This window comes from Streptomyces krungchingensis, assembly GCF_054729265.1.
The window spans coordinates 3,430,446-3,487,012 of the sequence record NZ_JBPUKY010000001.1 but is presented as its reverse complement, the minus strand read 5'-3'; the positions used below and the strand labels follow the sequence as shown (position 1 = coordinate 3,487,012).

Sequence of the window (56,567 nt, the reverse complement as noted above, 5' to 3'; positions counted from 1 at the left end):
CGGCGGCGGTCCTCCAGGACGGAGGTCCAGGCGTTGCGGCGGGCCGTTCGCTGGCCGCCGCTCATGAGGATCGACTCGACGGCACGGAGTGCATCTGTGAACGACGGAATGGCGGTGGCGCGTACCGGCGCGGCCTGCATGATGGGGGTCCCCCCTCGGGATCGACTGCTTTCGTGAAAAGCAAGTACGTGGCGTAAGACCAGGGTCACTGATTGGTGTTACCAGGGCGTGACCGACCGGTCAAACACCAATGAAGCCTTGATGTGAAGGGCGCGCATCCTGACGCGGCCCAAATGGTGGCCCCATCTGCGGGGACGGTCGGGACGGCTGTGAACGGTCCGTGGCGAGGGGGGCGTTGCTTGTGCGCGGATTCACACGAAAGCGGTGGCACTCAGTGCCACCGCTCGTGTTTTCGATCATGCCGTCCGGCGTGTCAGACCGCCTGTGAGGCGACGTAGGCGCCACGCTTCTCGACGGCCATCTGGTACAGCCGGCCGGCCCGGTAGGAGGAGCGGACCAGCGGGCCCGACATGACGCCGGAGAAGCCGATCTCCTCGGCCTCCTCCTTCAGCTCGACGAACTCCTGCGGCTTGACCCAGCGCTCCACGGGGTGGTGGCGCACGGACGGGCGCAGGTACTGCGTGATCGTGATGAGCTCGCAACCTGCCTCGTGCAGCTGCAGGAGCGCGTCGCTGATCTCCTCGCGGGTCTCGCCCATGCCGAGGATCAGGTTCGACTTCGTGACCAGACCGTAGTCACGGGCTTCGGTGATGACCTTGAGCGAGCGCTCGTAGCGGAAGCCGGGGCGGATGCGCTTGAAGATCCGGGGGACCGTCTCGACGTTGTGCGCGAAGACCTCGGGGCGCGAGGAGAAGACCTCGGCGAGCTGCTCGGGCTCGGCGTTGAAGTCGGGGGCGAGCAGTTCCACCTTGGTGCGGCCGGCCTCACGGCCCGCCGTCTGGGCGTGGATCTGGCGGACCGTCTCGGCGTACAGCCAGGCGCCGCCGTCCTCCAGGTCGTCGCGGGCGACGCCGGTGATGGTCGCGTAGTTCAGGTCCATCGTGACGACGGACTCGCCGACGCGGCGCGGTTCGTCACGGTCGAGCGCCTCGGGCTTGCCGGTGTCGATCTGGCAGAAGTCGCAGCGCCTGGTGCACTGGTCGCCGCCGATCAGGAAGGTGGCCTCGCGGTCTTCCCAGCACTCGTAGATGTTGGGACAGCCCGCCTCCTGGCAGACCGTGTGCAGTCCCTCGCTCTTCACGAGGCTCTGCATCTTCGTGTACTCGGGGCCCATTTTCGCCCGGGTCTTGATCCACTCGGGCTTGCGCTCGATGGGGGTCTGGCTGTTGCGGACCTCCAGGCGCAGCATCTTGCGTCCGTCGGGTGCGACTGCGGACACATCGGCTCCCTGCTGATTGCTCTGAGTAGGCTTCGTACTCTGCGTGGTCTTCGAATCTTCGGCGTACACCAGCGTACGCCCGTGCGTGTTGCGGTCCTTCGTCTGGGCAACCTTCGGGACCGAGGGTGCATTCCCGTCCCCGTGGAACTGCCCTAGGCCGACGCGCGTTCCACCACCCGCGGCTTGAGGTCCGCGTTCTCCAGGATGTCCCGGAGGTGCTTCTCGGCCACCGGCAGGACGTCGGCGATGGTCACGTCGCGGCCGAGTTCGTTCGCGAGCGAGGTGACGCCGGCGTCCCGGATGCCGCAGGGGATGATGCGGTCGAACCAGACGTTGTCCGGGTTCACGTTGAGGGCGAAGCCGTGCATGGTGACGCCCTTGGCGACACGGATGCCGATCGCGGCGATCTTGCGGTCCTCGCGGCGCTGGCCGGCATTGGACGGCGCGTACTCCGGGCCGTTCAGCCGGGGGTCGAACTCCTCGTCCTGGAGCCGTGGGTCGAAGTCGAGGGAGAGGCCGCCGAGCGAGGGGCGCTGCTCCACCGGGTCGCCGAGCACCCAGACGCCGCTGCGGCCCTCGACGCGGGTGGTCTCCAGGCCGAACTCCGCACACGTACGGATAAGAGCCTCTTCCAGGCGGCGTACATGTGCTACGACGTCCACCGGGCGGGGCAGCTTCTGGATCGGGTAGCCGACCAGCTGGCCGGGGCCGTGCCAGGTGATCTTGCCGCCGCGGTCCACGTCGATCACGGGCGTGCCGTCCAGGGGCCGCTCGTCGTCCGCCGTGCGCCGGCCCGCCGTGTAGACCGGCGGATGCTCCAGGAGCAGGCAGGTGTCGGGGATCTCGTCCAGGAAACGGGCGGCGTGCACGCGGCGCTGCTCGTCCCACGCCTCCTGGTAGTCGACCGCCTCGGCACCGAATCCCATGCGGACGAACCGCAACTCACTCACGGCAAGCGCCTCCCTAGAAACTTCGTCGGGCACACCCCGGTGCCCTTGTGCGGCACGCGGAAGAACCTTTCGTCAGGTCCGTGGCGCACCCACGCCACTGTACGTCCGGCCGCCGGCCGTCAGCCGAGTGGCCAATCCTCACACGATCGGATGAATGAACCTCGAAGTCTGCGATGAGGTGCTTACGCTCCGCTACATTCGCGCCGTTCACGAGGCCATAAGGGCTGCTCACAGGCAATCCGGGCAAGTCGCAGTGACCCGGAAGGCAGGAGACCGCACCGCAGATGACGGAACGACCCGCGCAGCGCACCCCCAACCGCCAGCTCGCCGCGCTCATCGCAGAAGCGGGGTTCTCCAACGCAGGTCTCGCCCGTCGCGTGGACCAGCTCGGCCTCGAACACGGACTCGATCTGAGATACGACAAGACATCCGTCACCCGGTGGCTGCGCGGGCAGCAACCCCGGGGCACCACGCCCGCGCTCATCGCCGAGGTGTTCACCCGCCGCCTCGGCCGCCGGCTCACCGCGCAGGACCTCGGGCTCGACGCCTGCGCCCCGGTCTACGCGGGGCTGGAGTTCGCCGCGACCCCCGAGGAGGCCGTGGACATCGTCAGCGGCCTGTGGCGCAAGGACTCCGGCAGTCACGCCGAGCTCCGCAAGATCGCCTTCACCCCGGCGGGACTCGTCGTCCCCAGCCGGGACTGGCTGATCGGGCGGGCCGACGACCGGGTCGGCCGCGGTGAGACCGGGCCCGGCCGTGTCCCCGGGCAGGGGCGGCCGGCGGTCCCGCGGCAGCGCAGCCAGACCGAGCGCGGCCCCGGGCAGAAGGTCACCGGGGGCGACATCGCGGCGCTCCGCTCGGTCGGCGAACTCTTCCGCGCCCTCGACAACGCCTACGGCGGCGGCCACGCACGCCAGGCACTGGTCCGCTACCTGGAGCACGAGGCCGAGCCGATGCTGCGCGGCACGTACGGCGAGCAGACCGGCCGGCGGCTGTTCGCCGCCGCCGCCGACCTCACCCGGCTCGCCGGCTGGACCTCGTACGACATCGCCGCGCACGGGCTCGCACAGCGGTACTTCGTCCAGGCGCTGCGCCTGTCGCAGGCCGCCGGGGACCGCGCCTACGGCTCCTACGTGCTGGTCACGATGAGCCGCCAGGCCGTCTATCTCGGCCACGGCCGGGAGGCCGTGCAGCTGGCGCGAGTGGCCCAGCAGGGGGTCGGATCGGCGGCGCCGTCCGTGGTGCAGGCACTGCTGCACGCGGCCGAGGCGCGCGGACACGGCGTGCTGGGCGAGGTGCGCGCCTGCACCGCCGCCCTCGTGCGGGCCGAGCGCGCGCTGGAGGCGTCCCGGACGGGCGAGGAGGTCCCGCACTGGGCACGGTTCTTCGACGAGGCGCAGCTCGCCGACGAGTTCGGGCACTGCCACCGCGACCTCCAGCAGTACCGGGCCGCGGCGCAGCACGCCGAGCGCTCGCTGCAACTGCGGGCGCCCGGCTATGCGCGCAGCCGGCTCTTCTGCCGCGTGGTGCTCGCCTCCGCGCGGCTCGGCCTCGGAGAGCTCGACCAGGCCTGCCAGCTCGGCGCGGAGGCGGCCGGGCAGGCGGCCGAGATGCGGTCGGTGCGGGCCGTCGAGTACGTACGGGACTTCGAGCGGCGCCTGGAGCCCTACAAGGACGCGACGCCCGTACGCGGTTACCGGGACAGGGTGGCGGCGCTGGGCTGACGCCGGGGACGGCTCAGGCCGCGGTCTCCAGGGGTTCCGCCAGCGGGGCCGGTCGGGCGCCCAGGTCCGAGAGCAGGGCATGGGCGGCCCGGCGGGCCGAGTGCAGCGCACCCTGCACGGTGCTGGTGTCCCGGTGGTCGCCGCAGACGTACAGGCCGGCGAGGAGCCGTACCGGGCGGTGCGGATCGTGCGGCGACGGCATCGCCGGGACCGCCTCGGGGTCGTGATGGACCGCGAGGAGTTCCCAGCGGGTCGTCGACGTCCCGTAGAGACGGGCCAGTTGGGCGCGGACCGCCGCGTCCAGGTGCGCCGCGGCCGGTGGAGTGCCCAGCACCGTCGAGGAGATGAGGGCGCGGCCCTCGGGCGCGCGCGTCGGGTCGACCCGGCTGACGACCGCGGTGTGCGCCACGGGGCCGCCGCGGTCGGCGTCCAGCAGCAGGGCGTCCTCCGTGAGCGGGGTCTCGTCGGTGGTGTGGTGAAGGACCGTCACCGGGTGGAAGGCGGGCAGGCGCAGGCCGGGCAGCAGCTCGGCCGCGGCACGGGCTCCGGTCGCCAGCAGGAGGGCCCGGCAGCCGATCCGGCCGTGCTCCCTCGTCGTCACGCTGGTCGTGGAGACCGAGGTGACCTCCACGCCGGTGCGTACCGTGCCCGGCGGCAGCGCCGCGGCGAGCAGCTCCGGGAGCGCGTCCGCGCCGCCCTCGGGCAGACACAGCCGGCCCGTCGCGAAGGAGTGCAGGGCGAGGTCCGCGCAGCGGCTCGAGGTCTTCAGGTCCGGGTCGCACAGCAGCGCGGCGAGCAGGGGGCGCAGGAAGCCGTCGACCGTGCGGGCCGGCAGCCCGCAGGAGGCGAGCGCCCGGGCGGCCGGCGCGTCCGGGCGGCCGAGCAGACGCTCCGGCGGGGTGGCGGAGATCCGGGCCAGGGCGTTGGCCAGACGGGACTGGTCGAGCGGGCCGCCGAGGGGGCCGGGGCGCGTGGCGGCGCGTTGCGGGCGGGCCAGCGAGAGCCGGGGGGCGCTCGCGAGGGCGCGCGCGGTGGTGAGTGCGCCCCTTGCGCTTCGGGGCACGACGGGAGCCGACGGGGAGACGGCCGCACGGTGGTGGTGACCGTCGCTGTGCAGCAGCACGCCCGGGGAGAAGGGGCGCAGGACGAGACCGTCCAGGCCCGGGGTGCGGCGCAGTTCGGGGTACGAGGTGGACAGCAGCCGGCCCAGCCGGTCCAGCCGGAAGCCGTCGACCTTCTCCGTCGCCATGCGCCCGCCCACGTGCGGCGCGGCCTCCAGGACGGTGGTCGACAGCCCCGCCCTGGTCAGATGGAGCGCGGCCGCCAGGCCGGCTGCCCCGGCTCCCACGACGACGACGTCGACGTCCTGTGCGCGTGGTGCGTCTTCTGCGTATGCAGCGTATTCCGCGATCTCCGCGATCTGCGCGGTGTGACGTGCGGGCTCTAGCACGTGCCCCTCCCCGAGGTTGCGCGGCCGGTGGGGACGTCATGCCCCCAACAGGCTTCTGGAATACCCGAGTTCGGATCGAGGGTAGGTGCGCCCGCGGACGGCGGAAGACGCGCGGCGGCCGTGCACGGGCGCATGGGGGGTGCATGTGACTCTCCGGTACGGCCGCTCGGACGGTCCCGGCCGCCGCGTACCGCTCAGTCGAGCGCCGCCCGCAGCGCCCCCTCGATCGACGGGAACGCGAACGAGAAGCCCGATTCCAGGAGACGGCCGGGCAGGACGCGCTGGCTGCCGAGGATGTCGCCGGCCATGTCGCCGAGGGCGAGACGCAGCAGCGGAGCCGGGGTGGTGAACACGGTGGGGCGGTGCAGGACACGGCCCATCGCCTCGGTGATCTCGCGGTTGGTGAGCGGGTCCGGAGCCGTCAGGTTCACCGGGCCGGCGAGCCGGTCCGTGTCGATGAGGTGCCGGATCGCCGCCACCTCGTCGTGCAGGGAGATGAAGCTCCAGTACTGACGGCCGTCGCCCATCCGGCCGCCGACCCCCGCCTTGAAGAGCGGGAACAGCTTCGCCCACGCGCCGCCCTTGCTGGAGACCACCAGGCCGGTCCGGGCGAAGACCGTACGGACACCGGCGTCCTGGGCGGGACCGGCCGCCTCCTCCCAGTCCACGCACAGCGAGGACAGGAAACCGGTCCCGGGCGGCGCCGACTCGTCCACCGCCCGGCCGTCCGTGTCGCCGTAGTACCCGATCGCGCTGCCGTTCACGAACACCGCGGGCGGCTCGTCGAGGGAGGCCACCGCGTCGGCCAGCGTCGCCGTGCCGAGGACCCGGCTCTCCCGGATCCTGCGCCGGTACGCCTCCGTCCAGCGCTGCGCGGCGATGCCCGCCCCCGCCAGATTGACCACCGCGGCGCAGCCGGCGAGGCCCGCCGTGTCGATCCGCTCCCGTTCGGGGTCCCACTCGACCTCGTCCTCCGTACGGGGCGCCCGGCGCACCAGACGCACCACCACATGTCCGTCCGCGGCCAGCGAGCGCGCCAGCGCCGAACCGATCAGGCCGGACGCACCGGCGACGGCAACACGCGAACCGGGGGGAAGAGTCGAGTCGCTCATGAGTCCATCCTGCCCGCGAAGCCCGGGAAATCGCGGGACGAGGCCAGGTGGCGGAGCCGTACAGTGATCGGCATGCCAGCACCGCTCATACGCACCGCCACGCTCGACGACGAGGACGAGCTCGGGCGCCTCGACCGGGTCACCTGGTCCACGCTGCACGCCGTCGCACCGCGCCCGCAGCCCCCGTACGAGCCCTTCTACAGCGAGCGCTTCGGACCGCGTGACCATCTCGTCGCCGAGATCGGCGGCCGCGTGGTGGGCTACATCCGCCTGGGCTTCCCCACCCCGCTCGCCTGCAACGCGCACGTGCGGCAGATCCAGGGGCTCGTCGTCGCCGACGAGGCGCGCGGTACCGGCGTCGGGCGCGCCCTGCTGCGGGCCGTGCAGGACGAGGCCCGCCGGCAGGGCGCCCGGCGGATCACGCTGCGGGTCCTCGGGCACAACGCCCCGGCACGGGGGCTGTACGAGTCGGAGGGCTTCGTCGTGGAGGGCGTCCTGCCCGAGGAGTTCCTGCTGGACGGCATGTACGTGGACGACGTGTTCATGGGACGTTCGCTCTGACGCTCTGACGCTCTGACGCTCTGACGCCGGGCCCCTGAGCCGTGGCGGGCGGGCCGCCGGGCCCACGCCGTGACCGGGCCGTCCGGATCTACGACGTGACGAGGTCGCCCGTGTCCACCGACCTCGTCGCGTCCGCCGCCCGCCGCGCGTCGCCCGCCACCTCGTCCGCCGTCAGCACGTAACCGGTCTCGCTGTCCGAGGTCGACCGGGCGAAGACCACGCCGTACACCCGGCCGTCGGTGGTCAGCAGCGGACCGCCGGAATTGCCGGGGCGGACGGTGGAGCGGACCGCGTAGATCTCGCGGGTGACGGTGTCCGAGTTGTAGATGTTCTGGCCCGTCGCGTCGATGCGGCCCGCGACCGTGGCCGCCTGGAGGTCGAGGCCGCCGTCCTGCGGATAGCCCGCCACGACCGCCGAGTCGCCGCGCGAGGCGGTGTCGTCGAAGCGGAGCGCGGGCGCGCGCAGCCCCGGGACGTAGAGGACGGCGACGTCCTTCTGCGGATCGAAGAGCACGACGGTGGCCTCGTACGCCTCGCCGACGCCGCCCACCCGCACCGTCGGCTGGTCGATGCCGGCCACGACATGGGCGTTCGTCATCACGTGCTCGGACGTGTACACGAAGCCGCTGCCCTCGCGTCCCTGGACGCCGGAGCTGCCCTCCACCTTGACCGTGCTGAGTTTCGCGGCGTTCGTGGCGGCCGTCGTGACGCTGTCCCCGGAGGGCTTGGCGACGCCCGTCGTCGGCTCGCTCTCGAACGGATTGAAGACCTGGGGGAAGCCGGCCTCGGTGAGCGCGGAGGTCGCGCGCGAGAACCAGTCCGGTGTGGTGTCCGGCATCGTGTCCTGGACGGCGCCCAGCAGCGCCGAATTGCGGATCGACTGCGTCACCACGGTCGACGAGGACGCGCCCAGGACGCTCGCGGCCACCCAGGCCACCAGCAGCACCGCCACCGTGTTGGCCGCGGCCCCGCCGACGCCGTCCGCCACCCGCAGCGGTCCCCGGTCGAGCTCGCGGCGCAGCTTGAGCGCCAGCCTGCCCGCCATCTCGTGGCCCACCACCGCCGGCACCAGCACCGTCAGCACGGCCGTCACCGTCGCCGCCGGGGTCCCGGCCGTGACCAGGTCCATGATCCACGGCAGCACCCACACACCGATCACGGCACCGCCCACGAATCCCGCCAGGGACACACAGCCGGCGACCAGGCCGCGGCGGTAGCCGGACGCCGCGTAGACCAGGATCACCAGCATCAGCAGGAGGTCGAGCACGTCCACGGAGCCGCCTTTCTCTCGGGCCCCTTAGTACGCGTGGGGCGGGCCCAGTGATCAGGCACGCGCGCGTGGCGCCGGGGAAAGGGTCACACACGCGTGGACCTGTAAAAACGACTCGGACCGGACCAATGGTTCCACCGGGTGGCACAGCACACATCGCGGACGGCGCGGATCGGGGCCAGGGTGTCTGCATGCGTGTCTTCCGGAAGACGCGGGGGGCACGGGGGCGAGGCGCGGGACGGCCGCCGCTCGCGGTGCTCCGTCGGCTCCGGGCGGGCGGGCCCGGCGCGCTGCGGACGCGCCGGCCGCGCCGGTCCCACGGCGGCCCGGGACGCCCGGGGCGCGGCCGGTTCCTGCCGTGGAGTGCGCGTGCGCCGCGTGCGCCCGGCTTCCCGGACCGCCTGCCCAGGTCCGTGCGCGTGCTGCTCGGCTGTGTGCCCGGCCTCGCCGCCGTCCTCGCGCTGGTGATGTGCGCGGCCACGGTGGACCGCGCGCAGACCGGGCCCGCCCGGCCGTCCGTCGCCCGGCCCGCCGCGGCCCACCCCGGCCCCCGGCCGCCGATCCTGCCGCGCTCGACGTGGCTGGACGCCGCCAGCACGCACGCGCAGCCGGCACCGCGCTACGACGACCGGGTCGTCGCGGTCTTCGTCCACCACACCGATTCGCCGAACGGCTACGACTGCGCCGACGCGCCCCGCATCATCCGCGACCTCTACGCGGGGCAGACGGGCGCCAAGGACTGGGACGACATCGGCTACAACTTCCTCGTCGACCGCTGCGGCACCATCTACGAGGGCCGCGCGGGCGGCATCGACCGGCCCGTCACCGGGGCGCACACACAGGGCTTCAACCACCGCACCGCCGGGGTCGCGGCCATCGGCACCTTCACGTCCGGGACGCCGGTGCCGCGGGCGATGACGGACGCCATCGCCCGTCTCGTCGCCTGGAAGCTCGGGATCTCCGACACCGACCCGCGCGCCATCGTGCGGCTGCGCTCCAGCAACAGTCTGAGCCGGTTCTCCGCGGGCACCTCCGCCGCACTGCCCACCGTCGCCGGCCACAATGCCGCGTTCATGACCACCTGCCCGGGGGCGGCGCTGACGGCCCGGCTCCCCGCGATCAGGGACGAAGCCGCCCGCCTCCAGGGACGGTGAGGCCCGCGGCGTGCGCCGCGCGGGCGGCGCCCGCACAGCCACAGCCCCACCGCAGGCGGCTCACAGACTCCGCAGAGCCGGGCCTCCTACCGTCGTCGTAGGCACTGACCGGAGGTGGGGACCATGACGAACGGCGGGACGAGGACCACGCGCGGGGTGGCCGGCTGGGCCCGGACGGCGCGCAGTCCGTGGACGGTGGTCTGCGCGGCGGCGACGGTCGTCCTGGGGCCGGCGGCGGTCACGGCGTCCGCCCTGGACCAGGCGAACGCGGCACCGCTGCACCACGCCGTACGGGCCGAACAGCCCCAGGCCTACCTCCCCGCGGAGACCGGCCGCCGACGCGCGGTGGCATGAGGGAGGCGGACGCCCGGTGGCGGGCGGACCGCTGGACGGCCGTGACGGCCGTGACGGTCGGGACGGTCGGGACGGTCAGGACGGTCGGGACGGGAGGGAGGGTGACGCCAGGACGGCGGGCCGGCCGCTGAGGCCGCGTCAGTCCCTGAAGCGGTCCCACAGCTTGGGGTAGCGCTCCGCGATGACCGCCTCGTTCTCGAAGTCGAGCGGTGTGCCCTCGGGCTCCGCGGCGGCGGGCGGGATACCGAGGTCGGGCGCGACGGCGCCGGTGAGCTGCTCGTAGGCCTCGTCGGCCGAGTAGCCCAGCTCCTCGCCGTCGCCGTCGATCTCCTCGTCGAAGTCGTCCAGGAGGTCGGCGAGGGAGTCCGGGTCGTGCACCGCGCCCTCGAAGACCTCCCGGCCCTGGCCGATCAGCCAGCACCGGAAGAAGTCGAAGGCGTCGTCGCTGGCGCCGTCGAGCAGCACCCAGGCGGCACCCCACAGGTCCCAGCGGTACGCGCGGTTGTAGCGGGACTCGAAGTGCCGGGCGAAGTCCAGGACCAGATCGGGGTCCAACTGCACGAGCCGCTCGACGAGCAGGTCGGCCTGCTCCTCGGGGTCGCCCTCGGCGGCCGCACGGGTGGTGTCCACCAGCTCCCAGAACTCCGTCTCGTCCATCACGGGTCCAGCATCGGGCCTGGACGGGAGGGACGCACGTGGAGTGGAGCAGATTGTTATGCGTGCACATGCCGAAGGTAAAACCGCCGGGTTCATACGCATTTCAAGCGCATTTCAGGAGTGCTCCGCGGCGGCGGAGGGTCCGTCGGGGTCAACTCGCCCGTACAGGGCCGCGAGCCGGGCCGCGTCCCTCGCGAAGCGGTCCCGCAGCGCCGCCGGGGAGAGCACCTCCACCTCCGGCCCGAGCCCCATGAGCTGCGTGCGGGCGACCTCCTCGGACTCGACGGGAAGCGTGACGGTCAGTCGGCCCTCTTCGTCGGGCGCGCCGCACTCCTCCAGGGCTTCCTTCGCCGAGGGGAGTCCGACGGCGTACGGCAGTCGTCGTACGCCGTCCGGGGACAGCCGCACGACGACCTCGGCCCGCAGGATGGACCGGGCGAACTCCTCGGCCCGCTCGTCCCAGAACGCGCGCAGATCGAAGTCGTCCTCCCTCCGGAACCTTTCGTCGGCGGCCTCGACGCTGCTGAACCGGTCGATGCGGTACACCCGGAACGACCCCGCGTCGGGCACCCGCGCGCACACGTACCAGACACCCGCCTTGAGGACGAGGCCGTACGGCTCCAGGGCGCGCCGCACCTCCGCCTCGCCGCGCCGGTACCGCGCCACGACGAGCCGGTCGTCCCAGACCGCCTCCGCCACCGCGGGCAGCAGCTCGGGCGTCTCGGGCTCGCTGAACCAGGCCGGCGCGTCCAGATGGAACCGCTGCGCCGCCGTGCGCGAGGCGTCCCGCAGGGACGGCAGCAGCGCCGCGGACACCTTCAGCCGGGCCGCCGACGCCGTGTCCTCCAGGCCCATCTCGCGCAGGGCTCCCGGCACCCCGCTCAGGAACAGTGCCTCCGCCTCGCTCCGCGCCAGTCCCGTCAGCCGGGTGCGGTAACCGCCGACCAGGCGGTAGCCCCCGGCGCGCCCGCGGTCCGCGTACACCGGGACGCCCGCCTCCGAGAGCGCCTGCGCGTCGCGTGTGACCGTCCGCTCGGACACCTCCAGCTCCCGCGCCAGTTCGGCGGCGGTCATCGACGCCCGCGACTGGAGCAGCAGCACCATCCTGATCAGCCGGGCAGCACGCATGGGTTCATGATGCCGCGCACCACTGACAACGGACCGAGGGGACAGGAGCCGGAAAACGCGCGGGGGCACGGCGACCGCCGTGCCCCCGCACCGGATCGCCGTGCCCCGCACCGGGTGACCCCGGAACTCCTCGGGTGCTACAGGCCGTAGCGCTCCCGGGCCTCCTTCACGGCCGACGCCTTGACCTCGCCGCGCCGCGCGAGCTGCGCCAGCGCCGCGACGACGATCGACTGGGCGTCCACCCCGAAGTGGCGGCGGGCCGCCTCACGGGTGTCGGACAGACCGAAGCCGTCGGCACCGAGCGAGGAGTAGTCCTGCTCGACCCACTGCGCGATCTGGTCCGGGACCTGGCGCATGTAGTCGGAGACCGCGAGGACCGGGCCCTCGGCACCCTGGAGCGCCTGGCGCACGAACGGCACCCGCTCCTCGCCGCGCAGCAGCGCCGCGTCGGCCTCCAGCGCGTCGCGCCGCAGCTCGGTCCAGGAGGTCGCGGACCACACGTCGCCGGCCACGCCCCACTCCTCGGCGAGCAGTCTCTGGGCGTCGAGCGCCCAGTGGATCGCCGTGCCGGAGCCCAGCAGCTGGATGCGCGGGGCGTTCGCGACGGGGGACAGGCCCGCCGACTCGGCCGTGTTGAAGCGGTACAGGCCCTTGACGATGCCCTCGTCGATGCCGAGGCCGGACGGCTTGGCCGGCTGCGGGATCGGCTCGTTGTAGACCGTCAGGTAGTAGAAGACGTTCGGGTCCTCGCCCGGTGCGGCCTCGCCGTACATCCGGCGCAGACCGTCCTTGACGATCGTCGCGACCTCGTAGGCGAACGCCGGGTCGTACGTCAGCGCTGCCGGGTTGGTGGCCGCGATGACGGGGGAGTGACCGTCGGCGTGCTGGAGGCCCTCGCCCGTCAGCGTCGTCCGGCCGGCCGTGGCGCCGACCAGGAAGCCGCGGCCGAGCTGGTCGCCGAGCTGCCACATCTGGTCGGCCGTGCGCTGCCAGCCGAACATCGAGTAGAAGATGTAGAAGGGGATCATCGCCTCGCCGTGCGTGGCGTACGCGGTGGACGCGGCGATGAAGTCCGCCATGGAGCCGGCCTCGGTGATCCCCTCGTTGAGGATCTGGCCGTCCTTGGCCTCCTTGTAGTACATCAGCTGGTCGCGGTCGACCGGCTCGTACGTCTGGCCCTTGGGCGAGTAGATGCCGAGGGACGGGAAGAGGCTCTCCATGCCGAAGGTGCGCGCCTCGTCCGGGACGATCGGCACCCAGCGCCTGCCGGTCTCCTTGTCGCGGACCAGGTCCTTGACCAGGCGGACGAACGCCATGGTGGTGGCGACGTTCTGCGAGCCGGAGCCCTTGTCGAAGGAGGCGAACGCCTTGTCGGCCGGGGCGGGCAGCGGGGCGAGGGCGTGCGTGCGGCGGGCCGGGGCCGGGCCGCCGAGGGCCGCGCGGCGCTCCTGGAGGTAGCGGACCTCGGGGGAGTCGGCGCCCGGGTGGCCGTAGGGCACCGTGCCGTCGGCGAACAGGCTGTCGGAGATGGGCAGTTCGAGCAGGTCACGCATCTGCTTGAACTCGTCCGTCGTCAGCTTCTTCATCTGGTGGTTGGCGTTCTTGGACGCGAAGCCCTCGCCGAGCGTGAAGCCCTTGACCGTCTGGGCGAGGATCACGGTCGGCGCGCCCTTGTGGGCCAGCGCCGCCTTGTACGCGGCGTAGACCTTGCGCGACTCGTGACCACCGCGCGAGAGGTGGAAGCACTCCAGGATCTTGTCGTCGCTCAGGAGCTTCGCCATCTCGGCGAGCGCCGGGTCCTTGCCGAAGAAGTCCTCGCGGATGTAGGCGGCGCCGCGGGTCTGGTACGTCTGTACCTGCGCGTCGGGTACCTCGCGCAGCCGGCGGACGAGCGCGCCGGTGGTGTCGAGCTGGAACAGCTCGTCCCAGGCCGTGCCCCACAGCGACTTGACGACGTTCCAGCCGGCGCCGCGGAACTGGGCCTCCAGCTCCTGCACGATCTTGAAGTTGGCGCGGACCGGGCCGTCGAGGCGCTGGAGGTTGCAGTTGATGACGAAGGTGAGGTTGTCGAGGCCCTCACGCGAGGCCAGCGCGAGTGCCGCCGTCGACTCGGGCTCGTCCATCTCGCCGTCACCGAGGAACGCCCACACGTGGGACTGGGAGACGTCCTTGATGCCGCGGCTGGTGAGGTAGCGGTTGAAGCGCGCCTGGTAGATCGCCGACAGCGGGCCGAGGCCCATGGAGACCGTCGGGAACTCCCACAGCCAGGGCAGACGGCGCGGGTGCGGGTACGACGGCAGACCGTTGCCCCCGGCCTCCTGGCGGAAGTTGTCGAGGTGCTGCTCGGTCAGCCGGCCGTCGAGGAAGGCGCGGGCGTAGATGCCGGGGGAGGCGTGGCCCTGGATGTAGAGCTGGTCGCCGGACCCGTCGGCCTCCTTGCCCTTGAAGAAGTGGTTGAAGCCCGTCTCGTAGAGCCAGGCGGCGGAGGCGAAGGTGGCGATGTGGCCGCCGACGCCGTGCTTGCTGCCGCGGGTCACCATCGCGGCCGCGTTCCAGCGGTTCCACGCGGTGATCCGGCGCTCCATCTCCTCGTCGCCGTCCACGACGGGCTCGGCGGCGGTGGGGATGGTGTTGACGTAGTCGGTCTCGAGCAGCTTGGGCAGCGCCAGACCGTTGCCCTCGGCACGCTCCAGGGTGCGGCGCATCAGGTACGCGGCACGGTGCGGCCCGGCTGCCTTGGCGACGGCGTCCAGGGAGGCCTGCCATTCGGCGGTCTCCTCCGGGTCGCGGTCGGGGAGCTGGTCGAGCTCGCTGGGCTGGATCGCGGTGGGGTCGGTCATTGCGCCGCCTTCCGGATGCGGAGGGGGGTTCCCTCGTCGGTAAGGGGTTTTCGGGGGTGCCCTTGGTCTTTGGCAGGACAGGGCGGCGGGCTCTTGTGGGAGCCCGACGTGACTCTAACTCCCTGATCGATGATCGATCAAAGGGTGGAAGGGGAAAACCTCTTCAGACCGAGAAAGTCGGCACGGGGTGCCTTCGCGCCAGGCACGCGGTGCCTTGAAATCGAAGGTTTTCGCAGGTGGAACGACGTCTGAGCATGCGGGCGCTCCGCTGTTCAGGGCCTCGGCGCGCAGCCCAGCACATGTGCCTTCACGAGGTCGGCGATCAACGGGTCACGGCGCCGGAAGGCGTCCACGAGAGCCTCGTGCTCCTCCGCGTACGACTGCTGGACCGTCCCCAGCCAGCGGATGGAAAGGGCCGTGAAGACCTCGATGCCCAGGCCCTCCCAGGTGTGCAGGAGGACGGAGTTGCCCGCGGCGCGCACCAGTTCGCGGTGGAAGGCCACCGTGTGACGGACCTGCCCGGTGCCGTCCGACAGCCGGTCGGCCTCGTACAGGGCGGTGACGTGCGGCTCCAGCGCCGAGCAGTCCTCGGCGAGCCGCTCGGCCGCCAGCTCCGCCGCGATGGCCTCCAGACCCGCCCGCACCGGGTAGCTCTCCTCCAGGTCCGCGGCGGTCAGGTTCCGCACCCGGACGCCCTTGTTCGGCGCCGACTCGATCAGCCGCAGCGACTCCAGCTCACGCAGCGCCTCCCGCACCGGCGTCTGGCTGACCTCCAGCTCCGTCGCGATCCGCCGCTCCACGATCCGCTCGCCCGGCTTCCAGCGCCCGCTCACGATCCCCTCCACGATGTGCTCGCGGATCTGTTCGCGCAGCGAGTGGACGACGGGCGCGGTCATGAGGGCTCCTTCGGAGGCTCTGAATCCAATATTGCGGCCCGAAGGGCCTCGTCTGAGGGGCGATGGCAGTGCGGCGGGCGGGCTCCGGTGCCGTTCGACGTTTAGACAATAAGGCCGCACCGCCGCCGGTGAGGGGCGCTCGGGGGCGCTTTCATGCAGGTGAGACGAGACTTACACGCTGTCAGAGCGTCCCCGCCTGTAAAGACCCGTACCGGCTGATGCCCGGACCCGTCACGTCCGTGTCACCCCGAGAACCCACGGGGCCCCGACCGCAGTGGCGAGGGGCAGAGGGGTCGCCGCCGTCGGCACCCCCGCCAGGTCAGGGGGATGTCATGAAGGGTCGGGTACGCGCACTTCGCTGGGCGGCCGTGGCAGTGGCGGCAGCGGCGCTCGTGGGCACGGCGACCGGCTGCCGGCCGATGGACACGGGCGCCGCCGCCCCGTCCGGCGGTACCCGCACACCGGGCTCCGCGTCCGCCGCGGGGGCCGCGGGACAGCCCGCGGGACCCGGCGGCGCCTGCGTGTTCGTCAAGCCCGACGGCGCGCAGAAGTTCGGCCACACCGGCTGGGGCTTCCGCGTCACCGGGACCGACCGCTGGGAGTACGGCGCGGTCGAGAACCCGAGCAACGCCCTGTACACCCCGCCCGGCGGCGACATCGGGGCCTGGCACGCGCAGGGCTCCTACGCCCGGATGCTCAGCGACATGTCCCGCGACGCCCACTACCCCGGTACGTCCTCGCACCCCTACAGCCGGTACCGCTGCACCGCCTCGCCGGCCGGTGACGTCGCCGCGGCGCGCGCGATGATCCGCACGGTGGAGAGCCGCGGCTTCCTCGTCGGCATGGACCCCGCCACGGGGGAGCTGAGCTCACGGGACTGCCTGGACGCCACGTACGACGTGCTGAAGGCCTACCGGGCGCGCCATCTCACGCCCGCCTACCGGACCGAGATCCCCAACGTGTGGGTGGAGACGCTGGTGCTGTGGACCGACGAGAAGCTGACACCGCGCACGGCCTAGCTCCTGTCCGACCCCGCAAACACGCCGCCCCCGCCCGGAGTCCCGGACGGGGGCGGCGCGCCGGCGCGGGTGAGGACTACAGGCCGAGCTCGACCTCGAACTCGCCGGCCTCCAGGATCGCCTTGACCGCGGTCAGGTAACGGGCCGCGTCGGCGCCGTCCACCAGACGGTGGTCGTAGGACAGGGTCAGGTACGTCATGTCGCGGACGCCGATGACCGTGCCCTCCTCCGTCTCGATGACGGCCGGACGCTTGACCGTGGCACCGATGCCCAGGATCGCGACCTGGTTCGGCGGCACGATGATCGTGTCGAACAGCGCGCCGCGCGAGCCGGTGTTGGAGATGGTGAAGGTCGCGCCGGACAGCTCGTCCGGGGTGATCTTGTTGGCGCGGACCTTGCCCGCCAGGTCCGCCGTGGCCTTGGCGATGCCGGCGATGTTCAGGTCGCCCGCACCCTTGATGACCGGGGTCATCAGGCCCTTCTCGGAGTCCACCGCGATACCGATGTTCTCGGAGTCGAAGTAGCTGATCGTGCCCTCGGCCTCGTTGATCCGGGCGTTGATGACCGGGTGGGCCTTCAGCGCCTGGGCCGCCGCCTTCACGAAGAACGGCATCGGGGAGAGCTTGACGCCCTCGCGGGCCGCGAAGGAGTCCTTCGCCTGCGCGCGGAGCTTCATCAGGCGGGTGATGTCGACCTCGACGACCGAGGACAGCTGGGCCTGCTCGTGCAGGGCCTTCACCATGTTGTCGCCGATGACCTTGCGGATGCGAGGCATCTTGACGGTCTGGCCGCGCAGCGGCGAGACCTCCAGGGCCGGGGCCTTCTTGGCGGCCGGCGCCGCGGCGGCGGGAGCCGGAGCGGCAGCGGCGGCCTTCGCGGCCTCGGCGGCGGCGATGACGTCCTGCTTGCGGATACGACCGCCGACGCCGGTGCCCTTGACGGAGGCCAGGTCGACGCCGTTCTCGGCGGCGAGCTTGCGCACCAGCGGGGTCACGTACGCACCCTCGTCGGTGGCGGCGGCCGCGGCCGGAGCCACCGGGGCGGCGGCGACCGGCGCGGGAGCCGGAGCGGCGGGCGCGGCCGGAGCCGGGGCCGGGGCCGCGGGCTGGACCGGAGCCGGGGCGGCGGCGGCCGGGGCCGGAGCCGCGGGGGCCGGAGCCGGGGCGGCCGGAGCCGGAGCGGCAGGGGCGGGGGCCGGGGCGGCCGGAGCCGCGGGCGCGGCGGCGGCCGGAGCGGCACCGGGCGCACCGATGACGGCGAGCTTGGCGCCGACCTCGGCGGTCTCGTCCTCGCCGACCACGATCTCCAGCAGGACGCCGGCCACCGGCGCGGGGATCTCGGTGTCGACCTTGTCGGTGGAGACCTCGAGCAGCGGCTCGTCCTCCGCGACCTCCTCGCCGACCTGCTTCAGCCAGCGGGTGACGGTGCCCTCGGTGACCGACTCGCCCAGCGCGGGCAGCACGACGTCGGTGCCGGAGGCGCCGCCGGCCGGGGCAGCGGCGGGGGCGGCGGCGGGCGCCGGAGCCGCGGGGGCCTCGGCGACCGGAGCCGGGGCGGCGGGGGCCGGGGCGGCGGGGGCCTCGGCGGCGGCCGGGGCGGGGGCGGCGGCGGGCGCGCCCGTGCCGTCGTCGATGACGGCCAGCTCGGCGCCGACCTCCACCGTCTCGTCCTCGGCGACCTTGATGGAGGCCAGCACACCGGCGGCGGGGGAGGGGATCTCGGTGTCGACCTTGTCGGTCGACACCTCCAGCAGCGGCTCGTCGGCCTCGACGCGCTCGCCCTCGGCCTTCAGCCAGCGGGTGACAGTGCCCTCGGTGACGCTCTCACCGAGCGCCGGAAGGGTTACGGAAACCGCCATGGTTTCTGTTGCTCCTTACGAATGGGATCTCCCCGGTCCGAGCGGTGTCGAGAGCCCGGGGAGGGTGCGGAAGTCTGTGGTCGTCGCGCCCAGGTGCGACGCGGTGACTGAGGTCGGCGCGAGCCGGATCAGTCGTGCGAGTGCAGGGGCTTGCCCGCGAGGGCCAGGTGGGCCTCGCCCATTGCCTCGTTCTGCGTCGGGTGGGCGTGGATGAGCTGCGCCACCTCGGCGGGCAGCGCCTCCCAGTTGTAGATCAGCTGGGCTTCGCCGACCTGCTCGCCCATACGGTCGCCGACCATGTGGACGCCGACCACGGCACCGTCCTTCACCTGGACGAGCTTGATCTCGCCCGCGGTGTTCAGGATCTTGCTCTTGCCGTTGCCCGCGAGGTTGTACTTCAGGGCGACGACCTTGTCCGCACCGTAGATCTCCTTGGCCTTGGCCTCGGTGATACCCACGGAGGCGACCTCCGGGTGGCAGTACGTCACCCGCGGTACGCCGTCGTAGTCGATCGGAACGGTCTTCAGACCGGCCAGACGCTCCGCCACCAGGATGCCCTCGGCGAAGCCGACGTGCGCGAGCTGGAGCGTGGGGACCAGGTCACCGACGGCGGAGATCGTCGGGACGTTCGTCCGCATGTACTCGTCGACCAGGACGTAGCCGCGGTCCATCGCGACGCCCTGGTCCTCGTAGCCGAGACCGGCCGAGACCGGGCCGCGGCCGACGGCGACGAGCAGGACCTCGGCCTCGAACTCCTTGCCGTCGGCGAGGGTGACCTTGACACCGTTCTGGGTGTACTCGGCCTTCGAGAAGAAGGTGCCCAGGTTGAACTTGATGCCGCGCTTGCGGAACGCGCGCTCAAGAAGCTTGGAGGAGTTCTCGTCCTCGACCGGGACGAGGTGCTTGAGACCCTCGATGACCGTCACGTCGGTGCCGAAGGACTTCCACGCCGAGGCGAACTCGACGCCGATGACGCCGCCGCCGAGCACGATCGCGGACTGCGGGACGCGGTCCAGGACCAGCGCGTGGTCGGAGGAGATGATGCGGTTGCCGTCGATCTCCAGGCCGGGCAGCGACTTCGGCACGGAGCCGGTCGCCAGCAGCACGTGGCGGCCCTGGATGCGCTGGCCGTTCACGTCGACCGACGTCGGGGAGGACAGCCGGCCCTCACCCTCGATGTAGGTGACCTTGCGGGAGGCGATCAGCCCCTGAAGGCCCTTGTACAGGCCGGAGATCACGCCGTCCTTGTACTTGTGGACGGCCGCCACGTCGATGCCCTCGAAGGTGGCCTTGACGCCGAACTGCTCGCTCTCGCGGGCCTGGTCGGCGACCTCGCCGGCGTGCAGCAGGGCCTTGGTGGGGATGCACCCACGGTGCAGGCAGGTACCGCCGACCTTGTCCTTCTCGATCAGGGCGACGTCCAGGCCCAGCTGCGCTCCGCGCAGCGCCGCGGCGTAACCGCCGCTACCGCCGCCGAGGATCACTAGGTCGAAAACGGTGCTGGCGTCGTTCGCCACGTCACGTCCTCCATGCATGTGCGCCGTACGCCGGGCACCTTTGTCCCTTGCGGGTGGTTGACCGGTCGGTCGGCTGGTGTCCGGCCGCTCTTTCTTCGGCCCTGTGGTGGGGGCCCTGTCCTGCCGAGAACCCATCTTTGCACTTGTCGAGGGCGAGCGAGACGCCGGGCCGGTCTCTCGGACGTCTGATCCATCACGTCGACGGGGTACGGGTGCACCAGAACCTGCGGATTTCGTCGAGGGCGAAACCCTCGTGCGGCCGAACGGACGGCCCCGGGGCGGCGACGCCCCGGGGCCGTGCACGGGCAGGGGCCTCAGCCCAGGTCGCCCGCCGCCGTCAGCTCGGCGAGCCGGACCAGGGTGCGGACCGCGGAACCGGTGCCGCCCTTGGGGGTGTAGCCGAAGGGACCCGCCTCGTTGAACGCCGGGCCGGCGATGTCGAGGTGCGCCCAGGTGATGCCCTCGCCGATGAACTCGCGCAGGAACAGGCCGGCGACCAGGCCACCGCCCATGCGCTCGCCCATGTTGGCGATGTCGGCGGTCGGGGAGTCCATGCCCTTGCGCAGGTGCTCGGGCAGCGGCATCGGCCAGGACTCCTCGCCGACCTCCTCGGCGGCCTCGACGATCGAGCCGCGGAACGCGTCGTCGTTGGCCATCACGCCGAAGGTGCGGCTGCCCAGGGCCAGCACCATCGCGCCGGTCAGCGTCGCCACGTCGACGATCGCGTCCGGCTTGTCCTCCGACGCCTTCCACAGCGCGTCGGCGAGGACCAGCCGGCCCTCGGCGTCCGTGTTGAGGACCTCGACGGTCTTGCCGCTGTACATGCGCAGCACGTCACCGGGACGGGTGGCGGAACCGGAGGGCATGTTCTCGGCCAGCGCGAGCCAGCCCGTGACGTTGACCTCCAGGCCCAGACGCGCGGCGGCGACCACCGCGGCGAAGACCGCCGCGGCACCGCTCATGTCGCACTTCATCGTCTCGTTGTGGCCGGCCGGCTTGAGGGAGATGCCGCCCGAGTCGTAGGTGATGCCCTTGCCGACGAAGGCCAGGGACTTCTTCGCCTTGGGGGAGGTGTACGACAGCTTCACCAGGCGGGGAGCGGCGGCCGAGCCCGCGCCGACGCCGAGGATGCCGCCGTAGCCGCCCTTCGCCAGAGCCTTCTCGTCGAGCACCTGCACCTTGATGCCGTGCTCCTTGCCGGCCGCGGTGGCGACCGCGGCGAAGGCCTCCGGAGTGAGGTCGTTCGGCGGGGTGTTGATGAGGTCGCGGGCGCGGTTGAGCTCCTCGGTGACGGTGGTGGCCCGCGCGACGGCCGCCTTGTACGCCGCGTCGCGGGGCTTGCCGCCGAGCAGGGCGACCTCGGCCAGCGGGGCCTTGCCGTTCTTGGCGGCGCTGCCGCCCCGGCCCGTCTCCTTGTACGCGTCGAAGGCGTAGGCGCCCAGGCGGGCACCCTCGGCGACGGCACCCGCGTCGGCGGCGTCCGCCACCGGCAGGGCGAACGCGGCCTTCTTGGCCCCGGCGAGGGCGCGGGCGGCGACACCGGCGGCGCGGCGCAGCGCCTCGGCGGAGAACGACTCGTCCTTCTCCGGGACCGCTCCCAGGCCCACGGCCACTACGACGGGGGCCTTGAAACCGGAGGGTGCGGGCAGCTTGGTCACCTCGCCCTCGGCACCGGTGGCGCCGAGGGTCTCCAGGATCGCGGCGAGCCCGCCGTCGTACGCCTTGTCCACGGCCTCGGCGCCCGGTGCGACGACCGGGCCCTTGGGGCCCTTCGCGACACCGACGACGATCGCGTCGGCCCGCAGACCGGACGCTGCGGCGGTGCTGAGAGTGAGAGCAGTCACGGTGGTGAAATCTCGCTTCCGTTGAAGTTGCTGTGGCCGAGTGGGGTTGGGTCGACCGGGCCCGACGGCTGACCCTAGAACCGGCCTGAGGGGCGGTCCTTGCCGGGGCCCTCGAAGGGACGGGCAAGTTCCCGGGACGAGCCTACGCTCGGGGCCGGGTTTCGCTCATTCCTGCGGACGTTCACCGTCTGGTGGCGCAGCGGCCGGTTCTCGTCCCTCACTCCCGGTGTCCTGAGCCACACTCATCGTGTTCTCGTGAGCGCGACGCTCACGTCTTCGCATCATTTCCACGGATTCTCCTCGGTCTCGACCAAACGGCCGAAAGAGGATCTTTCGAGGGGGAGGGACAACACATGGCGCAGAGTGCGCACCGAAGGAGAAACGCGGCCGCCGTCGTGGCGGCCACCGGACTGCTCGCGCTGGGACTGGGGGCTCCCGGCGCCGCCGCGGCCACCACACCGCGCATCGACCTCAAGGTCCTGGTCGTCGACAACGGCGGCGGCCAGGTCGGAGCCATCGCGGCCGAGCTGAAGAACACCGGCATCCCGTACACCACGGTCGACCTGGCCGACTCGGGCCGCCCGACCATCGACGCGGCCTTCCTGAGCGACACGGTGAACGGCACGCCGCGGGCCAAGTACCAGGCCGTCGTCCTGCCGAACGAGGCGCCGTTCGGCCCGGGCTCCGCCGAGCAGACGGCCCTGGAGGCCTACGAGAAGACGTACGGGATCCCGCAGGTCGACGCCTACACCTGGGCGCACCCCGAGGTCGGGCTCGACTACACCGACCAGAACGGCGGCTGGTCCGGCGTGCTGGACGGCGTGCGCACCCAGGTCACCACCGCGGGCCGGTCGGGCCCCTTCGGCTACCTCGACGGACCGCTGACCTTCGAGGACAACGACCCGGCGGTGCAGGAGAGTTACGGCTACGCCGCCCATCCGCGGGAGGGCTTCACCAGCTATCTGGACGCGCCCGGCGGCGGCAGCATGCTCGGCGAGTACGCGCACGACGGGCGCCGCGAACTCGTGCTGACCTTCGCGTACAACCAGTACCAGCAGCAGTTCAAGGTCCTCGCCCGCGGCATCGTCGAATGGCTCACCCAGGGCGTGCACCTCGGACAGAGCCGCAACTACTTCTCCGTCCACGTCGACGACGTCTTCGCGCCCGACGCCCGCTGGGACACCGGGCGGAACTGCACCCCGGGCGACATCGACTGCGTGGGCGGCGGCGAGGAGACCGCTCCGATCCGGATGACCGCGGACGACGCCGCCTACGCCGCCCAGTGGCAGCAGAGCAGCGGCTTCACGCTCGACATGGTGTTCAACGCGGGCTCCGGCGAGGAGTGGAAGACCGAGAACGGCGGGACCGACCCGCTCGCCGTGAAACTGCTCGCCGACAAGGCCAAGTACCGCTGGGTGAACCACACCTACACCCACAAGTTCCTCGGCTGCGTCCAGGACACCACGACCGTGCCGTGGACCTGCGCCAAGAACGCGAACGGCTCGATCCAGTACATGAGCCGCTCCGACATCTCGGCGGAGATCCGCAACAACTACAACTGGGCGGTCGGCAAGGGACTCCCCGTCGACCGCACCGAGCTGGTCACCGGTGAGCACTCGGGCCTGAAGACACTGCCCCAGCAGCCGGCCGACAACCCGAACCTCGCAGGCGCCCTCGCCGACAACGGCATCAAGTGGACCGGGTCCGACAACTCCCGCGAGCCCGCGCAGCGCGCGGTCGGCAACGCGCTGACCGTGCCCCGCTACCCGATGAACGTGTACTACAACGTCGGCACGGCGGCCGAGATGGCCGACGAGTACAACTGGATCTACACGTCCAAGGCCGACGGCGGCAGCGGGATCTGCGAGAACAACGCCACGTCCACCTGCCTGCCGGCACCGCTCGACACCGCCACCGGCTACGCCTCCTACATCGTCCCGCAGGAGGCCCGTATCGCGCTCGGGCACGCCATCGGCAACGACCCGCGCCCGCACTACGTCCACCAGTCCAACCTGGCCGAGGGCCGGATCCTGTACCCGGTCCTGGACAAGGTCCTCGACGGCTACAAGGCGATCTACGCCGACAACTCCCCGCTGGAGAACCCCCGTCAGAGCGCCGTCGGCACCGAGCTCCAGCGCCGGGCGGCCTGGCAGACCGCGGTCGCGAACGGCCGCGTCACCGCCTACCGGATCGGCACCACCGTCACCGTCACCGCCCCGTCCGGGACGCAGATCCCGGTGACGGCGCCCGAGGGGACCAAGAAGCAACTCCTCATCGGCACCACCGCGTTCGGGACGCCGTACGGAGGCAAGCGCTCGGCCTGGACCACGCCGGAGCTGCTGCAGTCCGCTCTCAAGCTCACCCTGCCCTCCGCCTAGGACGGCAGCTCACCCGCACGACGCGCACCCCGGCCCGCAGCGGCCGGGGTGCGCTCCGAGCCGTGATCAGGGGGTCTGGGGGCGACGGTTCCCCCAGAACGAACAGGCACAGGGGGACCACGCATGATGCGCAACGGCCGTCATGTCACCATGCTCACCGAAGGCACCTATCCACATGTCCACGGCGGCGTCAGCACCTGGTGCGACCAGCTCGTCAAAGGCATGCCCGAGGTCGACTTCCACATCGTCTCGCTCACCGGCAGCGGCCGCGAACCCGTGACCTGGGAGCTGCCGCCCAACATCTACCGGCACACCTCCGTCCCGACCTGGGGCCCGCGGCCGGGGCGGGCGCGGGCGCCACGCGGCCGGTCCCGGCGCCGTTTCACCGAGGCCTACGAGCGTCTCCTGCTCGCCTTCCTCGACCCGGACACGTCCGAGGACTTCGGCGCGGCCCTGTACGAACTGGCCGAACTCGCCCGCGCGGGAGGCCTGTCGGCGGCCCTGCGCACCGAGGACGCGCTGCGCTCGCTCCTGTGGATCTGGACACTGCCGCATCTGCCGACGGCCGAGGCCCGGCCCACCGTCCACGACGCGCTGACCGCGACGGACCTGCTGGAACACGCGCTGCGCCCGCTCGGCGTCCGCATCCCCGAGGACTGCGTGGCGCACGCCGTCAGCAGCGGTCTCGCCACCCTGCCCGCACTGGCCGCGCACCACCTCGACGGCGTCCCGTTCCTGCTCACCGAGCACGGCATCTATCTGCGCGAGCGCTACCTCGGCTACCGCGGCGACGAACAGCGCTGGCCCGTCAAGGCGTTCATGCTCGCCTTCTACCGCGAGCTGAACTCGCTGGGCTACCGGGCCGCCGACCTGATCACCCCGTGCAACCAGTACAACCGCCGCTGGGAGGAGCGCGGCGGCGCCGACTCCGACCGGATCCGCACGGTCTACAACGGCGTCGACCCGCACGCCTTCCCGCACGCCGGACCCGAACCCGACGTCCCCACCCTCACCTGGTGCGGCCGCGTCGACCCCATCAAGGACCTGGAGACCCTGCTGCGGGCGTACGCCATGGTGCGCGCCGAGCTGCCCGAGACCCGGCTCAGGCTGTTCGGCCCGGTCCCGCCCGGCGGGGAGGCCTACCGCACCCGCCTGGAGAAGCTCGCCGCCGAGCTGGGCGTGACGGACGGGCTGACCTTCGAGGGCCGCATCAGCGAGGTGTGGCGCGCGTACGCGGCGGGTCACGTCGTGATGCTCTCCTCCATCTCCGAGGGCTTCCCCTTCTCGATCATCGAGGCGATGTCCTGCGGCCGTACGACGGTGTCGACGGACGTCGGCGGGGTGCGCGAGGCGGTCGGCGACACCGGTCTCGTGGTCCCGCCGCGCGAACCCGAGAAGATGGCCGCGGCGGCCCTCACCCTGCTGCGCGACGACGAACGGCGCCGGGAGCTCGGCGAGTTGTCCCGCAGCCGGGTGATCGACCGGTTCACGCTGCGCCGCTCCGTGGACGCCTTCCGGACGATCTACCAGGAGCTCGCCGGACAGCCCGAGGTGTACGAGCCCGCCGTCGAGACCGTCGCCGACTGGACCGTCGAACTGCGCGACCCCTGGTACCAGGCCGTCGCCACGGACGGGACCGGCTGGTGAGCGAATCGCTGCGGGTGCCGCCCGGCACCCACGAGGAGACCCTGACCCAGGTGCCCCGGCAGCGCCGGTCGCCGAGCTGGGCGGGGCCCGACCCGGTCGAGGAACTCGCCGAACGGCTGGAGGAGTTCATCGCCTCCGCCGTGCACCCGGACGAGGTGGCCGCCCTGCTCGAGTCCGACGGCATGTCGGACGGCCGGATCCGCGAGCACTACGGCGTGGAGAACTCCTTCGCCCTCGCCGAGCAGTTGTACGCCCGGGTCGACCGCCACTACCCGGAGCCGGCCGCTCCCGCCCGCGACCCGTGGGCCGTCGGCCTGCTGGGCTGTCTGCTGCGGGGTGTCGTGTTCGCCCTCCCGGCACTCGCCTATGTCCTCGGGGCGCCCCTCCTGGCCGGCCCGAAGGACACGTTCGGGCTCCCCGCCGGGACCGTCCCGCTGCTCGCCGGCGCGCTGTGCGGCTGGACCTGGAACCAGGGACTGGCCCACCGGGCGTACTCCTGGCTGGGCCTCGGCGACCGGTCCGCCGCCCGCCGCAGTCTCCTCCTCGGCGCGCCGGCGGGTGCGCTGCTCGGTGCCCTGGTCGCCGTGGCGGTGGCGGGCACCGCCCATCCGGCCGCTGCGGTCTTCGCCGCCGGGCAGTCCTGCTATCTGGGCGCGGCCACCGTCCTGCTGGTGACCGGCCGCGAACGCGCCCTGCTGATCGCCCTGCTGCCGATGACGGCGGGCGCGCTCCTGGACCTGGCGCACCCGGTGCCCGGGCCCGTCGGAACCCTTCTGCTGCTGGGCTCCCTGACGGCCGTGGTGGCGCTCGCGCTGCGCGAAGTCGCCCCCGCCGTCAAGGAGTCGGGCGACGGCACATGGACGGCGGGCCTCGTCGCGCTGCTGCCCTTCGGGGCGTTCGGCGCGGCGCCCCGCCGAACGCGCACCGCGGCACCCGGGCTCGCCGGCTCCGTGCCGTACGCCCTGTTCGGCCTGGGCAGCGGGGTCCTCGTGGTGTACGCGGCGCTCGCGGACGTCCTGGCGGGCGGGCGCAGCGCGGTGGCGGCACCCGCCGCCGTGGCGCTCACCCTCAGCATGGGGCCCGCCGAATGGCTGCTGCACCGCTTCCGCAGCGGCAGCCTCGCCGGACTGCGCTCCAGCAGCACGCCGAGGGCGTTCCGGCGCAGCACGGCACGCACCGTGGCCGTGTGCCTGGCGGGCTACCTGGCCGTGCTGCTCGTCCTCGCCCTCGCCACCTCCGCCGTGTGGCCGCACGGGCCGGGCCTCGGCGGGGTCCGCCTGGCCGCGCTGCTCCTGCTGGGGGTGGTCCTCTGGACGGGGCTGCTGCTCCAGTCGTTCGGCGGCGTCGTCGGCGCGGCGTCGGTCTGCTGCGCGGCGGCGCTCGCCCAGACGGCCGGGCTCGTCACACACCCGGGCGGCCCGCACTGGGTGGCGGCGGCCGTGTACGGCGCGGCGGCCGCGGCACAGGCCGGGCTCGTCTGCAGTCTGCTGGGAAGGGCGACCGCGCACCGATGAACACCCAGGGCACCCTGCTGGTGCCGTACTACGAGCACCCCCGTGTCCGCCCCGCCGCATGGGAGGCGCTCCTCGCCGCCGCGCCCCGCCTGCACGGCGTCGTACTGAACCCGGCCGGCGGCCCGGGCGAGCACCCCGACGGGGCCTTCGCCGAGGTCGCCGGGCGGCTGCGCGCGGCTGGCGTCCGGGTGCTCGGGTACGTCGACACGGGCTACGGCCGCAGACCGCGCGCCGAGGTCGTGCACGAGCTGTCCCGGCACCGCGCCTGGTACCGGGCCGACGGCGCGTTCCTCGACCAGGCGGCCGCGTCCGACGTCGAGTTCGACCACTACCGGCGGCTCGCCACGGACGTTCGGGAGCTGGGCTGCGGCACCCTCGTCCTCAATCACGGCACGGCTCCGCACCCCGCGTACGGCGGCATCGCCGACGTGCTCGTCACCTTCGAGGGCGCGTGGGACACCTATCGCGGTGGCCCGCTGCCGCCGTGGACGGGGAGCGGCGCGCGGGTGTGCCACCTCGTCCACGGTGTGCCCGCGGGTGCCGACGTGGCGGCGCGCGCCCGGGACCGGGGCGCCGCACTGCACTGCGCGGTCCCCGGGACCGGGGCCCACCCGTGGGGCACCCTGCCGTACGGCCTGGAGCCCGCGCCGCCGTCCGCCGACGGCTGACCGGCCCGCTTCCGGTCCGGCCGCTCGGCCGTGGGGCCGCTCAGTGATAAGTGGGGGCGGCGGGCGGTGCGGGGACGGCGGCGGGCGTGCCGAGCCCCAGACCCGTGACCGCCGTACCGGCCACGCGGTCGGCCAGGGAGCGGCCGGCCGGCGCCAGCACGGGCAGCGCGTTGAGGAGGAAGACGACGACGGCGACGGCCCACACCAGCACCGAGAGCATGAACTCGCCCTCGACCAGCAGGACACAGGCCAGCGCGTACACGGCGACGTCGGCGGTCGTCGTGACGGCGGCCCGCAGCGCCGCCCGGCGCGGCCGGCTCGGCGCCACCTTGAGCCCGAGCAGCGCCTTGCCGAGTGTCCGTCCGGTCAGGGCGAGCGCCGCCCACTGATAGAGGAAGGCGGCGATCACCAGCAGTCCGAAGGCCTGCTCCACGTCCCGGACCACCTTGCGCCACAGGGACAGCCCGAAGCCCTCGGAGGCGTCGAGGACGTCACCGCGTGAGGTGAGGATGTCCCAGCCGCCCCGGGTCGCCAGGTCCGGCACGTCCGTCACGAGTGCCGAGATCCGGTGGAAGGTGAGCACGGCCAGCGCGGACGCCGCCGCGAGCACCAGTGCGAAGTCGATGAACCAGGCCATGAAACGCCGAGTCTTCGGCACAGACGTCCCCCGATCACGATCCGTGTCTGTTCGGCGGCTCAGACTAGTGGGGGCGACGGGGCGCAAGAGCCGTTCCGCGGGGTTCGTTCCACCGTGGTGACAGTGGTGACGGAACGGCGATCCGAGCAGTGGGGTAGGGCCGGCGGGGGCGTTCTGTCAGCCCAGCGACACGACGACGAGCGCGGTCGTCGCCGCCGTCTCGGCGAGGCCGCCGAACACGTCACCGGTGATGCCGCCGAAGCGGCGCGTGCAGTGCCGCAGCAGCAGTTCGGCCGTCGCGCAGGCGGCGGCCACCGCCACCGCGGCGCGCACCGGGTCGTACGTCCCGAGCAGCGTGCCCGCGCCCGCCGCCGCGACGACGACCGCCGCCGTCACGAGCAGGGCGCCGCGCACCGGCACGGTGCCCGCGACCGCCGCGCCCAGACCCTCGGGACGGGCCGGCGGCACGCCCGTGCGGGCGGCCAGCGTGAGCGCGAGCCGGGCGGCCACCGCGGAGACGACCGCCGCGAGGACGCCCCGGGCCCACGAGGCGTCGTAGGCCTGGAAGAGCGCGGCCACCTGAGCGAGCAGCACGAACAGCAGGGTGATCACGCCGAAGGGGCCGATGTCCGACTGCTTCATGATCCGCAGCGCGTCCTCGGCGGGCTTGCCGCTGCCGAGCCCGTCCGCGGTGTCGGCGAGGCCGTCGAGGTGCAGGCCGCGGGTCAGCGCGGCCGGCACGGCGGCACTCGCCACGGCGGCGAGCAGCGGCCCCGCGCCCATGGCCAGCAGGGTCACCCCGAGCAGGGCGGCGCCCGCCCCGACCACCAGACCGGCCAGGGGCGCGCACAGCATTCCGCCCCGGGCGGCGGCACGGTCCCAGCGGGTCACCTGCACGGGGAGCACGGTGAGCGTGCCGAAGGCGAAGCGGAGGCCGTCGGAGAGGGAGGACTTGGGCGCGGTCGTGGACACCGGCGCAGAGTACCCGGACGCTCCGGCTGCGGAGGAGGCGGCCGGAGACCTCGCGCACGGCCCCCGGGGCAGGCCCGGGATCCCGGCGCCGGAAAAGCATGTCGGCCGAGACGGTCGTCGCGAACAAGTGCCGACATACACCAGTAAAGTGCGCATATGGGTCACTGGTTGTACCGGAACTTCGTCGAGCCGGGGAAGCTGCCCCTGCTGCTGGCACTGACCTCGTTCGTCCTGACCTTCGTGATCACCCGCGTCATCGTCCGGCTCATCCGCGCCGGCAAGGGTCCCTTCCGCAACGTCGAGGCCGGGAACCTGCACATCCATCACGTGGTGCCGGGCGTCGTGCTGACGGTGATCGGCGGCTTCGGCGCGGTGGCCAGCGGCCGGTACGGGTTCGGCGCCTGCGCCTGCGCCGTGGTGTTCGGGATCGGCGCGGGCCTGGTGCTCGACGAGTTCGCGCTGATCCTGCACCTCCACGACGTCTACTGGACGGAGGAGGGCCGCAAGAGCGTCGAGGTCGTGGTGGTCACGGCCGCCCTCGTCGGCCTCGTGCTCAGCGGGTTCGCGCCGTTCGGCGTCAACGACCTCACCGAAGAGGAACTCCAGGACCGCGGCAGCGTCATCGCCACCGTCGCCGTGAACTTCCTCTTCGCCCTGCTCGCCCTCAGCAAGGGCAAGGCCCGCACCGCGATCTTCGGAGTGATCGTCCCGTTCGTCGCCCTGATCGGGGCGATCCGGCTGGCCCGCCCCGGCTCACCGTGGGCCAAGCGCTTCTACCGCGCACGGCCGCGCGCCCGCGCCAGATCGAGCCTGCGCGCCTACCACCACGACCGCCGCTGGCTCGGCCCCAGCCGCAGGATTCAGGACTGGATCGGCGGCAAACCCGACCCCGAACCCGCCCGTTCCCTGCCCGGACGCCACTGACGTACCTCGCAGACCCCGCACACGACCAGCACCGCGACGATGGCCGCGAGGTGTTCCTTGCCGGCCAGGTTCCCCTTGAGCAGGACCTCGACCACCATCGCCCCGGTCACCACCGCCGCCGTCACGTACGTCCGGTAGCGCCAGCCGAGGAACACGGCCAGGCCCACCACCGCCGCCGACGGCCCGGCGTCGACGACCCGGGCGTCCGCGCCGGGCAGCCCCAGCGCACTCTGCGGACCCAGCGCGATGCCCACCCGCGCGTAGAGGGTCCCGGCCAGTGTGGCGAGGTACGCGACGGCCGGCGTGCGCCACCGGCCCAGACAGATCTCGGCGATCCCGAACACCAGCAGGATCTGCGCGAGCGCACCCCACACCGGCAGGTCCAGCGCCGGGACGAAGAGGGACAGCGGGGTGCGCAGCAGGGCGAGCCACAGCGGGTCCTCGGCCCGCACGGCACCGACGTTCTGTACGAACCGGTAGCCCCAGGACCGGTTCTGGGCGAACTGGAAGGCCGCCGTCAGGCAGACCGCCGCCATCGTCATGGGGGCCGCCCGCCACTGCCTCGCCGCGAGGGCCCGGCGCACGGTGTCGTACAGCGCCCCCCATTCCGCACGGGCCCAGCGGGCGGGCCGGCTCATCCGGCAGCCCCCGCGGCATCGCTCACATCGTCCCCCGCCGGTGCGACTCCAGGTGCCGGCGGTGGAGCCACTTCGGCAGCCCGGGCGCCTCCAGGAACCCCTCGGCACGCGCGGACGCGACACCGATGCGCAGCAGGTCCGCGCTCTTCTCGAAGAGCAGGAACCTCGGCTCCCAGATGGGCCGGTACTTCGCGTTGGCGCGGTACAGCGACTCGATCTGCCACCAGCGGGAGAAGAAGCTGAGCAGCGAGCGCCACATCCGCAGCACCGGTCCCGCGCCCAGCCGGGCGCCGCGCTCGAAGACGGACCGGAACATGGCGAAGTTGAGCGAGACCTGGGTGATCCCGATCTCCCGGGCGCGTCGCAGGAGTTCGATCACCATGAACTCCATCAGCCCGTTCTCGGAGTCGCGGTCGCGTCGCATCAGATCGAGCGAGAGTCCGTGCGGGCCCCACGGCACGAAGGACAGCACCGCCCGCAACTCGCCGTCGGCGTCCGTGCATTCGAGCATCACGCACCGTCCGTCGTCCGGGTCGCCGAGCCGGCCGAGCGCCATGCTGAATCCACGCTCGGTCGCCCCGTCCCGCCAGTCGTCGGCGCGCCGCAGGAGGTGGGTCATCTCGTCGGCGGGAATGTCCTCGTGGCGCCGGATGCGGACCTGGTAGCCGGCCCGCTTCACCCGGTTGTAGGCCTGCCGGACGGTCCGCATGGCACGGCCTTCCAAGGTGAACTCGGCGGTCTCCACGAGGGCTTCGTCGCCGAGCTCCAGCGCGTCGAGGCCGTGCCGCGAGTAGATCGTGCCCGCCTCCTCGCTCGCCCCCATCACCGCCGGGATCCAGCCGTGCGCGCGGGCCTCGGCGAGCCAGGGTTCGATGGCACCGGGCCACGCCTCGGGATCGCCGAGCGGATCACCCGAGGCCAGCGAGACGCCGCCCACCACGCGGTACGCCACCGCCGCCTTGCCGGTCGGCGACCACACCACGCTCTTCTCCCGGCGCAGCGCGAAGTAGCCCAGGGAGTCCCGGTCGCCGTTCCGGTCGAGCAGCGCGCGCAGCCGCTTCTCGTCGTCCTCGGTGATCGGGTCGACCGCGCGGCGCGAGCGGAAGGCCGCGTAGAGGACGGCGAGGAGCAGCAGGGTGCTGAGCACGTTGATGGTGACGTTGACCCAGTTGGGGATCGCGATGCCGGGGTAGTGGGAGTCGTCGGCGGCGACCGACACCAGGCGCAGTGTGCCGTAGCGCCAGCGGTCCAGGAACGTCGAACGGTACGCGTCGTGCGCCTGGTTGGCGACCGTGACCAGCAGCGTGGCGAACAGCGACGCCACCAGCAGCCCGCCCACCGCGACGGCAGCGGCCAGCTTGGGGTTCGACCGGTCGCCCTTGGCGTAGAACTCCCGGCGGCCGACGACGAGCGAGCCCACGAAGGCCGCGGTCAGGGTGAGCGAGACCCAGTTCTGCGCGTACCGGCGGATCTCCGGGAACGCCATCGCGACGGCGAACAGCAGCAGGAACAGGCCGCCGAGCACGAGGTTGAGGATCCACGCGGCCCGCTTGCGCCGGCGCATCGTGATGGCCAGGAACATCGTGAACACACCGGACGCGAAGCCCGCCGTCAGCAGGTACGGCGTGAAGAAGTTCTCGGTGTTGTGGCGCCGTACGTCCTGTCCGAGCGACACCCACGCGGCGCTCAGGAAGTTGATGAACGTGACGGCTCGCAGATACCAGACGGCGAAGGCGGCGGCCCGCCGGGAGGCGGGCGCGGACCGCGGGTCCCCGTCGGCCTGGCGGGCCGACGCCCGCTCCCGCACGGCGGCAATTCGGGCATCTCCCATGAAGGGTGATGATATGGGCTGGGGTCGTGTGTGCGAGGGAGTGAGGTGTCGGGTGGTTCCACCCACTCCCAGTGGGAGTGAATCCCACAACTTTTCCCGCCCGCGCCGCCCGCGCCCGGCCCGTGCCCGAGGCTCCGCCCCGCACCCCGCTCCTCAACCGCCGGGGGGCTGATTTCAGCCCGTCCGGCGCTTGAGGACGAGGCCGTCCAGGCCGATGCGGGGGTGCGGGGGCGGCAGCCCCCGGAGAAGGGACGGGCAGGGACGGCGGGGGCGAAAAAGGCCTGACCTGCAACGGCGCGAGACCCGCCCCGCCGGAACCGAGGCAAGCCGCCTCGCCGGAACCGAGGCAAGCCGCCTCGCCGGAACCGAGTCGACCCGCCTCGCCGGAACCGAGTCGACCCGCCTCGCCGGAACCGAGTCGACCCGCCTCGCCGGAATCGAGGCAACCCGCCCCGCCGGAACCGTCTACTCGGGAAGCTCCGCCTCCGACTCGGCGCCCGGCGTCTCCGCGGCCGGAACGTCCGGCTCCGGCTCCGGCGCCTCCGGCAGCTCCGCCGACAACGCGGCCGCAGCCTGCACCAGGGGAAGGGCGAGCAGCGCACCCGCACCCTCACCCACGATCACTCCGTGGTCGAGGAGCGGTTCGAGAGCCATCCGGTCCAGCGCCTTCGCCTGGGCCGGCTCCCCGCTGTTCTGCCCGGCCAGCCACCAGTCCGGCGCCCGGAAGGCGACCCGCTGCGCGACGAGGGCGCACGCGGCCGACACGACCCCGTCGAGGATCACGGGCAGCTTGCGCGCCGCGCTCTGCAGCAGGAACCCGGTCATCGCCGCGAGATCGGCGCCCCCCACCGTCGCGAGCAGCTGCAACTGGTCCCCGAGCACGGGCCGGGCCCGCCGCAGGGAGTCCCGCACGGCCGCGCACTTGCGCATCCACGCGAGGTCGTCGATGGCCTCGCCGCCCCGCCCGGTGACGACGGACGCGTCGGTCCCGCACAGCGCGGCGACCAGCACGGCCGCGGCCGTGGTCCCGCCGACGCTGATGTCGCCGAGGACCACCAGGTCCGTGCCGGAGTCCGCCTCCTCGTCGGCGACCGCGACGCCAGCGCGGAACGCCGTCTCCGCCTCCTCCAGGGTGATCGCGTCCTCGACGTCGATCCGCCCGGAGCCCCGCCGCACTCGGTGCCGCACGACCTCGTCGGGCAGTCCCTCCGGGTCGCAGTCCAACGACATGTCGACGACGCGCAGCGGCACGCCGAGCCGCCGGGCCAGCACGGCCGCCGGTGTGGCGCCCTCCAGGACGGCCCGCACCAGCCGGTCGGCGGTGCCCGCGGGCCGCGCCGACACGTGCAGCGCGGCGATTCCGTGGTCGCCCGCGAACAGCACCACGCGCGGCTGCTCGATCGGCCGCACCGGTACCGCGGACTGTGCCGCCGCCAGCCACTCACCCAGGTCGTCGAGGCGGCCCAGTGCTCCGGGCGGCACGATCTGGCGTTCCCGGCGCGCCTCGGCGTCACGCCGCACGCCGCCGTCGGGGCGCTCGATCAGATCGGTGAAGTCGTCGAGATTAAGCGAGCTCATTCGCCGAACAGTACCGGCACCGGTCGAACACGGCTGCGCCACGTCGTTGCGCCACGGAGTGCCACGCGCTACGTACCTTTTGTATCGGATTGTCGTACACCTCGAATATCCGGTCCGCCCCGGTGCGCCGGCCCCTCCGCCCCCTCACCCCCGCTGTCCCGCCGCCCCCGTCGTCCCAGGAGCGCCCATGCCCCGCACGCCGCAGTCGATCGCCGAGCGCCGCGCCGTCTACGCGGCCGAACTCGCCCGGGGCACCGACCGCTTCCACGAACCACGCCGCCAGGACTGCCCGTGGTGCGGTTCCCGGCGGCTGCACACCCGGCTGCGGACGCCGGACCTCGTGCAGCGCAAGCCCGGCACGTTCGTCGTCGACGAGTGCGGGGACTGCGCCCACGCCTTCCAGAACCCCCGGCTCACGCCGGAGGGACTGGCCTTCTACCAGCGGGACTTCGAGGACGACACCCAGGAGCGCCTCCTGCTGCGGCAGCTCGCCGCAAGGGGCCGCCGGGGCCGCCATCGGCTCGCCGCCCGCGCGCTGCTGCCGCACGCCGAACCGGAGAGCTGGCTCGACGTCGGCACCGGGCACGGGCACTTCCCGGCCGCGGCCAGGGAGATCCACCCGTACACGGCCTTCGACGGGCTCGACCCCTCGCGGCGCGTGGAGAAGGCGCGGGCGGCAGGCCGGGTGGAGGAGGCGCACCGCGGACGGCTCACCGACCGCCGCGTCGCCGAGCGGCTGCGCGCCCGCTACGACGTCGTGAGCATGTTCCACCACCTGGAGCACACCGCCGACCCGCGCGCGGAACTGCGGGCCGCCATGACGGTCCTGCGGCCCGGTGGCCACCTGCTCGTCGAAGTCCCGGACCCCGAGAGCGCGTTCGGCACGCTGCTCGGCAAGTGGTGGGTGGCGTACGGCCAGCCGCGCCACCTCCACCTGATGCCCCTGCCCAACCTGATCGACGAACTGGAGACGCTGGACTGCGAGATCGTCGCCACGGACTCCCGTGAACCCCACGCCCCCCACGACCTCTCCGGCGCCCTGGCGCTGGCCCTCGGCCACGCCCTGCCCGACCCGGACGCCCTGTGGCGTCCCTCTCCGCCGAGCCCGCTCCGGCACCGGCTGCACCGGGTGCTGACCAGGTCGGCGGTCCCGGTCCTCGCCGTGTCGTCCGCCTTGGACCACGCCCTGGCCCCCGTCCTGCGCCGCACCCGCTTCTCCAACGCCTACCGCGTCATCGCCCGCAGACCGGACTGAGCCGTGGTCCGCGGTCAGCCGCGCAGCGTCAGGGACTGTCCCGCCACGACCAGCAGCACATGCTCGCACTCACCGGCGAACGCCGTGTTCAGACGGCCGAGTTCGTCGCGGTAGCGGCGGCCGGACGCGGTGGCGGGGACGATGCCGGAGCCGACCTCGTTGGAGACCGCGACCACCGTGCGGCGGGTACGGCGGACCGCGTCGACGAGTTCCTCGACGCGGGCGCGCAGCTCACGTTCGCCGTCGTCGGCCCAGTCCGCGTCGTCCCAGGCGTTCACGGAGTCCATCGCGTCCGTCAGCCACAGCGACAGACAGTCGACGAGCAGCGGAGGGCCGTCCTCGGCGAGCAGGGGGACGAGGTCGCAGGTCTCGGTGGTCCGCCAGGAGGCGGGGCGCCGGTCGCGATGGAGGCTGACCCGGGACGCCCACTCGGCGTCCCCGTCGCGGGTGCCGCCTGTCGCGACGTACAGGACGTCGGGGAAGGACTCCAGGCGCCGCTCGGCCTCGACGGACTTGCCGGACCGCGCGCCGCCGAGGACCAGGGTGCGGCGTGGCACGTCCGGTACGTCCTCGTAGACGCCCACGTCGAGGGTGGTGCCGTCCGGCACCGCCCGGGCGCCCGCCGCCGCGAGCCGGCGTCGCAGCTCGCGCCCCGGCGGCACGTCGTGGTCGAGGTGCACGGCGATCACGTCCGTCGTCGGGCCGACCGCACCGGCCGCGCGCAGCTTCGCCAGGGCGTCGGGGCGTCCCACGACGTCGGCGAGCACCATGTCGTACACGTCGGTGTGTGCGTCGAGCCCGGCGGGCGCCGTGCCCGGCGGCAGGTACAGCAGCCGCTGTCCGTCCGGCCCGGTCACCGCGTACCCCGTGCCGGGCGCGTCCATCGCCACCGCCCGCACCCGGTGCCCGGTCAGCAGCGCCAACTCCCGCCCGTCGGGCACCCGGCCGGGCTGCGGCAGTCCGGCCGGCACCTCGACGGGGGGTCCGTCGTGCGGGTGCGAGAGCAGCACCTGCCGTACGCCGCCCAGTGAGTGCCCGGCGCGGGCGGCCGCGAACGCGGCGCCGGGTGTGAGGTCGAGAAGGAGGGTGCCGTCCACGAGCAGCGCGGTCGCCGCCCGCGCGTTCTCGCCGAGCGCGGTCGCGCAGGACGCGCAGGGACAGTCGGGGCGGGGCAGTCCCTCGGGAGCGCCGGTGCCGAGCAGAGTCAGTTCCACGACATTGATTTTTCCGTGTCCCCGCAGGTCCTGCGCGTCCGGCTAGGCTTCGGGCTGGAGCCGGATCTTGTCCGGCTTCCGCTGTGCAGTGTGCTCACATCTTGGAGGCGTACATGGCGGCATGGACGTGGCGGTTCGAGAAGTCCGACGGGACAGAGGTCCAACCCGCGGTGCAGCCCGAGGAGTTCACCACGCAGGGGGACGCCGAGTCCTGGATCGGTGAGGTGTGGAAGGACCTCGTGGAGGGTGGCGCCGACCAGGTGTTCCTCTTCGAGGACAGCACGCAGATCTACGGGCCGATGAGTCTGCACGCCGATCCCGAGTAGGCCGGTCGGGGTTGCCGGGGCAGCACCCCGGCAACCCGCCCGGTCGGCGGGGCAGTCCGTCCGCGCCCATGGCTCCCGCCCCCGCACCAGGGGCGCTCGAAGGCTCTCGGCCCTGCGCTCGGAGCGCCCGACCGCATGCGTCCGAGGCCTACTGCTCGCCCAGCGTGACCTCGACCGTCTCCTCGTGGTTGTCCCGCACGAGGGTCACCTTCGTGCGGTCGCCCGGCTTCAGACCGGCGAGCGCCTCGGCGAGCGAGGTGATCGTGGTGACCTTCTCGTCGCCGACCCCGATGATGACGTCACCGGCCCGGATGCCCGCCCTGTCGGCCGCGCTCCCGCTCGTCACGCCGGCCACGGCGACGCCCACGGGCTGGTAGGCGTCGTTGACGACCGTGCGGCCCGTGACGCCGAGCGCGGCCCGGCCCGAGTCGGTGACCCTGCCGGACCTGATGATCTGGTCCGCGATCGTCTTCACCGTGGAGGCGGGGATCGCGAAGCCGATGCCGGGCGCCGCCCCGCCGAGGTCCTGGGAGACGGCCGCGAGCGTGGGGATGCCGATGACCTGGCCGTCCAGGTTCACCAGCGCCCCGCCGCTGTTGCCGGGGTTGATCGCCGCCGACGTCTGCACCATGTTCGCGATCGTCGCCCCCGTACCGCCGTCGCCGCCGCCCTCGCTGACGGTGCGTCCGATCGCGGACACGATTCCCTGGGTCACGCTGGACGACAGGCCGAGCGGTGACCCCATCGCCAGCACGATCTGGCCGACCTCGACCTTCGTCGAGTCCCCGAACACCGCGGGCTTCAGCCCGGCGGGCACCTTGTCCAGCTCGACGACCGCCAGGTCCTGTTCGGGGTAGGCGTAGACGAGCGTCGCCGTCAGCTCGTCCTTGTCACTGGCGATGGTGACCTTGAACGTCTTCTCGTTCCCGATCACATGCGCGTTGGTGACGATGTGCCCCTTGTCGTCGTACACGACGCCCGACCCGAGGTCCTTGGACGCCTGGATCTGCACCACCGACGGCAGGACGTTCCTGATCACCTTCAGGTAGTCGTCCTGCAGGTCGTTGGTCACGCGCGGCGCCCGAGCCTGCGCCTGCGTGGTGGTGCCGTCCTTCGTGGCGGAGGCGGAGTCGCCGGTGCAGCCGGAGAGCAGCGCGGCCGGCAGGAGGAGAGCGGTCAGGGGCGCGACGATGCGGGGAGTACGGGCACGGGTGGGTGTGCGGGCGGCGCCACGGGAATCGGCCATGCCCGAAGTGTCCCTTTCCGGCTCGCGGGCCGACCCGTGATGCGCACCCGAACGGGTCGGTCAGCCACGCACTCCGCACAGGTGCAGCAGTGCCGCCACCCGACGGTAGGGGTCGGTCCGCCCGGCCCGCTCCTCGCAATTCAGCAGCGTCGCCACGTCCGGTGGAACGGCCGCCCCGTCCGCCGCCGTGTCCGTGAAGACCCGCACCCCGTACCAGGCGTGCAGCGGCGCCCCGATCCCGGCGAGCGTCGCCGTCAGCGTGGCGAGCCGGTCGGCACGGACGTCGAGCCCGAGCCGGTTGGTGTAGGCGGTGGTGTCGAACGCGGTCAGCGTCGTCCCCCAGTCCCCGGACAGCCCGGGACGCATCGCCAGCGCGTCGGCGTTGCGGACGAGCAGCGAGAGCAGCCCGCCGGGCGCCAGCATCCGGGCCAGACCCGCCAGCAGCGCGTCCGGCTCCTCGACGTACATCAGGACGCCGTGGCACAGCACCACGTCGAAACTGCCCGGCAGGAAGTGGACGCCCGTCTCCCGGCCGTCGCCCTCGATGAGGCGGACCCGGCCGCGGATGCCCTCGGGCTCGGCGGCCAGCGCCTCACGGGCCACGGCCAGCATCGTCGCGTCCTGTTCGAGCCCGGTCACCTGATGACCGGCACGGGCCAGCCGCAGCGCCTGCGTGCCCTGGCCCATCCCGACGTCGAGGATGCGCAGCCGCTGCCCCACCGGGAAGCGTCCGGCTATCTGCTCGTCGAGCTGCCGGGCGACCAGCTCCTGTCGTACGACATCACGCAGGGCGCCCAGCTTGTTCAGCCAGGCGTCCGCCGCGCCCCCGGAGAAAGACGTCGTGCTCAGGGCCGCTCTCCGCGCTTGACCTGCGGCTTCGGCAGCCGGAGTCGACGCATTTGGAGGGTGCGCATCAGCGCGTAGGGGACCGCGCCCTTCTTGGGCTCGTCCGGGAAGCGGGTGGTGAGCTGCTTCTTCAGACGGAACGCGATGCCGATCGAGTCGAGCACGATCAGCACGATCACGACCAGCCAGAGCAGCAGCGCGATGTTCTGGAGCGAGCCGACCCGCACCATGCTGAGGACGAGGATGACCACCGCCAGCGGCAGGAAGAACTCGGCGATGCAGAACCGCGAGTCCACGAAATCACGCGCGAAGCGGCGCACCGGCCCCTTGTCGCGGGCGGGCAGGTAACGCTCGTCGCCGCTGGCCAGCGCCTGGCGCTGCCGCTCCATCGCGGCGCGGCGGTCGTCGCGCTGGCGCTTGGCCGCCTCCTTGCGCGTCGTCGGCGTATTGGCGACGCTGCGGCGCTGGGTCTGGGCCTCACTGCGCTTGGGCGTGGGGCGACCCTTGGGGGCCTGCGGGTCACGGGGCTGCTTGGAGTCGGTCACCGGCGCCTTGTCGGCGGGGGCCTTCTCTTCCTTGGCACGGCTACGGAACACAAAACCCAAGGGTACGGGGTTCGCGGGCATGGACGTCGTGCGAGTGGGGAACGATCCGGCAACACCGTACGTCTGTAGTGGGACAGAGGGGACGTTGTGCCCGGGCCGACCCCGAGTGCCACCTACTCCCTACGCCGGAGCGGTGCCGTACGCAGTCGTCCTTGGGGATGAGCGCATCCGTCCCCGAACAGTGCGGTAATGGATGCAGGGCCCGTACTGTGGGTTCTGTTGCAGTACCTGGAGCTGGAGTCCGTCAGAAGGGGGCGCGCGAAGCCCATGAGCGGTGTCATGAAGCGTATGGGGATGATCTTCCGCGCGAAGGCGAACAAGGCCCTTGACCGGGCCGAGGACCCGCGCGAGACCCTCGATTACTCGTACCAGAAGCAGCTGGAGCTGCTGCAGAAGGTGCGCCGTGGCGTCGCCGACGTGGCGACCTCCCGCAAGCGCCTGGAACTGCAGCTCAACCAGCTCCAGAACCAGTCCTCCAAGCTGGAGGACCAGGGCCGCAAGGCGCTCGCCCTCGGCCGTGAGGACCTGGCCCGCGAGGCCCTGTCCCGCCGTGCCGCCCTCCAGCAGCAGGTCACCGACCTGGAGACGCAGCACCAGACTCTCCAGGGCGAGGAGGAGAAGCTCACTCTCGCGGCCCAGCGGCTCCAGGCCAAGGTCGACGCCTTCCGTACGAAGAAGGAGACGATCAAGGCGACGTACACGGCGGCCCAGGCGCAGACCCGGATCGGGGAGGCCTTCTCCGGCATCTCCGAGGAGATGGGCGACGTGGGCCTTGCCATCCAGCGTGCCGAGGACAAGACCGCGCAGCTCCAGGCGCGCGCCGGCGCCATCGACGAACTCCTCGCCTCCGGTGCCCTCGACGACCAGTCCGGCATGGCCAAGGACGACATCCAGGCCGAGCTGGACCGGCTCTCCGGTGGTACGGATGTAGAGCTGGAACTGCAGCGCATGAAGGCGGAGCTGGCCGGCGGTTCCTCGTCGCAGCAGGCGATCGAGGGCGGCACGGGACAGTCCTCCCAGCCGCAGCAGCAGGACACACCCCGCTTCGACAAGCAGTGACCCACGCCTGAGGAGGGCGACATGATCGTACGGATCATGGGGGAGGGGCAGGTGAGGCTGGACGACGGCCACCTCACCGAACTGAACAAGCTGGACGACGAGCTGCTCACCGAACTGGAGGGCGGCGACGAGTCCGGCTTCCGCCGCACCCTGGTCGCCCTCCTGGAGGCGGTGCACCGCCTCGGCACTCCGCTCCCCGACGACTCGCTGGAGCCGTCGGACCTGATCCTCCCCTCGCCCGACGCGACCCTCGAAGAGGTCCGCGAGATGCTCAGCGACGACGGCCTGATTCCCGGCTGACCGGGACGGACCGCCGCGGGCGGGCTCCGGCCGCCCGCCCGACGTCCGAGACCGCCGGGCCGCCCGCAGGACGGCGGCCGGGCGGCGCCTCCCGGGCCGTGCGGCATTCCGGCCGGGGCCCGGCACTCGCTCCGGCAGCACGTCGTGCGTGCACCCGGCGCGCACTTCGCCTGCATTTCGGCAGGCGTGCCTGTATTTCGGCTGGCGTGAGGCCTTCACCGCGGCAGCACGTCGTGGGTGCACCCGACGCGCACTTCGCCTGCATTCCGGCAGGCGTGCGGCCTCCACTGCGGCGGTATGTCGGCGGGGTTCGCGCCCCTCCGCCCGCATTCCGGCAGGCGTGCGGCACTCGCTCCGGCGGCACATCGCGCGTGCACCCGACCCGCACTTCGCCTTCCGGCAGGCGTGCGGCCTTCACCGCGGCGGTATGTCTGCGGGGCCCGCGCCCCCTCCCGCCTGCAGCAGCCGGCGCTCACTCCGACGCGCCCCCGGCCGCTGCGCCGCTGCGCTGCTGCGCCGCTGCGCCGCTGCGCCGGTGCGCTGCTGCGCCGGTGGGTCCGGCGGCCCCCGCCGCTCCTCCCGCGGCGCTCTTCCCGCGGCGGTCCGGCGTGCTCTCCGCCCGGTACTCCGGCGGGCAGGCGTTCCGCAGGCAACCGGCGTCCCCTCCGAGCCACGTCGGCGGGTGCCCGCACCAGCTCCGGCGGCACGACGGGTGGCGTCGGGCGCTCCCGGCGGCAGGGTCCCGGTGCCCGAGGCGGCAGCACCCGTTCCAAGGCCGCCGGGGCCCCCGTACCGTAAAGCCGTGAGCACCATCGAGCGCACGAGGGACTGGCTCCGCGCGCACCCCCTCGCCCTGGACGCCGCCCTCGCCGCGGGTGTCCTCGTCAGCATGGTCGCCGGCTCCTTCGTCGACCCGCACGGAGAGAACGGAGCGACCTGGGGTGCCCGCACCCCGGGCGCCCTCGGACTCACCTTGATGGTGCTCGGCGCCGCGGCCCTGGTCTTCCGCCGCCGCGCCCCGCTGACCGTGCTCGCCGCCACCGTGGCCTTCTCCCTCGTCGAGCTGGTGACCGGCGACCCCCGCGCCCCCGTGGCGATGTCCGCCGTCGTCGCCCTCTACACGGTGGCCTCGGCCACCGACCGCCCCACGACCTGGCGCGTCGGGCTGGTCACCATGACCGTCCTGACCGCGGTCGCGATGCTCGCGGGCCCGATGCCCTGGTACGCGCAGGAGAACCTCGGCGTCTTCGCCTGGACCGGCATGGCCGCAGCGGCGGGGGACGCCGTGCGCAGCCGGCGCGCCTTCGTGCACGCGATCCGGGAGCGCGCCGAGCGGGCCGAGCGCACCCGCGAGGAGGAGGCGCGTCGGCGCGTCGCCGAGGAGCGGTTGCGGATCGCCCGCGACCTGCACGACGTCGTCGCCCACCACATCGCCCTCGTCAACGTGCAGGCCGGAGTCGCCGCGCACGTCATGGACAAGCGGCCCGACCAGGCCAAGGAGGCCCTGGCCCACGTGCGGGAGGCCAGCCGGTCCGCGCTCAACGAACTCCGCGCCACCGTGGGGCTGCTCAGGCAGTCCGGGGACCCCGAGGCGCCCACCGAGCCCGCTCCCGGCCTCGCCCGGCTCGACGAGCTCGCCGACACCTTCCGCAACGCGGGTCTGCCCGTCGAGGTGGCCCGCAGCGACCAGGGCCTGAGCCTGCCCGCGGCCGTCGACCTCGCCGCCTACCGCGTCATCCAGGAAGCCCTGACGAATGTGCGCAAGCACGCCGGACCGGACGCCAAGGCCGAGGTCAGCGTCGTACGGGTGGGACCGAACGTGGAGGTCACGGTCCTCGACGGCGGGCCCGGAGGCGGCGAACCCGGCAGGGACGGCGGCCCCGCCGGGGAGGAAGGACCCGGCCCGCACGACGGGACCGCGGAGGGCGGCGGCCACGGGCTGCTCGGCATGCGCGAGCGGGTCACTGCGCTCGGCGGCAGCTGCACGGCCGGTCCCCGCTACGGAGGCGGCTTCCGGGTCCATGCGATCCTTCCGGTCAAGAACCGCACGCCTGCCCTGGGGGACTCCGTATGACCATCCGCGTCGTGCTCGCCGACGACCAGGCACTGCTGCGCAGCGCCTTCCGTGTGCTCGTCGACTCCGAGCCCGACATGGAGGTCGTGGGGGAGGCGTCCGACGGCGCGGAGGCGGTGCGGCTCACCCGCGCCGAGCGCGCCGACGTGGTGCTGATGGACATCCGGATGCCGGGCACGGACGGTCTCGCCGCCACCCGGCTGATCACCGCCGACCCGGGGCTCGCGCACGTACGCGTGGTCATGCTGACGACCTTCGAGGTCGACGAGTACGTGGTGCAGTCGCTGCGGGCCGGAGCGTCCGGTTTCCTCGGCAAGGGGGCCGAGCCCGAGGAGCTCCTGAACGCCATCCGGATCGCGGCCGGCGGCGAGGCGCTGCTGTCCCCGGCGGCCACCAAGGGACTGATCGCGAAGTTCCTCGCCCAGGGCGACGGCGCGGACGACGAGCGGGACCCCGCCCGCGGCGAACGGCTCGCCGCGCTGACCGGGCGCGAGCGCGAGGTGCTGGTCCAGGTGGCGGGCGGTCACTCCAACGACGAGATCGCCGAACGCCTCGAAGTCAGCCCGCTGACGGTGAAGACGCACGTCAACCGGGCCATGGCGAAGCTCGGCGCGCGCGACCGGGCGCAGCTGGTCGTCATCGCGTACGAGTCCGGGCTGGTCCGTCCACGGGTGGACTGAGCTCCACCCCTGCGTACTGCGCCTGGAGTAGGGACTGCATAAGGAAATGGGTCCACAGGCGGGCGGATGGGCCTTCGCCCATGGCTCAGGGTGTGAGGTGGGGCGCTCACATGCGTCCCACCCTCCGCTCACGCCACGGAAGAGAGTCCAGCACCCATGTCCTGGCTGTCCAGATTCAGCCTCGCGCAAAGGGCCCTGATAGGGCTGATGTCGATCATCGCGCTCGCCTTCGGGGCGATCGCGATCCCCCAGCTCAAGCAGCAGCTGCTGCCCACCATCGAACTGCCCATGGTGTCCGTGCTGGCGCCGTACCAGGGTGCGTCTCCCGACGTGGTCGAGAAGCAGGTCGTCGAGCCCATCGAGGACACCCTCGAAGCCGTCGACGGCATCACCGGAGTCACCTCCACCGCGAGCGAGGGCAACGCCGTCATCATGGCGTCCTTCGACTACGGCAATGACACCAAGCAGCTCGTCGCCGACGTCCAGCAGGCCGTCAACCGGGCCCGCGTCCAGCTCCCCGACGACGTCGACCCGCAGGTCATCGCCGGTTCGACGGACGACATCCCGACCGTCGTCCTCGCCGTCACCTCGGACAAGGACCAGCAGGCCCTGTCCGACCAGCTCGACCGCACCGTCGTGCCCGCCCTCAAGGACATCGACGGCGTCGGCCAGGTGACGGTCGACGGCGTGCGGGACCTCCAGGTCACCGTCACGCCCGACGACAAGAAGATGGCGAAGGCCGGCATCACCCCGGCCGCCCTCGGCCGGGCCCTCCAGGCGGGCGGCGCGACCGTGCCCGCCGGCTCCTTCGACGAGGACGGCAGGAACCGGACCGTCCAGGTCGGCGGCGGCTTCACCTCGCTGCGGCAGATCGAGGACCTGAGGGTCAAGGGAGAGGGCGGCGGCAAGCCGGCCCGTCTCGGTGCCGTCGCCGAGGTGAAGCAGGAGCAGGCCACGGCCGACTCCATCACCCGCACCGACGGCCGGCCGAGCCTCGCCGTGAACGTCACCATGGACCACGACGGCAGCGCCGTCGCCATCTCCGACGCGGTCAAGGACAAGCTGCCGGACATGCGCCGCGACCTGGGCGCGGGCGCGTCGATCACCGTCGTCAGCGACCAGGGCCCCGCGGTGTCCAAGTCCATCCACGGGCTGACCACCGAGGGCGCGCTGGGCCTGCTCTTCGCGGTCCTCGTCATCCTGGTGTTCCTGGCGTCGGTCCGTTCGACGCTCGTCACGGCGGTGTCCATCCCGCTGTCGGTCGTGCTGGCCCTGATCGTGCTGTGGACCCGCGACCTGTCGCTCAACATGCTGACGCTGGGCGCGCTCACGATCGCGATCGGCCGTGTCGTCGACGACTCGATCGTCGTCCTGGAGAACATCAAGAGGCACCTCGGCTACGGCGAGGAGCGCGAGGAGGCGATCCTCAAGGCGGTGCGCGAGGTCGCGGGCGCGGTCACCTCGTCCACCCTCACCACGGTCGCCGTGTTCCTGCCGATCGGCCTGACCGGCGGCATGGTGGGCGAGCTCTTCGGCTCCTTCAGCCTCACCGTCACGGCGGCGCTGCTCGCCTCCCTGCTGGTGTCGCTGACGGTCGTGCCCGTCCTGTCGTACTGGTTCCTGCGCGCCCCGAAGGGCACCCCCGCCGACGCGGACGAGGCGCGGCGCAAGGCCGAGGAGAAGGAGGCGCGCAGCCGTCTCCAGCGCTTCTACGTGCCGGTCCTGCGCTTCGCGACCCGGCGCCGTCTGACGAGCGTGCTGATCGCGGTCGCGATCCTCGTCGGCACGTTCGGCATGGCGCCCCTGCTGAAGACGAACTTCTTCGACCAGGGCGAGCAGGAAGTCCTCACCGTCAAGCAGGAGTTGAAGCCGGGCACCAGCCTGGCGGCGACCGACGCGCAGGCGAAGAAGGTCGAGAAGCTCCTGGACGGCGTCAAGGGCGTCAAGGACTACCAGGTCACGGTCGGCTCCTCCGGCTTCATGGCCGCCTTCGGCGGCGGCACCGACACCAACCAGGCGACCTACCAGGTGATGCTGGACGACTCGGCGTCGTACGAGGACGTCCAGGACCGCATCGAGGACGGGCTGGGCAAGCTCTCCGGGATCGGCACCACCACCGTCGCGGCCGGCGACGGCTTCGGCAACCAGGACCTGAGCGTCGTCGTGAAGGCCGCGGACCAGGACGTGCTGCGCAAGGCGGCCGACCAGGTCCGTGACGAGGTCGCGAAGCTCGACGACGTCACCGACGTGACGAGCGACCTGGCGCAGAGCGTGCCGCGCATCTCGGTCAAGGCCAACTCCAAGGCCGCGGCGGCCGGTTTCGACGACACCACGCTCGGTGCGGCCGTCGCCCAGGCGGTGCGCGGCACGACGAGCGGCAAGGCGACGCTGGGCGACACCGAGCGGGACGTCGTCGTCAAGTCGGCCGAGCCGGCCACGACGTTGGCGCAGCTGCGCGCCCTGCGGGTGGGCCCGGCGAAGCTCGGTGACATCGCGGACGTCGAGGTGGTCGACGGTCCGGTCTCGATGACCCGGATCGACGGCCGGCGGGCCGCCACCATCACCGCGAAGCCGACGGGCGAGAACACGGGCGCCGTCAGCGCGGACCTCACGTCCAAGCTGAACGCGCTGAAGCTGCCCGCCGGGGCGACGGCGGAGATCGGCGGTGTCTCCCAGGACCAGGACGACGCGTTCGCCTCGCTCGGCCTGGCGATGCTCGCGGCCATCGCGATCGTCTTCATGCTGCTGGTCGCGACGTTCCGTTCGCTCGTCCAGCCGCTGATCCTGCTCGTCTCGATCCCGTTCGCGGCGACCGGCGCGATCGGCCTCCTGGTCGCCACCGGCACCCCGATGGGGGTCCCGGCGATGATCGGCATGCTGATGCTCATCGGCATCGTGGTGACGAACGCGATCGTGCTGATCGACCTGATCAACCAGTACCGGCGACAGGGCCACGGCGTTGTCGAGGCGGTCGTCGAGGGCGGCCGGCACCGGCTGCGCCCGATCCTGATGACGGCCCTGGCGACGATCTTCGCGCTGCTTCCGATGGCGCTCGGCGTCACCGGTGAGGGCGGCTTCATCGCCCAGCCGCTGGCCGTGGTCGTCATCGGCGGCCTGATCAGCTCCACCCTGCTCACCCTGCTGCTCGTCCCGACGCTCTACGCGATGATCGAGATCCGCAAGGAGCGCCGCGCCGGGAAGAAGGCGGCGAAGCGGGCGAAGAAGGCCGGGGTGCCGCCCCGGCAGACGTCCGAGGAGCCGGAGCCGGCCCAGGTCTGACCCGTACGACGCCGAAGGGGCGCTCCTCCGCCGGAGGGGCGCCCCTTTCGCGTGCAGACGCGGGACCTACGGCAGGGCCAGCATCCGCTCCAGCGCGAGCTTGGCGAACTGCTCCGTCTCGCGGTCCACCTCGATGCGGTTGACCAGATTGCCCTCGGCGAGCGACTCCAGCGTCCAGACCAGGTGCGGCAGGTCGATGCGGTTCATCGTCGAGCAGAAGCAGACCGTCTTGTCGAGGAACACGATCTCCTTGTCCTCGGACGCGAAGCGGTTGGCCAGTCGCCGTACGAGGTTGAGCTCCGTGCCGATCGCCCACTTCGAGCCGGCCGGGGCCGCCTCCAGGGCCTTGATGATGTACTCCGTGGAGCCCACGTAGTCGGCGGCGGCGACCACTTCGTGCTTGCACTCGGGGTGGACGAGGACGTTCACGCCGGGGATGCGCTCGCGCACGTCGTTCACCGAGTCCAGCGAGAAGCGGCCGTGCACCGAGCAGTGGCCCCGCCACAGGATCATCTTCGCGCCGCGCAGCTGCTCGGCCGTGAGCCCGCCGTTCGGCTTGTGCGGGTTGTAGACGACGCAGTCGTCGAGGGACATGCCCATGTCGCGGACGGCGGTGTTGCGGCCCAGGTGCTGGTCGGGCAGGAAGAGCACCTTCGACCCCTGCTCGAAGGCCCAGTCCAGCGCGCGCCGGGCGTTCGACGACGTGCAGATGGTGCCACCGTGCTTGCCGGTGAACGCCTTGATGTCCGCGGAGGAGTTCATGTACGAGACGGGCACCACCTGCTCGGCGATGCCGGCCTCGGTGAGCACGTCCCAGCACTCGGCGACCTGTTCGGCGGTGGCCATGTCGGCCATCGAGCAGCCGGCCGCGAGGTCGGGCAGGACGACCTTCTGGTCGTCGCCGGTGAGGATGTCGGCGGACTCGGCCATGAAGTGCACACCGCAGAAGACGATGTACTCCGCCTGCGGGCGGGCGGCCGCGTCCCGGGCCAGCTTGAAGGAGTCGCCCGTGACGTCCGCGAACTGGATGACCTCGTCGCGCTGGTAGTGGTGGCCGAGCACGAAGACCTTGTCGCCGAGCTTCTCCTTGGCCGCGCGGGCGCGCTCGACCAGGTCGGGGTCGGACGGCGAGGGCAGGTCGCCGGGACACTCGACACCCCGCTCGCTCTTCGGGTCGGCCTCACGGCCGAGCAGCAGCAGGGCGAGGGGCGTCGGCTGTACGTCGAGCTCCTGGGTCTGGGCGGTGGTCACGACACGCACCCTTTCTGTTCTGCGGCTCGCCGGGCCCGTAGGTGCGGGTCCGGCGGAACAATGCCTTTTCGTCGAATTGACGCTATCTATCATAACCGCTTCACGTCACGTTGACGATGTCCATAGCGTCGATGTGACGTGAATCCCGGTCGCCTCGACGGCAGGTGACACGGAGGTGTCCGTGGGGTTGTCCACAGGGCGCTGTCCGCGCGCAGGGGCATGTGCGAGCATGAATACGGAAAGGCAGAAAAGACACGCGCACGGCCCGGAATGAATCCGCGGCCCCGCCGGTTGCAACCGTCGGCAAGCAGTCTCCGTACAACCCGGGAGAGAAGCAGATGTCCGTATCGGACGAGACCACCACCGTGAGCGACGGCATCATCCTGTCCGACGCCGCAGCGGCCAAGGTCAAGGCCCTGCTCGACCAGGAAGGCCGCGACGATCTGGCGCTGCGCGTCGCCGTTCAGCCCGGTGGCTGCTCCGGCCTGCGCTACCAGCTCTTCTTCGACGAGCGCTCCCTCGACGGCGACGTCGTGAAGGACTTCGACGGCGTCAAGGTCGTCACCGACCGCATGAGCGCCCCGTACCTGGGCGGCGCGTCCATCGACTTCGTGGACACCATCGAGAAGCAGGGCTTCACGATCGACAACCCGAACGCGACGGGCTCCTGCGCCTGCGGCGACTCCTTCAGCTAGGCCCCGGCACACGTCCGGTCACGTACGAAGGCGGCGCCCCCTGAGACGGGGCGCCGCCTTCGTTGTGTGCCGGTCAAGTGTGCAGGTCGAAGGGCGTGCACAGGTCGAAGTCACGTGCGCGGGTCAGAGGCACTCGCTGGGGTCCTCGGGCGGCACGGCCTCCTCGAACCACCTGCCCTCCGGTCTGGCGGGATCCCAGCCGCCGACCTCCCACGCGGGCGCGAGCCGTGCGCCTTTGGCAGGGCAGGGTTCGTAGGTGAGGATCAGCCGTACCGACCGGATCGTCACATGGCGGGTCTCCGTCCCGGGCACTTCCGAGGGGACGCCGGGCCCGGCGAACTGCGCCCCGGTGCGTGTCAGCGCCGTGCGGGAACTCGTCACCGGCGCCTCGCCGATACGACGGGGCAGCCCCACGAAGCCCGTGGCGGAGGTCACCCGGCCGTCGCCGTCCACGGAGAGCTCGGTGGTCCAGCCTGACGTGGGCAGCCCGTCGATCATCGGGTCGGCGGTGACACGCCGCCTGTTCTCCGGTGCCGGGGCCGTGGCCAGGGTGGAGTCGGTCTGCCCCAGCGCTTTCAGGACGGGGAGTGCGGCGGCTTTCGCGCGGTCCTCGTCGACCAGCCGTGTGCTCTTGTCCGGGCGCTTGCCGTAGCCCCATGCGCCCCACTGGTCCTTCTGCACGATGAGCTCGCCACTCGGGGGGTTCGACCAGAAGTCGCCCTGGTCCCGTACGCCGGTCACGCCGAGCGCGCGAGCGAGGCGGGCCGTCTCCGCCTCGGTGACCTTGCGGTCGGCGCGGTACAGCGGGGCGGACCGGGGAGCACGCGGCAGCGCGCCCTCCAGGTGGTAGACGATGCGGACCGGCAGCGGAGTCGTCAGCTGCCCGGCACCGGCACTCGGTGCGGCGGGCGCGCTCCCCCCGGCATCGGTCGGCCGTGCGGCGGGCGTGTTCCGCCCGGCATCGGCCGGCCGTGCGTCCGGCGAGGCGGCTCCGCTTCCGGGGCTCCCGTTGCCGGAGGCCCGCAGCACCCCGTATCCCGCACCCCCGAGGAGCAGCAGCGTCGCCGCCGCGATCGAGAGGACCGTCCGCCGGGACCGCCGCCCGTCGGGCGTGCCCCGTTCGTCGGTCCCCGGCTCCAGGATGCCGTCCGCCGGAACCTGCTCGTCGCCCGCGCTCATCGCTTCGTCCTCCGCCCCTCGACCGCCGCATCCCACCGATGCCTGAGCCCGGACGTCAAGGGAGGGGACAAACCGCCCGCGTCGTGCGGGCGGTCGCACCGCTACCGGGGCTGCGCCGACGTGGGAGAGTTCATCTCCGCGCCGGCCGGCTTGCCCTCCGGGATCTGTTTGCCGTCCGACCCCACGACCTTGCGGTCACCGAGCGGCTCGTCCAGGGTCACGGTCCGCTCGACGAGCTTGGCGATCATGATGCAGACCTTGTCCTTCCACGGCGTCTCGGTGACCGTGACCTGCACCTTGTCCGAGCTCTGGTCCGCCGAGGCCGAGTAGTCGGAGCACACCCCGCCCCAGAAGCTCACGGTCAGTTTCTTGCCGTCGGCGGTGTAGCCGACGACCTTGACGTCCCGGGTCGTCGGCCCCGAGGTCGGCTCGTCACGGGGTCCGGTCGGCCGCGGGCTGGGTGTCTGGGCCGGCGCGGGCTGCGACGGCTGCGGTGCGGCCAGATACCGCGGCTCGACCGCCGGATGCGTCACCGTGAAGGCGTCTTGCGCCCCCTGCGTCCGTACCTCGAACAGCCAGGACGGCACCAGCGCCTGCCGTCCGTCCGCGACGCGTGCCGCCAGCCCGAACACGGCCTTCTCGACGGTCGTCGTCTGCGTCGCCGGCAGCGTCGTCGCGTGCTCGCACGGCTTCTCGTCGCGGTCCTTGAGCGGTACGGGGCTGGCGCAGCCGCCGATGCCCTTGCGCCCGCCGCCCGGCGCCGCCGCCGAACCGCCGTTCATCAGGTCGAGGGTCTTCCGCGCCCCGAGGACCGGGTAGGTGTCGCCCTTCACCGGCGCCTTCAGCTGTCCGCTGCCGCTGACGACCTTGCCCTCGGAACCGATCTGGAGCCCGGTGGCCCAGCCGTACGTGGGAAGCCCGCCGACCTTCGGGTCCGCGTTCACGACACGCACCCGGTCGTCGTTCATGAGCTGGGTCGCGTCCAGCTTCGCGTCGTCCTGCCCGACGGCCTTCAGCACCGGAGCGGCCGCCTTCTTGGCCTCCTCCTCGCTCACCGCCCCCGGACGCATCCCGGCCAGACCGGCGGAGCCGACCGGTACGCAGCGCTTGCCCTTGGGGCAGTTGTCGGTCCCGGGGACGAACGAGCTGTACGTCCAGGTCCCGGGCGCCGCCCGGTTCACCTGGAGGTGGGGCTCGCCGGCGTCCTTGGTGACGCCGACCTTCCAGACGTCACCGGCCAGCCTCGGCGTGCCCTTCAGACCGAGGGCCTTCGCGAGCCGGGCCACCTCGGCACCGGTCACCTCGCCCTTCGCCCAGTACACGGGTGACGAGTCCGGCCCGTCGGGCAGTTCCCCGTCCGCGCGGTAGGTCACGCCGTACGGGTTGGGTTCGCCCGGCGCGATGCCGTCGGTGCCGCCGTCGGACCCCGAGCCGCTCGTGGCTCCCTCCGAGTAGCCGTCCAGGGCGAGCGGCGGGGGAGTGCCGTCACCCCCGGGGGCCCCGGACCCCTGACCGCTCCCGCCGCCGGACGCGGTCGCCGCGAAGTACGCGCCGCCGCCCCCGACGAGCAGCACCGCGGCCGCGACCGAGGCGATGACCACGGGGGATCGCCGGCCGCGCGGGCCCCCCGGCTCCTCGGCGGGACCCTCGGCAGGCCCCTCGACGGGAGGGGCCGCGTCGTTGTCGGGTCGCTCGGTGCTCACCGCATCGCTCCTTCGGCTCTGCTGTCCCATGACCCGGCCCTGTCAAAAACGGGCTCTGGTGGGTCGTATACCGCATCCCCTTTACGGGGGACAGCGATGGGACGCGCCGGGGGAGCGTGCGGTTCCCTGCGGGCGCCCTCCGAAATTCACCTGTTCGGCGGCGCCCGGTCGCGTGGAAGGGATCAGTCGCCGTAGTCGGACATCGCGTCCAGCAGCCGTGCGGAGGCGGGCGGCACCGTGACCCCGTGGATGCGCGAGGGGGAGACGGGGCGGGCGGCCGCGGGGGCGGGGGCGGACCAGTGCCGGGCCATCCGGGCGCAGTCGCCGCGAAGCGTCGCCAGATCGCCTTCGAGTTCACTCACCGGGCCGAGCGGGGCGGGGCCGTGGACCTTGAGGTTCGTCATACCGGAACCGTATGCACCGATGGCGTCACGAAGAAAGATCTACTATCGGGTAGTTTTGCCCGCTTCAGAGGGCGCGCCCCGACCGGGTAGCGTGAACTGTCAACGCAGTCGTCACCCACGACCCTCTTCCGAAGAGCGCTTCGCGCGCCCCCTTCCATCTCCTCGCAGGAGCGTGTCCCAGCCGTGCGTATCGCAGTCACCGGCTCCATCGCCACCGACCACCTCATGACCTTCCCCGGCAGGTTCGCCGACCAGCTCGTCGCCGACCAGCTGCACACGGTCTCCCTCTCCTTCCTCGTCGACAACCTCGACGTGCGCCGGGGCGGGGTCGGCGCGAACATCGCCTTCGGCATGGGCCAGCTCGGCACCCGGCCGATCCTGGTCGGGGCCGCGGGCTCCGACTTCGACGAGTACCGCGCCTGGCTGGACCGGCACGGCGTCGACACCGGCTCGGTCCGCATCTCCGAGGTCCTGCACACCGCGCGCTTCGTGTGCACCACCGACGCCGACCACAACCAGATCGGCTCCTTCTACACGGGCGCGATGAGCGAGGCCCGGCTCATCGAGCTCAAGGCCGTGGCGGACCGGGTCGGCGGCCTCGACCTCGTCCTGATCGGCGCGGACGACCCCGAGGGGATGCTCCGCCACACCGAGGAGTGCCGCTCGCGCGGGATCTCCTTCGCGGCCGACTTCTCCCAGCAGATCGCCCGCATGGACGGCGAGGAGATCCGGATACTGCTGGACGGGGCGACCTACCTCTTCTCCAACGAGTACGAGAAGGGGCTCATCGAGTCCAAGACGGGCTGGACCGACGAGGAGATCCTCGGCAAGGTCGGCCACCGGGTGACGACCCTCGGCGCGCAGGGTGTGCGCATCGAGCGGGCCGGCGAGGCGACGATCGAGGTCGGCTGCCCCGAGGAGGAGCGCAAGGCCGACCCGACGGGCGTCGGCGACGCCTTCCGGGCCGGCTTCCTCTCCGGTCTCGCCTGGGGCGTCTCGCTGGAGCGCGCCGCCCAGATCGGCTGCATGCTGGCCACGCTGGTCATCGAGACCGTCGGCACGCAGGAGTACCAGCTGCGCCGCGTCCACTTCATGGACCGCTTCACCAAGGCCTACGGCCACGAGGCCGCCGCCGAGGTCCAGGCGCACCTCGCCTAGTCAGGACAGCCGGCGGACCACATAGGCCGAGCCCCGGTCCGCCGGCTCCTCCCCGACGTACTCCTGTTCCCGCATCTCGCACCATGCCGGGATGTCCAGCCGGGCCGCCTCGTCGTCCGAGAGCACCCGCACCGTGCCGCCCACCGGCACGTCCCCGATGACCTTCGCCAGCTCGATGACGGGGATCGGGCAGCGCTTGCCGAGGGCGTCCACGACCAGTTCGTCGGCCCGCACCACCGTCGTGGGAGCAGGCGCCCCCAGCTTCTCCCGCACCCCGGCCACCGTCCGCGGAAGCACCGACAGGAAGCGCTCGACGTCCTCCTCGGCCGCCCCCACGGGCAGCGACACCCGGACGTTGCCCTCGGTCAGCACACCCATCGCCCGCAGCACATGGCTCGGCGTCAGCGTGCTGCTCGTGCAGGACGATCCGGACGAGACGGAGAAACCCTCCCGGTCCAGGGCGTGCAGCAGCGCCTCCCCGTCGACATAGAGACAGGAGAAGGTGACGACCCCGGGCAGCCGCCGGTCCGGGTCGCCGACCACCTCCACGTCCGGCACCAGCCGCGGAACCCGCGCCCGGATCCGTTCCGTCAGCTCCCGCAGCCGCTCCGCCTCCTGGGCCGCCTCGGCCCGCACCGCGCGCAGGGAGGCTGCCGCGGCGACGATCGCGGGGAGGTTCTCGAAACCGGCGGCCCGCCCCGACTCCCGTTCGTCCAGGGGACCTTGGGCCGCGAACCGCACTCCCTTGCGCACGACGAGCACGCCGACGCCGGACGGCCCGCCCCACTTGTGGGCACTTCCGGTCAGCACCGCCCAGCCGCCCTCGACGGGCCCCCACCCCAGCGACTGGGCCGCGTCCACGAGCAGCGGCACCCCCGCCGCCCGGCACGCCTCGGCCACCGCCGCCACCGGCTGCTCGGTCCCCACCTCGTGGTTGGCGGACTGGAGGCACGCCAGCGCGGTGTCCGGCCGCAGCGCCTCCTCGTACGACTCGACGGTCACCGCGCCCGTCCGCAGCACCGGCACCTGGGTGACCGATCCGCCGCCCGCTTCGAACATGTCTGCCGAATGGAGCACCGAGGAATGTTCGACGGATGACACGATCAGGTGGTTTCCGATCCGCCGCCGGCCGGCCAGCGCCCCCGCGACGCCCGTGTGCACGGCCCGCGTCCCGGACGGCGTGAACACCAGCTCGTCGGGCCTGCACCCCACCGCCTCCGCGGTCGCCTCGCGCGCCGCGTCCAGCAGCATCCGGGCCCTGCGCCCCTCCCGGTACAGCCGGGACGGATCGGCCCAGCCCTCGTCGAGGGAGGCCAACAGCGCCTGGCGGGCAACGGGATGGAGGGGAGCGGCGGAGGCGGCATCGAAGTAGGACACACAGCAACGTTAGAACTTCCCCGCGGGCGGCACGGGTGCGGGGAAGAGCGCGGGCGCCGCCCACCGGCCCACGGCCGGGACCCATCGGACGAACCGGACCGCCCGGACGTCCCGATCTCCCGTCAGAAACCAGACCCCACGGGTCATCCCACCCCCTTCGGGGTGACCCCCGGCGCGTTAGGGACCCTCCCCGCGCGACCCCAAATAGCGTCCAGTAGGGTTTGGTCCGCATAAACATCCAAACCCCTGCCCGACGCAGGGCGGCGACCGACCAGCGAGAAGGCCGCAGCCAGTAGCGCGGGCGAGACTCTCGGGAAGGCGCTACGTGAGTCCCAACGGCTCCGACCGCTCGCCGCGGCGCCCGATGCGGCGGAAGCTGCTGCAGGCAATGACTGCGGGCCTGGTCCTGGCGACAGCCACCGGTTGCTCGTACAACTGGGAAGACTTCCCCCGCCTTGGTATGCCCACCCCGACCACGGAAGAGGCTCCGCGGATCCTCTCCCTGTGGCAGGGTTCCTGGGCGGCGGCGCTCGCCGTGGGCGTGCTGGTGTGGGGCCTGATCCTGTGGAGTGCTTTCTTCCACCGGCGCAGCCGCACCAAGGTCGAAGTTCCTCCCCAGACCCGGTACAACATGCCCATCGAGGCGCTGTACACCGTGGTCCCGCTCATCATCGTCTCGGTGTTGTTCTACTTCACCGCCCGCGACGAGACGAAGCTCCTCAGCCTCAAGCCGAAGCCCGACATCACGGTCAACGTGGTCGGCTTCCAGTGGAGCTGGGGCTTCAACTACGTCGCGGACGTCCCCGGCTCGACCGGTGACGCGAAGACCGACCCGAACCTGGCCGCGATTCCGGACCGGTTCAAGGCGGACTTCCCGGCGAACGCCGGCGGTGTCTACGACGTCGGCACGCCCGGCACGCGGAACCCCCAGACGAACAACCCCGGCCCGACCCTCTGGCTCCCCAAGGGCAAGACGGTCCGCTTCGTCCTCACCTCGCGTGACGTCATCCACTCCTTCTGGGTGGTGCCGTTCCTGATGAAGCAGGACGTCATTCCGGGCCACACCAATGCCTTCCAGGTGACCCCCAACAAGGAGGGCACCTTCCTGGGCAAGTGCGCCGAACTCTGCGGCGTCGACCACTCCCGGATGCTCTTCAACGTGAAGGTCGTCTCCCCCGAGCGCTACGAGGCCCACCTCAAGGAGCTCGCGGCGAAGGGTCAGACCGGTTACGTCCCGGCCGGCATTGAGCAGACGGGCCACGAGAAGAACCGGGAGACGAACAACCTGTGAGCATCCTCAACGAACCTCAGGGTGCCGCCGAGACCGAGGACTCGTACGAGAACGAGGTACCGGTCCGGCGCAAGCAGCCCGGCAACGTCGTGGTCAAATGGCTCA

At 72.4% G+C, this 56,567-nt stretch carries 48 protein-coding genes (2 of these 48 cut by a window edge); 21 read left to right on the top strand and 27 right to left on the bottom strand.

The window, feature by feature from the left end; translation table 11 throughout:
* From ACSYGO_RS15530 to lipB, 3 genes are all read right to left on the bottom strand, one after another.
* A protein-coding gene (locus tag ACSYGO_RS15530; RefSeq protein ID WP_095933835.1) for an SCO2195 family GlnR-regulated protein crosses the window boundary here: on the bottom strand, nucleotides 1-140 show its 5' portion. The gene continues 58 nt to the left of window position 1, outside the view; 140 of the gene's 198 nt are visible here — the first part of the coding sequence; its start codon is at nucleotides 138-140; its stop codon lies beyond the left edge, outside the window.
* A gap of 293 nt (nucleotides 141-433) precedes the next feature.
* A complete protein-coding gene (gene lipA, locus ACSYGO_RS15525) occupies nucleotides 434-1,399 on the bottom strand; it encodes a lipoyl synthase (protein WP_460386872.1) in 966 nt (321 codons plus the stop codon).
* 152 nt (nucleotides 1,400-1,551) lie between these two features.
* Nucleotides 1,552-2,349: a lipoyl(octanoyl) transferase LipB gene (lipB, locus tag ACSYGO_RS15520; RefSeq protein WP_095933833.1), complete on the bottom strand. Its 798-nt coding sequence runs from the start codon at nucleotides 2,347-2,349 to the stop codon at nucleotides 1,552-1,554.
* Nucleotides 2,350-2,633: 284 nt separating this feature from the next.
* Here lipB and ACSYGO_RS15515 point away from each other — a divergent pair, with 284 nt between their 5' ends.
* The gene (locus tag ACSYGO_RS15515) at nucleotides 2,634-4,073 is read left to right on the top strand and encodes a regulator (protein ID WP_095933832.1); all 1,440 of its coding nucleotides are present in this window, start codon (nucleotides 2,634-2,636) and stop codon (nucleotides 4,071-4,073) included.
* A gap of 13 nt (nucleotides 4,074-4,086) precedes the next feature.
* On the opposite strand, the gene ACSYGO_RS15510 is transcribed toward ACSYGO_RS15515, so the two are convergent.
* Both ACSYGO_RS15510 and ACSYGO_RS15505 read right to left on the bottom strand, forming a co-directional pair.
* Nucleotides 4,087-5,484 carry an NAD(P)/FAD-dependent oxidoreductase gene (locus ACSYGO_RS15510; RefSeq protein ID WP_460389719.1) on the bottom strand — a complete coding sequence of 466 codons (1,398 nt, stop codon included), beginning with the start codon at nucleotides 5,482-5,484 and terminating at the stop codon, nucleotides 4,087-4,089.
* A gap of 233 nt (nucleotides 5,485-5,717) precedes the next feature.
* A complete protein-coding gene (locus ACSYGO_RS15505; RefSeq protein WP_345643356.1) occupies nucleotides 5,718-6,635 on the bottom strand; it encodes a TIGR01777 family oxidoreductase in 918 nt (305 codons plus the stop codon).
* A 72-nt stretch (nucleotides 6,636-6,707) separates the two neighbouring features.
* Here ACSYGO_RS15505 and ACSYGO_RS15500 point away from each other — a divergent pair, with 72 nt between their 5' ends.
* Entirely contained in the window at nucleotides 6,708-7,196 is a 489-nt protein-coding gene (locus tag ACSYGO_RS15500) for a GNAT family N-acetyltransferase (RefSeq protein WP_426675793.1), read from the top strand.
* Nucleotides 7,197-7,284: 88 nt separating this feature from the next.
* On the opposite strand, the gene ACSYGO_RS15495 is transcribed toward ACSYGO_RS15500, so the two are convergent.
* Entirely contained in the window at nucleotides 7,285-8,469 is a 1,185-nt protein-coding gene (locus ACSYGO_RS15495; protein WP_460386871.1) for a MarP family serine protease, read from the bottom strand.
* Between the two features lie 416 nt (nucleotides 8,470-8,885).
* Between ACSYGO_RS15495 and ACSYGO_RS15490 the strand changes: the two genes are divergently transcribed.
* A complete protein-coding gene (locus ACSYGO_RS15490; protein ID WP_426675795.1) occupies nucleotides 8,886-9,620 on the top strand; it encodes a peptidoglycan recognition protein family protein in 735 nt (244 codons plus the stop codon).
* A gap of 123 nt (nucleotides 9,621-9,743) precedes the next feature.
* Nucleotides 9,744-9,974 (top strand): hypothetical protein, encoded by a 231-nt coding sequence (locus ACSYGO_RS15485; RefSeq protein ID WP_426675796.1) that lies wholly within the window; start codon nucleotides 9,744-9,746, stop codon nucleotides 9,972-9,974.
* Between the two features lie 138 nt (nucleotides 9,975-10,112).
* Here ACSYGO_RS15485 and ACSYGO_RS15480 read toward each other — a convergent pair whose 3' ends face one another.
* The 4 genes from ACSYGO_RS15480 to ACSYGO_RS15465 all read right to left on the bottom strand — a co-directional run bounded on the left by ACSYGO_RS15480 (nucleotide 10,113) and on the right by ACSYGO_RS15465 (nucleotide 15,495).
* Nucleotides 10,113-10,631, bottom strand: a complete 519-nt coding sequence (locus ACSYGO_RS15480; protein WP_028805180.1) for a DUF4240 domain-containing protein — start codon at nucleotides 10,629-10,631, stop codon at nucleotides 10,113-10,115.
* Nucleotides 10,632-10,745: 114 nt separating this feature from the next.
* Complete coding sequence (locus ACSYGO_RS15475) at nucleotides 10,746-11,759, bottom strand: helix-turn-helix transcriptional regulator (RefSeq protein ID WP_426675797.1); 1,014 nt, start codon at nucleotides 11,757-11,759, stop codon at nucleotides 10,746-10,748.
* A 137-nt stretch (nucleotides 11,760-11,896) separates the two neighbouring features.
* Nucleotides 11,897-14,599: a pyruvate dehydrogenase (acetyl-transferring), homodimeric type gene (aceE, locus tag ACSYGO_RS15470; RefSeq protein WP_432185854.1), complete on the bottom strand. Its 2,703-nt coding sequence runs from the start codon at nucleotides 14,597-14,599 to the stop codon at nucleotides 11,897-11,899.
* A gap of 272 nt (nucleotides 14,600-14,871) precedes the next feature.
* Nucleotides 14,872-15,495, bottom strand: coding sequence for a GntR family transcriptional regulator (locus ACSYGO_RS15465; protein ID WP_095933823.1), 624 nt, complete (start codon nucleotides 15,493-15,495; stop codon nucleotides 14,872-14,874).
* A 332-nt stretch (nucleotides 15,496-15,827) separates the two neighbouring features.
* On the opposite strand from ACSYGO_RS15465, the gene ACSYGO_RS15460 reads away from it, so the two are divergent.
* Nucleotides 15,828-16,514 carry a hypothetical protein gene (locus ACSYGO_RS15460; protein ID WP_460386870.1) on the top strand — a complete coding sequence of 229 codons (687 nt, stop codon included), beginning with the start codon at nucleotides 15,828-15,830 and terminating at the stop codon, nucleotides 16,512-16,514.
* A 76-nt stretch (nucleotides 16,515-16,590) separates the two neighbouring features.
* Here the strand turns inward: ACSYGO_RS15460 and sucB are convergent, their stop codons facing one another.
* The 3 genes from sucB to ACSYGO_RS15445 form a co-directional block, all read right to left on the bottom strand.
* Nucleotides 16,591-18,372 carry a 2-oxoglutarate dehydrogenase, E2 component, dihydrolipoamide succinyltransferase gene (gene sucB, locus ACSYGO_RS15455; protein ID WP_460386869.1) on the bottom strand — a complete coding sequence of 594 codons (1,782 nt, stop codon included), beginning with the start codon at nucleotides 18,370-18,372 and terminating at the stop codon, nucleotides 16,591-16,593.
* Nucleotides 18,373-18,500: 128 nt separating this feature from the next.
* Complete coding sequence (gene lpdA, locus ACSYGO_RS15450) at nucleotides 18,501-19,889, bottom strand: dihydrolipoyl dehydrogenase (protein ID WP_426675801.1); 1,389 nt, start codon at nucleotides 19,887-19,889, stop codon at nucleotides 18,501-18,503.
* 314 nt (nucleotides 19,890-20,203) lie between these two features.
* Nucleotides 20,204-21,733, bottom strand: coding sequence for a leucyl aminopeptidase (locus tag ACSYGO_RS15445; protein ID WP_426675802.1), 1,530 nt, complete (start codon nucleotides 21,731-21,733; stop codon nucleotides 20,204-20,206).
* Between the two features lie 353 nt (nucleotides 21,734-22,086).
* Here ACSYGO_RS15445 and ACSYGO_RS15440 point away from each other — a divergent pair, with 353 nt between their 5' ends.
* The 4 genes from ACSYGO_RS15440 (at nucleotide 22,087) to ACSYGO_RS15425 (ending at nucleotide 27,940) form a co-directional block, all read left to right on the top strand.
* Entirely contained in the window at nucleotides 22,087-24,111 is a 2,025-nt protein-coding gene (locus tag ACSYGO_RS15440; RefSeq protein WP_435220192.1) for a hypothetical protein, read from the top strand.
* Nucleotides 24,112-24,234: 123 nt separating this feature from the next.
* Nucleotides 24,235-25,758: a GT4 family glycosyltransferase PelF gene (gene pelF / locus ACSYGO_RS15435; protein ID WP_432173322.1), complete on the top strand. Its 1,524-nt coding sequence runs from the start codon at nucleotides 24,235-24,237 to the stop codon at nucleotides 25,756-25,758.
* Nucleotides 25,755-27,272: a hypothetical protein gene (locus tag ACSYGO_RS15430; protein WP_460386868.1), complete on the top strand. Its 1,518-nt coding sequence runs from the start codon at nucleotides 25,755-25,757 to the stop codon at nucleotides 27,270-27,272. The genes pelF and ACSYGO_RS15430 overlap by 4 nt, the downstream gene beginning before the upstream one ends.
* Entirely contained in the window at nucleotides 27,269-27,940 is a 672-nt protein-coding gene (locus ACSYGO_RS15425; RefSeq protein WP_435220190.1) for a spherulation-specific family 4 protein, read from the top strand. Before ACSYGO_RS15430 ends, ACSYGO_RS15425 begins: the two co-directional genes overlap by 4 nt.
* Before the next feature lie 40 nt (nucleotides 27,941-27,980).
* Here the strand turns inward: ACSYGO_RS15425 and ACSYGO_RS15420 are convergent, their stop codons facing one another.
* Nucleotides 27,981-28,577, bottom strand: coding sequence for an RDD family protein (locus tag ACSYGO_RS15420; protein WP_426675807.1), 597 nt, complete (start codon nucleotides 28,575-28,577; stop codon nucleotides 27,981-27,983).
* A gap of 177 nt (nucleotides 28,578-28,754) precedes the next feature.
* The gene (locus ACSYGO_RS15415) at nucleotides 28,755-29,549 is read right to left on the bottom strand and encodes an adenosylcobinamide-GDP ribazoletransferase (RefSeq protein ID WP_426675808.1); all 795 of its coding nucleotides are present in this window, start codon (nucleotides 29,547-29,549) and stop codon (nucleotides 28,755-28,757) included.
* 156 nt (nucleotides 29,550-29,705) lie between these two features.
* Here ACSYGO_RS15415 and ACSYGO_RS15410 point away from each other — a divergent pair, with 156 nt between their 5' ends.
* Nucleotides 29,706-30,473 carry a hypothetical protein gene (locus ACSYGO_RS15410; protein WP_426675809.1) on the top strand — a complete coding sequence of 256 codons (768 nt, stop codon included), beginning with the start codon at nucleotides 29,706-29,708 and terminating at the stop codon, nucleotides 30,471-30,473.
* Here the strand turns inward: ACSYGO_RS15410 and ACSYGO_RS15405 are convergent.
* From ACSYGO_RS15405 to cobT, 3 genes are all read right to left on the bottom strand, one after another.
* Nucleotides 30,410-31,111: a hypothetical protein gene (locus tag ACSYGO_RS15405; RefSeq protein WP_460386867.1), complete on the bottom strand. Its 702-nt coding sequence runs from the start codon at nucleotides 31,109-31,111 to the stop codon at nucleotides 30,410-30,412. The two genes, ACSYGO_RS15410 and ACSYGO_RS15405, sit on opposite strands and share 64 nt — an antisense overlap.
* Nucleotides 31,112-31,133: 22 nt before the next feature.
* The gene (locus tag ACSYGO_RS15400) at nucleotides 31,134-32,942 is read right to left on the bottom strand and encodes a phosphatidylglycerol lysyltransferase domain-containing protein (protein ID WP_460386865.1); all 1,809 of its coding nucleotides are present in this window, start codon (nucleotides 32,940-32,942) and stop codon (nucleotides 31,134-31,136) included.
* 465 nt (nucleotides 32,943-33,407) lie between these two features.
* Nucleotides 33,408-34,520, bottom strand: coding sequence for a nicotinate-nucleotide--dimethylbenzimidazole phosphoribosyltransferase (cobT, locus tag ACSYGO_RS15395; protein WP_432173318.1), 1,113 nt, complete (start codon nucleotides 34,518-34,520; stop codon nucleotides 33,408-33,410).
* 187 nt (nucleotides 34,521-34,707) lie between these two features.
* On the opposite strand from cobT, the gene ACSYGO_RS15390 reads away from it, so the two are divergent.
* Entirely contained in the window at nucleotides 34,708-35,775 is a 1,068-nt protein-coding gene (locus ACSYGO_RS15390; protein ID WP_426675813.1) for a class I SAM-dependent methyltransferase, read from the top strand.
* Between the two features lie 14 nt (nucleotides 35,776-35,789).
* Here the strand turns inward: ACSYGO_RS15390 and ACSYGO_RS15385 are convergent, their stop codons facing one another.
* A complete protein-coding gene (locus tag ACSYGO_RS15385) occupies nucleotides 35,790-36,989 on the bottom strand; it encodes a bifunctional adenosylcobinamide kinase/adenosylcobinamide-phosphate guanylyltransferase (RefSeq protein WP_432173316.1) in 1,200 nt (399 codons plus the stop codon).
* A gap of 113 nt (nucleotides 36,990-37,102) precedes the next feature.
* Here ACSYGO_RS15385 and ACSYGO_RS15380 point away from each other — a divergent pair, with 113 nt between their 5' ends.
* Nucleotides 37,103-37,315 carry a hypothetical protein gene (locus ACSYGO_RS15380; protein WP_028805198.1) on the top strand — a complete coding sequence of 71 codons (213 nt, stop codon included), beginning with the start codon at nucleotides 37,103-37,105 and terminating at the stop codon, nucleotides 37,313-37,315.
* A gap of 148 nt (nucleotides 37,316-37,463) precedes the next feature.
* Here the strand turns inward: ACSYGO_RS15380 and ACSYGO_RS15375 are convergent, their stop codons facing one another.
* From ACSYGO_RS15375 to ACSYGO_RS15365, 3 genes are all read right to left on the bottom strand, one after another.
* Complete coding sequence (locus ACSYGO_RS15375) at nucleotides 37,464-38,561, bottom strand: S1C family serine protease (protein ID WP_426675815.1); 1,098 nt, start codon at nucleotides 38,559-38,561, stop codon at nucleotides 37,464-37,466.
* A gap of 60 nt (nucleotides 38,562-38,621) precedes the next feature.
* A complete protein-coding gene (locus ACSYGO_RS15370) occupies nucleotides 38,622-39,326 on the bottom strand; it encodes a class I SAM-dependent methyltransferase (protein WP_426676049.1) in 705 nt (234 codons plus the stop codon).
* Nucleotides 39,327-39,406: 80 nt separating this feature from the next.
* On the bottom strand, nucleotides 39,407-40,033 hold the full coding sequence (locus ACSYGO_RS15365; protein WP_426675816.1) for a DUF3043 domain-containing protein: 627 nt from the start codon (nucleotides 40,031-40,033) through the stop codon (nucleotides 39,407-39,409).
* Between the two features lie 246 nt (nucleotides 40,034-40,279).
* Here ACSYGO_RS15365 and ACSYGO_RS15360 point away from each other — a divergent pair, with 246 nt between their 5' ends.
* The 5 genes from ACSYGO_RS15360 to ACSYGO_RS15340 all read left to right on the top strand — a co-directional run bounded on the left by ACSYGO_RS15360 (nucleotide 40,280) and on the right by ACSYGO_RS15340 (nucleotide 47,404).
* On the top strand, nucleotides 40,280-41,071 hold the full coding sequence (locus ACSYGO_RS15360) for a PspA/IM30 family protein (protein WP_426676050.1): 792 nt from the start codon (nucleotides 40,280-40,282) through the stop codon (nucleotides 41,069-41,071).
* Nucleotides 41,072-41,092: 21 nt separating this feature from the next.
* Entirely contained in the window at nucleotides 41,093-41,371 is a 279-nt protein-coding gene (pspAA, locus tag ACSYGO_RS15355; protein WP_432173315.1) for a PspA-associated protein PspAA, read from the top strand.
* A gap of 802 nt (nucleotides 41,372-42,173) precedes the next feature.
* Nucleotides 42,174-43,445, top strand: a complete 1,272-nt coding sequence (locus tag ACSYGO_RS15350) for a sensor histidine kinase (protein ID WP_426675818.1) — start codon at nucleotides 42,174-42,176, stop codon at nucleotides 43,443-43,445.
* Nucleotides 43,442-44,125 carry a response regulator gene (locus tag ACSYGO_RS15345; protein ID WP_426675819.1) on the top strand — a complete coding sequence of 228 codons (684 nt, stop codon included), beginning with the start codon at nucleotides 43,442-43,444 and terminating at the stop codon, nucleotides 44,123-44,125. The genes ACSYGO_RS15350 and ACSYGO_RS15345 overlap by 4 nt, the downstream gene beginning before the upstream one ends.
* A gap of 156 nt (nucleotides 44,126-44,281) precedes the next feature.
* Nucleotides 44,282-47,404: an efflux RND transporter permease subunit gene (locus ACSYGO_RS15340; protein WP_426675820.1), complete on the top strand. Its 3,123-nt coding sequence runs from the start codon at nucleotides 44,282-44,284 to the stop codon at nucleotides 47,402-47,404.
* Nucleotides 47,405-47,470: 66 nt separating this feature from the next.
* Here ACSYGO_RS15340 and nadA read toward each other — a convergent pair whose 3' ends face one another.
* Nucleotides 47,471-48,655 (bottom strand): quinolinate synthase NadA, encoded by a 1,185-nt coding sequence (nadA, locus tag ACSYGO_RS15335; protein WP_179332380.1) that lies wholly within the window; start codon nucleotides 48,653-48,655, stop codon nucleotides 47,471-47,473.
* 338 nt (nucleotides 48,656-48,993) lie between these two features.
* Between nadA and ACSYGO_RS15330 the strand changes: the two genes are divergently transcribed.
* Nucleotides 48,994-49,350: a HesB/IscA family protein gene (locus ACSYGO_RS15330; RefSeq protein WP_282538608.1), complete on the top strand. Its 357-nt coding sequence runs from the start codon at nucleotides 48,994-48,996 to the stop codon at nucleotides 49,348-49,350.
* 123 nt (nucleotides 49,351-49,473) lie between these two features.
* Here ACSYGO_RS15330 and ACSYGO_RS15325 read toward each other — a convergent pair whose 3' ends face one another.
* From ACSYGO_RS15325 to ACSYGO_RS15315, 3 genes are all read right to left on the bottom strand, one after another.
* Nucleotides 49,474-50,529: a hypothetical protein gene (locus ACSYGO_RS15325; RefSeq protein WP_460386864.1), complete on the bottom strand. Its 1,056-nt coding sequence runs from the start codon at nucleotides 50,527-50,529 to the stop codon at nucleotides 49,474-49,476.
* 101 nt (nucleotides 50,530-50,630) lie between these two features.
* Entirely contained in the window at nucleotides 50,631-52,232 is a 1,602-nt protein-coding gene (locus ACSYGO_RS15320; RefSeq protein WP_460386863.1) for a hypothetical protein, read from the bottom strand.
* Nucleotides 52,233-52,414: 182 nt separating this feature from the next.
* On the bottom strand, nucleotides 52,415-52,636 hold the full coding sequence (locus ACSYGO_RS15315) for a hypothetical protein (protein ID WP_426675823.1): 222 nt from the start codon (nucleotides 52,634-52,636) through the stop codon (nucleotides 52,415-52,417).
* Between the two features lie 183 nt (nucleotides 52,637-52,819).
* On the opposite strand from ACSYGO_RS15315, the gene ACSYGO_RS15310 reads away from it, so the two are divergent.
* A complete protein-coding gene (locus ACSYGO_RS15310) occupies nucleotides 52,820-53,794 on the top strand; it encodes a carbohydrate kinase family protein (protein WP_426675824.1) in 975 nt (324 codons plus the stop codon).
* Here the strand turns inward: ACSYGO_RS15310 and ACSYGO_RS15305 are convergent, their stop codons facing one another.
* A complete protein-coding gene (locus ACSYGO_RS15305; protein ID WP_435220183.1) occupies nucleotides 53,795-55,171 on the bottom strand; it encodes a cysteine desulfurase/sulfurtransferase TusA family protein in 1,377 nt (458 codons plus the stop codon). It abuts the gene before it with no gap.
* A gap of 325 nt (nucleotides 55,172-55,496) precedes the next feature.
* On the opposite strand from ACSYGO_RS15305, the gene ctaC reads away from it, so the two are divergent.
* Together ctaC and ctaD are read left to right on the top strand one after the other, a co-directional pair.
* Nucleotides 55,497-56,462, top strand: a complete 966-nt coding sequence (gene ctaC, locus ACSYGO_RS15300; RefSeq protein WP_345643469.1) for an aa3-type cytochrome oxidase subunit II — start codon at nucleotides 55,497-55,499, stop codon at nucleotides 56,460-56,462.
* Nucleotides 56,459-56,567: the beginning of an aa3-type cytochrome oxidase subunit I gene (ctaD, locus tag ACSYGO_RS15295; protein ID WP_345643474.1), read on the top strand. 1,628 nt of this gene lie beyond the right edge of the window; only the first 109 of its 1,737 coding nucleotides appear in the window; its start codon is at nucleotides 56,459-56,461; its stop codon lies off the right edge, out of view. Before ctaC ends, ctaD begins: the two co-directional genes overlap by 4 nt.

Excerpts from the sequence above, each read along its gene's own strand:
- ACSYGO_RS15515 (WP_095933832.1), top strand. The coding sequence starts at position 2,634 with ATGACGGAACGACCCGCGCAGCGCACCCCCAACCGCCAGCTCGCCGCG.
- ACSYGO_RS15505 (WP_345643356.1), bottom strand. The coding sequence starts at position 6,635 with ATGAGCGACTCGACTCTTCCCCCCGGTTCGCGTGTTGCCGTCGCCGGT.
- ACSYGO_RS15500 (WP_426675793.1), top strand. The coding sequence starts at position 6,708 with ATGCCAGCACCGCTCATACGCACCGCCACGCTCGACGACGAGGACGAG.
- ACSYGO_RS15485 (WP_426675796.1), top strand. The coding sequence starts at position 9,744 with ATGACGAACGGCGGGACGAGGACCACGCGCGGGGTGGCCGGCTGGGCC.
- ACSYGO_RS15480 (WP_028805180.1), bottom strand. The coding sequence starts at position 10,631 with ATGGACGAGACGGAGTTCTGGGAGCTGGTGGACACCACCCGTGCGGCC.
- ACSYGO_RS15475 (WP_426675797.1), bottom strand. The coding sequence starts at position 11,759 with ATGCGTGCTGCCCGGCTGATCAGGATGGTGCTGCTGCTCCAGTCGCGG.
- aceE (WP_432185854.1), bottom strand. The coding sequence starts at position 14,599 with ATGACCGACCCCACCGCGATCCAGCCCAGCGAGCTCGACCAGCTCCCC.
- ACSYGO_RS15465 (WP_095933823.1), bottom strand. The coding sequence starts at position 15,495 with ATGACCGCGCCCGTCGTCCACTCGCTGCGCGAACAGATCCGCGAGCAC.
- ACSYGO_RS15460 (WP_460386870.1), top strand. The coding sequence starts at position 15,828 with ATGAAGGGTCGGGTACGCGCACTTCGCTGGGCGGCCGTGGCAGTGGCG.
- sucB (WP_460386869.1), bottom strand. The coding sequence starts at position 18,372 with ATGGCGGTTTCCGTAACCCTTCCGGCGCTCGGTGAGAGCGTCACCGAG.
- ACSYGO_RS15440 (WP_435220192.1), top strand. The coding sequence starts at position 22,087 with ATGGCGCAGAGTGCGCACCGAAGGAGAAACGCGGCCGCCGTCGTGGCG.
- pelF (WP_432173322.1), top strand. The coding sequence starts at position 24,235 with ATGATGCGCAACGGCCGTCATGTCACCATGCTCACCGAAGGCACCTAT.
- ACSYGO_RS15425 (WP_435220190.1), top strand. The coding sequence starts at position 27,269 with ATGAACACCCAGGGCACCCTGCTGGTGCCGTACTACGAGCACCCCCGT.
- ACSYGO_RS15420 (WP_426675807.1), bottom strand. The coding sequence starts at position 28,577 with ATGGCCTGGTTCATCGACTTCGCACTGGTGCTCGCGGCGGCGTCCGCG.
- ACSYGO_RS15410 (WP_426675809.1), top strand. The coding sequence starts at position 29,706 with ATGGGTCACTGGTTGTACCGGAACTTCGTCGAGCCGGGGAAGCTGCCC.
- ACSYGO_RS15405 (WP_460386867.1), bottom strand. The coding sequence starts at position 31,111 with ATGAGCCGGCCCGCCCGCTGGGCCCGTGCGGAATGGGGGGCGCTGTAC.
- ACSYGO_RS15400 (WP_460386865.1), bottom strand. The coding sequence starts at position 32,942 with ATGGGAGATGCCCGAATTGCCGCCGTGCGGGAGCGGGCGTCGGCCCGC.
- cobT (WP_432173318.1), bottom strand. The coding sequence starts at position 34,520 with ATGAGCTCGCTTAATCTCGACGACTTCACCGATCTGATCGAGCGCCCC.
- ACSYGO_RS15390 (WP_426675813.1), top strand. The coding sequence starts at position 34,708 with ATGCCCCGCACGCCGCAGTCGATCGCCGAGCGCCGCGCCGTCTACGCG.
- ACSYGO_RS15380 (WP_028805198.1), top strand. The coding sequence starts at position 37,103 with ATGGCGGCATGGACGTGGCGGTTCGAGAAGTCCGACGGGACAGAGGTC.
- ACSYGO_RS15375 (WP_426675815.1), bottom strand. The coding sequence starts at position 38,561 with ATGGCCGATTCCCGTGGCGCCGCCCGCACACCCACCCGTGCCCGTACT.
- ACSYGO_RS15365 (WP_426675816.1), bottom strand. The coding sequence starts at position 40,033 with ATGCCCGCGAACCCCGTACCCTTGGGTTTTGTGTTCCGTAGCCGTGCC.
- ACSYGO_RS15360 (WP_426676050.1), top strand. The coding sequence starts at position 40,280 with ATGAGCGGTGTCATGAAGCGTATGGGGATGATCTTCCGCGCGAAGGCG.
- pspAA (WP_432173315.1), top strand. The coding sequence starts at position 41,093 with ATGATCGTACGGATCATGGGGGAGGGGCAGGTGAGGCTGGACGACGGC.
- ACSYGO_RS15345 (WP_426675819.1), top strand. The coding sequence starts at position 43,442 with ATGACCATCCGCGTCGTGCTCGCCGACGACCAGGCACTGCTGCGCAGC.
- ACSYGO_RS15340 (WP_426675820.1), top strand. The coding sequence starts at position 44,282 with ATGTCCTGGCTGTCCAGATTCAGCCTCGCGCAAAGGGCCCTGATAGGG.
- ACSYGO_RS15330 (WP_282538608.1), top strand. The coding sequence starts at position 48,994 with ATGTCCGTATCGGACGAGACCACCACCGTGAGCGACGGCATCATCCTG.
- ACSYGO_RS15325 (WP_460386864.1), bottom strand. The coding sequence starts at position 50,529 with ATGAGCGCGGGCGACGAGCAGGTTCCGGCGGACGGCATCCTGGAGCCG.
- ACSYGO_RS15315 (WP_426675823.1), bottom strand. The coding sequence starts at position 52,636 with ATGACGAACCTCAAGGTCCACGGCCCCGCCCCGCTCGGCCCGGTGAGT.